Genomic DNA, 51,454 nt, shown 5'->3' with positions numbered 1-51,454 from the left:
CAGCAACTCGACCAATTAACAGGCATCCTAAACGGCTGTGATTATAGCCAATGGGACCCTGAAAACGACCCATGGCTGGCACACCATTACGCGAGCCCTGAAGATTCCGGTAAGGCTGAAAATAAGGCTGCACTTCAAAAAGAGTTAAATTTACCTATCAGCTCTGAAATTCCTTTATTAGTCACGATTTGTCGATTAGTTGAGCAAAAAGGGATTCAACTTATGATCCCAATGCTCTGGCAGCTTATGCGCGTCGCTGAATGTCAGGTAGCAATATTGGGCTCGGGAGATAAAAAATTGGCGGCTGCTCTAAATGAGTTGCATGCGCACTACCCTGAACGTATTCGATTTATCGAAGGTTATGATGTTGGCCTATCTCATCGAATGGAAGCAGGTGGTGATGCGTTTTTAATGCCGTCTGTCTTTGAACCTTGCGGCTTAAACCAAATTTATAGCTTACGGTACGGCACCTTACCCTTAGTTCGTAACACGGGCGGTTTGAAAGATTCCGTTACGCGATTGTCTGCTTCTCAGCGTAATATTAAATCAGCCAACGGCTTCGCTTTTGATGAAATAGATGACAAGGCGTTTTTGCAAGAGACACTACGAATGCTTAACGTTTACACCAACAAACCTAAGCTCTGGAAACAAATGCAAGCAAACGCCATGGCTTTACGGTTTGATTGGGAAAGCGCAACTAAGAAATATGAAAAACTATACCTCTCTACGTTAAAAAAACCAAAGAGAAGCCATCCACTGCTTTAAAGCTAACATTAAAAAAGGCACTTAACATTAAGTGCCTTTTTGTTTATCGGTCGAGCCAACCCACTTTATGTTATTTTTTTAGGTTATCTTCATCTTTAAAGCCAAACCAGGTTAACAACGTAGCAAGCAACGCCCAGCCTGCGCCCTGTAAAAATACCATGCCGCCACCACTCCAAAAAAATCCGGCCAAAATGTTACCCATCGACAAGCCAAAGCCGGTACCAATGGCCACATACAAGCCTTGCCCAAGGCCAGCTTTACTGGCTGGGAATAGATGTCCAATTCGATGAATGGCGACAGAATGCACCACGCCAAACGTCGCAGCGTGCAATGTCTGCGCAAACAATATCACTATGAATGACTCCGGCATAGCATAAGTCATAAACCAACGAAGCACGGTTAATGCTAACGCAACGGTCATTAGGCTGCGTTCACTAAAACGTTTAAAGAAGCTGGCAACGAAGAAAAACACACCAATTTCACACATTGCGCCAAAGCTGATCAAGAAGCCAATCGTGCTGGCTTTGTAGTCGAATCGTTGTAAATAAATATCAAAGAAGGTGTTGTAGGGCGCCATGCCAAATTGCCAAAATACAATCACTGCCAATAAAATTGCAACCTGAGTCCAATTCACAGTGAATTGGCTGGCACTGTGCGCATCGTCGGCACGCTGTTCTTTAGTTTTACGGGGTTTTTCTTTAATGAGGAAAGTTGACAGGAACATCAATACTGTCAAACAGACGCCAATAATAGGTAGGATTTTAACAGAATAAGTTGTCAACATTATGCCCAACACCCAGACACTGCCGACAAAACCCGCACTGCCCCATAAACGGATTTGACCATAGCGGCTTTTTTCACTGCCCAGTACATCGAGTGCTATCGCCTCCATTTGCGGTAAAACCGCACTTAGCGAGGTGCCTAGCAGACCAAAAACAAATAAGAAGTACCAAAAGCCTTCGCCATACAAAGTAGCCGCATACAACAACCCAACCGCTATGTAGCCAACCCGAATAAAGATCATGCGTCGGCCAAGGAGATCGGAAAAATAGCTGAACAAGAAGGGGGCAAACATATTCACCCCGGTCACTACGGCTGCAACAATACTGACATCTTGCTCAGTTAAGCCCTGTGCCAACAAGAAACGGCCCAAGTACGGTAAAAACACTCCCCACAACGTGAAGAAAAAGAGGTACATCGGGGATAATCGAAATGACTTTTGCTTAAACGATAATGAATTGTTATTCAATGAAACCTCAACTTATACATCAGAAAATACACAAAATAGAATTCGAGCATGACTCAAAACGTTAGAGGTTGGTTTTTTGAGCTTTCTTTTGCGCCCGCCGATCTGCAAAGAAATCGGACATCACTTGAGCGCAGCTTTCAGCTAAAACCCCTTCGATAACGCGAAAGCGATGGTTAAAGTGTGATTGCTCATTAATATTAAGCGCAGAGCACACCGCCCCTGCTTTGGGCTCTCTCGCACCAAAAACTAGCTGTTCAATACGACTATGAACAAGCAAGCCGGCGCACATTGTACAGGGTTCAATGGTGACATAAAGTGAAGAATTGACCAATCGGTGATTTTTTTGCGATTTTGCAGCCGCTCGTATTGCGACCATTTCTGCGTGGGCACTTGGGTCATTGGTAGAAATTGTTTGATTATAGCCTTCACCCACAATTTCATCAGCAATGACCACAACAGCACCGATTGGCACTTCGCCAATGCTGGCGGCTTGCTTGGCTAGCTCTAGCGCCCTTAGCATGTAGAATTCGTGTTGATTTATCACGGTTTCCTCACCGAGCGCAATACTAAACATCCAACCTTGTTCAGCCCCTTTAAGCGACTGAACAAAGTTGATTGAAGAATGGGCTTTATTCCCACTCAATAGTGGCTGGCGGTTTACCAGAAATATCGTAAACCACGCGCGAAACACCTTTGATTTCATTAATGATCCGGTTACTAACCCGACCTAACAGCTCATAAGGCAAATGAGCCCAATGCGCAGTCATGAAATCAATGGTCTCAACAGCACGTATACCAATAACCCATTCGTAGCGACGAGCATCACCAACCACCCCCACAGACTTAACTGGGATAAAAACAGCAAAGGCTTGTGAGGTTTTGTGATACCAATCGGCCTTATGTAATTCATCCATAAAGATGGCATCAGCAAGGCGTAGAATATCGGCATACTCTTCTTTAACTTCACCTAAAATACGTACACCTAACCCCGGTCCCGGGAACGGATGGCGGTAAACCATATCGTAAGGTAAGCCGAGCTCTAGTCCAATTTTACGAACTTCGTCTTTAAACAATTCACGCAATGGCTCAACAAGCGACATTTTCATGTCATCTGGTAACCCACCGACGTTATGGTGTGACTTAATAACGTGTGCTTTGCCTGTATTAGACGCAGCCGATTCGATAACGTCAGGGTAAATTGTCCCTTGCGCTAAGAAATCAACATCGGTAATTTTTTTGGCTTCTTCATCAAAGACATTAATGAACTCATGACCAATAATTTTACGTTTAGCTTCTGGGTCAGCTTCGCCTTTTAATGCATTCAAGAAACGTTCTTGAGCATTGGCGCGAATCACTTTAACGCCCATGTTATCGGCAAACAGCTTCATTACCTGATCGCCTTCGTTTAAGCGCAGTAAGCCGTTATCAACAAACACACAGGTAAGCTGATCGCCAATGGCTTTATGTAGTAATGCCGCGACAACTGACGAATCAACCCCGCCCGATAAACCCAATAACACTTTACGATCACCAACCTGTAGGCGAACTTTTTCAATTTGGTCTTCAATGATATTCGCTGGCGTCCAAAGCGCATCACAATCAGCAAGTGTGCGTACAAAACGCTCTAATATTTCAAGACCTTGCAAGGTATGGGTCACTTCTGGGTGAAACTGAACACCATAGAATTTCTTGTCATCATTCGCCATCGCGGCAATTGGGCAACTAGGCGTAGAGGCCATTAATTCAAAACCAGCTGGCAGCTTAGATACTTTATCGCCGTGGCTCATCCAAACATCAAGGAAAGATTCACCATTGGTTTCACGATCATTTAACTGCGCTAACAGCTTGCCGTTTGGCTCAACTTTAACTTCTGCATAGCCAAACTCTTGCTCATTAGAGGTACTAACCGCACCACCTAATTGCTCTGCCATGGTTTGCATGCCGTAGCAAATACCCAAAACTGGAATGCCTAAGTTAAAAACCAACTCAGGCGCGCGCGGGCTGTTTGCTTCACCGACGGACTCGGGACCGCCCGATAAAATAATTCCTTTGGCACCAAAGTCATTAATATCTTGGTCTGAAATATCGTAAGGACGAATTTCACAAAAAACGCCAAGTTCGCGAACTCGACGGGCAATAAGTTGCGTGTACTGCGAACCGAAATCCAAAATCAGTATTTTATGTGAATGGATATTTACTGGGTTCATAACCTAACCTTTTAATAGAGGGCTAAATAACAATAGGCCACATCGAATAAGATGTGGCACTAATTAAAGTTTAATCAATAACAAGGTTTACTTTAACCCATACGATAGTTTGGTGCTTCTTTAGTCACTTGAATATCGTGAACATGCGATTCAGTCATGCCAGCACCGGTAATCTGTACGAATTCAGGCTTAGTGCGCATTTCTTCGATTGTTTTGCAGCCGGTGTAGCCCATAGAGGCTCTTAAACCACCCATCATTTGGTGAATTACAGAGTAAATGGGGCCTTTTACCGCAATACGGCCTTCAACACCTTCCGGTACCAGCTTTTCAACACCACTTTCAACGGTTTGGAAATAGCGATCACTTGAACCTTGTGATTGAGACATGGCGCCCATTGAGCCCATACCACGGTAATTTTTATAAGCTCTACCTTGAAACAGTTCAACTTCACCAGGAGACTCATCGGTACCGGCAAACATTCCGCCGGCCATAATACAGGATGCACCCGCCACAATGGCTTTTGAAATATCACCTGAATAGCGAATACCGCCATCTGCGATTAATGGAATATCGTACTCTGCCAACGCCGCTGATACGTTCGCAATGGCGGTGATTTGAGGAACGCCAACTCCGGCAACAATACGTGTGGTACAAATTGAACCTGGGCCAATACCGACTTTAACGCCATCGGCTCCTGCATCGGCGAGGGCTTTTGCTGCCGCACCGGTAGCAATATTGCCACCAATAACATCGACCTGCGGGAAGTTCTCTTTAACCCAACGGACGCGATCTATAACGCCTTTGCTGTGACCGTGTGCGGTATCAACAATAATAACGTCTACACCGGCATTAACTAGGGCTTCAACTCGGTCTGCAGTATCGGCACCCGTACCCACAGCCGCGCCGCAACGTAATCGACCAAACTCATCTTTACAGGCAAGCGGGTAAGATTTTGCTTTATTGATGTCTTTAACGGTCATCATGCCGGTTAACTTAAATGAATCATCAACCACCAAGACTTTTTCAATTCTGTGTTCGTGCAATAGGTTACGAACTTTAGACTGGCTTTCGCCTTCTTTAACGGTCACTAATTTATCTTTTACCGTCATGATGCTTGAGACTAAGGCATCAAGATTCTTTTCAAAACGCACATCTCGGCTAGTCACAATGCCAACAAGATCATCGCCAGATGTAACCGGTACACCAGAAAAACTATGTTCTGATGTTAAAGCGATAAGTTCGCGAATGGTCGCATCTGGAGAAATGGTAACAGGATCACGAACCACACCTGATTCGAATTTTTTAACCAACCGTACTTGATGTGCTTGCTGCTCAGGTGTCATGTTCTTATGAATAATACCAATACCACCCTCTTGCGCCATAGCAATGGCTAAGCGAGCTTCAGTAACTGTATCCATGGCAGCAGAAGCCAAGGGCATATTCAGCATAATGTTGCGGCTAAGGCGGGTTTTTAGGTTAACTTCTTTTGGCAGTACTTCTGAATATCCAGGTACTAATAATACGTCATCGTATGTTAAGGCAGATTGGGCAATGCGCAACATCTTTTGTTTCCCTCAAATGTGGAGTGGAACAGTTGGGACTCAGCTTTGATGTCTGAATCAAGTTGGCGGCGCATTATAACTATTTTTGGCAAAACGCAAAGCTTTATGGCATTATCTTGCACTTCTATACCGTGCCTTTTCGCGGGTCAAATAAAATCCGTTGCGATGATTGCGAAAATTACCCCATGAGTCAGTACCAACCTAGTGCCCCACTAACCGTTTTTCAACTAAACCGCCAAGTAAAACAATTACTTGAAAGCCAGTACCCAATGGTGCCGGTTCAAGGTGAAATATCGACCTTAAGCAAACCCGCCTCAGGCCACATTTACTTTACTTTAAAAGACAGCCAAGCCCAAATTCGCTGCGCCATGTTTAAAGGTTCGCTGGCAAAAAACACCTACAAACCTGTGGCAGGTGATGAAGTCTTAGTTTACGGGCGGCTCAGCCTGTACGAAGGCCGAGGTGATTATCAGCTTATCGTCAGCTCAATGCAGCCCAGAGGCGAAGGTGCCCTGCAAGCGGCTTTTTTTCAGCTAAAAGAAAAACTCAGTAAAGAAGGTTTATTTGATCTTGCGGTTAAAAAGTCACTGCCACCGGTCATTCGAACAGTCGGCTTAGTTACCTCGTCAACCGGCGCAGCGTTACACGACGTCATCAGCGTACTAAATCGCCGCTTTCCACTCATCAAACTCATCTTGTACCCATCACAGGTGCAAGGCGCAGAAGCAACGGCCACTATCGTCAACGCCATTGAAACCGCAAACCGCCGCAATGAAGTCGATGTTTTGGTCGTAGGTCGCGGTGGTGGGTCGCTAGAAGACCTCTGGTGTTTCAACACCGAAGCCGTCGCTCGCGCTATTTACGCCTCTAACCTCCCAGTTATTTCAGCCGTTGGCCATGAAGTAGACACCTCTATTTCAGACTATGTCGCCGATGTAAGAGCCGCTACGCCATCGCAAGCCGCAGAAATGGTCAGCCCAGATCAGTTTGAATTAATGCAACGCTTTGACTTAATAGAGCAGCGCCTAAAGCAGCTGATGCCGTTCATTATAGGCCAGCAAAGCAAAGCCCTAGATCAACTGCGTAAACGGCTGAGAAGCCCATTGAGCATCGTCAGTGGCTGGCGTACCGCCTTAGATAAGCTAAGCAACCAACATCACAGCGCCATTAATCGCCAAATCAAGCAAAAATCAGAACGGCTCACCGTGCTAGAAAGCCGCCTAAACCGAGCCAGCCCAGCGTTAAAAATAGCCGCTGACCAAAAGCAATTAATCACCACAGTGAAACGCTTAAACCAAGCCGCCCTTTCCAGCTTACAACCCAAGCAGTCCCGCTTTGCCCAACTGCTAGCGAAGCTAAACCTACTTTCACCACTTTCAACCCTAGAGCGCGGCTACTCAATCACCCTATCCGCAAATAGCACCGTAATTACAGACGCCTCTGAAGTTAAAACCGGCGATCAACTAGAAACCCGCCTACAAAACGGCACCCTAACCTCAACAGTCACCAAGATAACTAACACATAAAAAACGCCAAGATTACCTCTAAAGCGCCTCAATTCGCGAGTAATACCTGAGTTGAGGTGCTGTAAAACTAGGGCGTTCATTGGCATGGATGCCAATGACGAGCCCCCATGGACGGGTTTACGGCGCACCTATTTTTACAGCACCTCAACTCAGAAAAGCCACCAAGCCACAGACAACCCAAGAACTGAAGTGGCTTTATACTTGAAGCTCAAAAAAAAACCAACAGGCACAAAAAAAGCGCCAAGATTATCCCAAAGGCGCTTCTAGTCAAACGTTATAGCTGAGCTGAGGTGCTGTAAAATTAGGGCGTTCATTGGCATGGATGTCAATGACGAGCCCCCATGGACGGGTTTACGGCGTCCCTAGTTTTACAGCACCTCAGCTCAGAAAAGCCACCAAACTGCAGACAATCCAAGAACTGAAGTGGCTTTATACTTGAAGCTCAAAAAAAACCAACAGACAAAAAAAAGCGCCAAGATTATCCCAAAGGCGCTTCTAGTCAAACGTTATAGCTGAGCTGAGGTGCTGTAAAACTAGGGCGTTCATTGGCATGGATGCCAATGACGAGCCCCCATGGACGGTTTTACGGCGCCCTATTTTTACAGAACCTCAGCTCAGAAAAGCCACCAAACTAAAGGCAACTTTACTGCAGAAGAGGCTACTTACTGTAACGACCCTTCTTCTTACGATCTTTTTCTGTGGTCTTAATGGCACGACGGCCTTTCGATTCATCATCGTATGGGTTTTCGCCGACTTTGAATTCGAAACGAATCGGCGTACCGCGTACTTTTAGGGCCTTACGGAAGGCGTTTTCTAAGTAACGCTTATAACTGCCTGGCAATTTGTCTAACTTGTTACCGTGAATCACCACGCGTGGCGGGTTTGATCCACCTTGGTGAGCAAAACGTAACTTAATACGGCGACCGCCGATCATTGGCGGCTGATGCATTTCAACAACGCCCTGCATGATGCTGGTTAGCTGATTAGTGCTCCACTTAGCGCGTGCACCCGTGTAAGCCGTATCGATAGATTCATATAAGTGACCAACGTTGGTGCCGTGTAAGGCAGAGATAAAGTGCATGTCGGCCCAATCCATGAACGGCATTTTACGGTCAATGGCTTCTTTGACTTTGTCTTTCATGTACGGGTCTAAGCCATCCCACTTATTGATGGCAATGACCATAGCGCGACCAGAATCTAGCGCGAAACCAAGCATGTGCATGTCTTGGTCAACAAGCCCTGTTTGGGCATCTACTACAAGCACCACAACGTTAGCGTCTTGAATGGCTTGCAAGGTTTTCACGATCGAGAATTTTTCGACCGCTTCTTTAATGTTTTTACGACGACGTACACCGGCGGTATCAATAATGGTGTATTTTTTCTCAAAACGTTCAAAGGGAATATAGATAGAATCCATAGTTGTGCCGGGTTGGTCAAACACCACCACCCGCTCTTCACCAAGCATTCTATTCACCAATGTCGATTTACCCACGTTCGGACGGCCAATAATCGCCATACGAATGGAATCATCAGTCATCGGGTCAATGCGTTCTTCATCGTCTGGAAAGGCTTCTAAAACGCTTTCAAGTAACGATAAAACCCCCCGGTTATGAGAAGCCGCAATCGGAATAGGCTCGCCTAACCCCATCTCATGGAAGTCAGCAATGGCAACATCAGGGTCGCGCCCATCTGTCTTATTAACAACCAACCATATTTTTTTATTTTGCTTACGCAAATGCTCAGCCAAAAAGGCATCGGCACCGGTTAAACCGGTTACGCCGTCAACTAAAAACAATACCGCGTCTGCTTCAGCGATAGCGGCAAAGCTTTGCTCAGCCATAGCCGCGTCTAATCCTTCTTCAAAGCCACTGACACCGCCGGTATCGATAACAATAAACGGACGGTCTTCCAATTTACCGTCACCGTATTTGCGGTCACGGGTCAGACCGGAAAAGTCGGCCACCAACGCATCTCTCGATCGAGTGAAACGATTAAATAGTGTCGATTTTCCAACGTTGGGGCGACCAACAAGTGCAATTACAGGTGTCATTTTTTGAACAGTCTCAGTGGGTGTAAATATAGGCTAACTTTAGTTGAAGATTTAGATCAAGCAATGATTGGCGAAAATTAAGCATTTCGCCAATCATTTAGTTAATCGTGACGTACTTTATACGGCTACTATAGCCTTGCAAAAGCACACCAGATTCAAAAGGTACGGGGTAACTGTTGGAGCCCTGCCAATCAATATGACGGGACCCTAACCATTCTCCAGTTTGATTATCGAGAACATGTAAATAGCCTTCGATGTCGGAAGCGATTAAGTACTGACCTAGCACCACTACATCGCTTATTTGACGATATTCAAAATCACTGTTGACCCAAGCTTGCGCTAGAGTATTGGTTTCTAAGGCAACAATGTGGCTGTTATCTAGAACGCCATACACATTAGGGCCATTTATGGCGACCGCACGATACGAGGAAAACGGCTTGTTTGCGACCATAGCGCCGTTTTCAGGGTTAATAATAACCAAGCCACCTTGGTAACCCGTTACCACTAATAAACCATCTATCATGGTGACTTTTGAATCCACATCGACCAAGCGGCTGATTTCGGTTTTACCTGTTGCTTTGGCAATACGGTATTCCCAAACTAAACTGCCATTGAGCGAATTTAGCGCGATGAACTTACCGTTAGCTAAACCCGTCACTAAAATATCACCTTGCTGGGTTGGCACTAACATCGGTTGTGCCGTGCCAGTCAACGTTAAGGCTGGTTCAGCGTCTTGGTAGCTCCACAATAATCGGCCTGTTAAACGCTCTAATGCGGTTATGCGGCCATCAATTGTTTGTACAAAAACTCGGTCGTTCGAAATAACCGCGGCTCGGGTGGCTAGTGATTTAATTGGCGTTGACCACAAGGCCTTAAATGAACCATTGAAGGCATGCGCAACACCTTTACTGTCTAGCGCTATGCGAAATTCATCGGTCATGGCGAGAGGGGCGGTAATAGTTTGCCCAACTGAAATTCGGCTAACTTCGGTACCCTGCCCATTTAACTCAACAATATCACCATCGGCTAACGGTACAAACACACGACCGCCGTGCACAGCAGGCGCTAACTGCCCAAACTGGTTCTTTTTAGTTTCATCACCCAGAACTTGCCACCATTGAACATTAACATCAACCGCAGACGGTAGGGTTTCTGGTAACACAGCGGCCTGTTCTCTTAACGATTGTGAAGAGCAAGCAGTGAGGACTATCAATAGGCTTAAACTAACCAGTTTTTGCATCAATTTCATTACTCAGCAACAGCCAGGTCATTTAATTTAACTTCTAAATAAGGGTTATTAATACCCTGATCAGCACTGAAATCTAGCGCTGACTGATAGGCATCACGTGCACCAGATTCATCGCCTTGCGCTAGTAAAACATCACCTTTTAGTTCAAAGCTCAGTGCTTGATGACCGTCTCCGGCGATAGCATTCAAACTCGCCAATGCGGCATCGTTTTGCCCTAGCTCAAATTGCACCAGTGCTTTGCGATAGCTAATAACAGCCTGGAGTGATTCATCGGCGTTATCTGCAGACCAATTTAAAGCAACCAAGGCTGCATCGTAGTCTTGTGCTTCAACTAAATCTTTTGCTTCAAACAAAGCGGCCATAACTGCATAGCCTAAATCGCTGTAGTCAGATTTTAACGCACTGATCATGCTTGCACGATCGTCCAAATCACCATCTGGTGACGATATATTGACCAATAAACGATCATATAACTTAGACGCTTCTTCTTTATGGTTTATTTGATCCGCTTGGTACCAATTCCAGCCAACAAAGGCAAAAATAAACACAAGGACACTGGCTATAACCCAGTTCGCATTTGCGCTCCACCAGGATTTAATGGCTTCTATCTGTTCTTGATCGGTATCGTACACGCTATTACTCCGTCACACCGAGAGTCTCGGTTAAATAATAATCCATACGTGAGGCTTTTATTCACTAAATAAAAAACACCTAACGTATCAATAATGGGTTAAAAATTTCAAAGGCCGCCGATTATATACTGACTTAAGCAAATATTTCAGCTAAATCGTCCCAAGCCAGTGTCTTCTGCTCAGATTCTCCGCGTAAGTCTTTCACTTGCACGACTTTTTGTGCCGCTTCGTCATCACCTAAGATCAACGCACACCTTGCGCCCGATTTGTCGGCCTTCTTCATTTGGCTCTTAAAGCTGCCACCGCCACAATTCATTTGTAAGCGAGGCTTAGAGGGCAAAGATCTAACGGTTTCTGCTAATTTAAAGGCTGCTAACTCTGCCTGCTCTCCTGCGACGACCATATACACATCGACAGTGTTATAGATGTCTGCTGGTATCACCTCTAACGCTTCTAACAGTAACAACAAGCGATCGACGCCCATGGCAAAACCCGAAGCTGGCGTTGGCTTGCCGCCTAACAATGGGATTAAGCCATCGTATCGACCACCACCACACACGGTTCCTTGGGCACCTAAGGCATCGGTCATCCATTCAAAAACTGTTTTCGTGTAATAGTCTAAACCACGAACTAAGCGTGGATTAACGACATAAGTCACGCCAGCGGCTGTTAACAGCTCGCATAAACGATCAAAATGTTCGACTGATTCTTCATCAATAAAATCTTTAAACTGAGGAGCACTATCTAACAAGGCTTGTGTTGTTTTCGATTTGCTATCAAGAATACGCATCGGGTTAACATAAAGTCGACGTAGGCTGTCTTCATCGAGCTTGTCTTTCACGCCTTCCAAGTAATCGACTAAGGCCTTACGGAAGCGCGCCCGAGCTTCGCTGCTGCCCAAAGTATTTAAATGCAATGTTAACGATTCAGATACACCCAGTTTTTTAAACAACCGATGCGTTAATATAATTAGCTCAGCATCTATATCGGGACTGCCTACACCGAAAGTCTCAGCGCCTATTTGGAAAAACTGACGATAACGGCCTTTTTGTGGTCGCTCGTAGCGAAACATAGGGCCTTGATACCACAAACGCTGAACTTGGTTATGCGTTAAACCATGCTGCAAGGCGGCACGTACACAACCTGCGGTGCCTTCTGGGCGCAGCGTTAAACTTTCTTGATTGCGATCGAGAAATGTATACATTTCTTTTTCAACGACATCGGTATGTTCACCCACGCCACGAGCAAATAATTCGGTACTTTCAACAATCGGCATACGGATTTCACGGTATCCGTATTGATCGAGCACTTCCTTGACTTGACCTTCCAAATACTGCCAAAGCGGGCTATCGGTCGGTAATATGTCGTTCATGCCACGCAAAGATTGCAAACCTGACAATGGAAACTCCTTTCTAGTTTTTGGCAATAATGGTTTCGTCTAAAGCTTCTTTTGCTGCAACCTGTTGACGAATTAAAGTTTCAAAGTGATCAACCAACTTATCATTGGTTATTTTATGATCGGGTTTGCCGTTTAAGTAAATTAAATTTGGCGATCCTCCAGTGACAGCCACATCAACTTCTTTCGCTTCACCGGGGCCATTGACGACACAACCAATCACGGCAACATCAAGCGGAGTCAAAATATCTTCTAAACGGGATTCCAACTCATTCATGGTGCCGATAACATCAAAATTCTGTCTTGAACAACTCGGACACGCAATAAAATTAATGCCTTTATTTCGTAAACGTAAGCTGCGCAATATATCAAAACCTACTTTTATTTCTTCTACTGGGTCGGCAGCTAGTGATACTCGCAAGGTGTCACCAATGCCGTCCATCAACAACAATCCTAAACCAATCGCCGATTTAACCGTACCACTGCGTAAACCACCCGCTTCGGTAATACCTAAATGTAATGGCTGCTCTATTTGATTGGCAATTTGTCGATACGCAGCGACGGTCATAAAGACATCGGACGCTTTTAAACTTAGTTTAAAATCGAGGAAGTTATTTCGGTCTAATATATCAATGTGGCGCATGGCCGATTCAACCAGAGCTTCAGGTGTGGGCTCGCCATATTTCTTTTGCAGGTCTTTCTCTAAGGAGCCGGCGTTAACTCCAATACGAATAGGAATGTTTTTATCTCGTGCCGCTGCAATAACTTCACGAACACGATCTTCACGACCAATATTACCTGGGTTAATACGCAAACAATCGACACCGAGTTCCGCAACACGCAAGGCTATTTTATGATCAAAATGGATATCCGAAATTAATGGCACATTAACGAGCTTGCGAATTTTCCCAAAGGCCTCTGCAGCATCCATCGTAGGTACAGACACACGCACGATATCGGCACCCGCATTTTCAAGCGCCTTAATTTGCGCTACCGTCGCTGCAACATCGGTGGTTTCGGTATTTGTCATCGACTGAACGGCTATCGGCGCATCGCCACCGACAGGTACATTTCCGACCCATATTTTTCGAGAAACTCGTCGTTTTATTGGACTCTCGTGTTGTTTATTCATGCGATTCCTTGCCTATTTCCAAGCGGTATATTCTTGATATTCAGGTGAATCAGCAAATTGGTTTTTCATTTGCAATTCAAGTGACGATAAGCTGTCTTGATCGTTGGCCATGCGAGCAACTTGCAAACCCAACCAAACGGTTGAGGCATTCTGGCGAGTGACTTTCGCTCGAACCAGATTCACAAAGCCCTTATATTGGGTCGACGCTGACGCATAGTCTTCACGTTCAAAATAGATGCGTGTTAAAGCGACATAGCTACTCGCTAACATAGGGTTTACCGCAATTGCTCGATGAAACATATTTAATGCGGTATCGGAATCTTCTAACTTTTCTGCAACGAAGCCCTGTAATTCAAAGGTTTGTGCGCGTCGCACATAGACGGTGTTTTCGAGCACAACTTTAAATTGCTTAAAAGCATCTTTATATTCGCTGCGATTATACAAAAAGGCACCATATTGAAAATAGTATTCTGATTCTGGATTATAACGAATTGCTTTTTTGAAATGGTCTTCGGCTAAGTCAAACTCCAGCTCACGCTCATATACTCGAGCCAAACCTAGGTGAGCCCCAGCAGATTTAGGATTTATTTCTAACGCAGTGATCAATGATTTTTTAGCTTCTTGGAAGTTCTCTTTTTCAAAATACCTATACCCAATTTGCACATGGGTTAGCTCTGCTTTGGCTAAATCTTTTTTGGCATCAAATGGGCCAGTCGAGGTAGTAACACAGGCAGACAAGCTCAGCGCTAGTGCCAAAACGAACAAATTTGTGCGTGATAAAAGCTTCATATTGTATTCCGGTTGGTGCGCTTACTGGCGACAGTTGCTGCGGTGTGACCTAACTCAACTGCATCAATGAATCGTACTGAACGCTTAGTTTTATCGTTTACTTGGCCAATTAGCTGACCACAGGCGGCATCAATGTCTTCGCCACGTGTTTTACGTATCGTTACATTGTATCCAGCTTTCTGCAATATGTCCCTGAAACGATGTATACGATTATTGCTCGGGCGCTCGTAACCTGAGTTAGGAAACGGGTTAAACGGAATCAGGTTGATCTTGTTTGGGGTATTTTTAAGAACTTCTGCCAGCTCATGAGCCAACTCAGGGTGATCATTCACCTGATCAATCATGGTATATTCGATGGTACAAACACGCTTATCAGGAAGGCGATCAAAATAGGTATTAACCGCTTTTAAGGTTTCTTCAATACCGTATTTTTTGTTAATTGGAACTAATTCATTGCGTAATGCATCATTCGGCGCGTGTAAAGACAGCGCAAGTGAGACATCGGTCACTTTGGCTAATTCATAAATTGCAGGCACGACACCAGAGGTACTCAAGGTAACTCTGCGCTTAGACAAGCCGTAGGCGTTGTCTTCCATCATTAGATTCATAGATTCAACGACGTTATCGAAATTTAATAACGGTTCACCCATGCCCATCATGACGACGTTGGTAACATGACGATCACGCTTCTTACCAGGCTCATCCCAAGACCGTGCTGCAACCCAGAGTTGACCGATAATTTCAGCTGAGCTTAAATCACGGTTGAAGCCTTGTTTACCTGTTGAGCAGAATGAGCAATCGAGCGCACAGCCAATTTGAGAAGACACACACAAGGTACCACGATCGCCTTCAGGGATATAAACGGTTTCGACTGCACTGCCACCAGGCATTTGCATGACCCATTTACGCGTGCCGTCTTTAGAGTACTTTTTGAATGTGACTTCAGGCGGGATAATTTCTGCGACCAGCTTGAGCTTATCCCGCAGGGCTTTGCTGACATCGGTCATGTCGTCGAAATTATCAACGCCACGGTGATGAATCCATTTCAGAACTTGAACAGCACGAAAACGTTTTTCGCCAAGTGTTTCCGTAAAAAAGGCTTGCATGGACTCTAAGCCCATACCGAGCAAATTTACCTTTTCAACTGTATTTGTCATGAACTACCCTTTTATCACTGTAAGACATCAAAACCTAAAAACTCAAAAAGGGAGCCCAGTCAACTGGCCTCCCTTTGTGGGGCTGGTATTCTACCGAATAGCCAGACAAACAACTGTTAAATTGTCGTTATATTTTCAAATTAACGAGAGAAAACTTCACTATCGTTAAAGAAATAAGCAATTTCACGAGCGGCAGAGGCTGGAGCGTCTGAACCGTGTACAGCGTTTGCGTCAATACTTTCTGCGAAATCGTGACGAAGTGTACCCGCCGCCGCTTCTGCTGGGTTTGTTGCACCCATAATTTCACGATTCTTAACAATCGCGTTTTCGCCTTCAAGAACCTGAACCATAACAGGGCCTGAAGTCATAAACTCTACTAATGCAGCGAAAAAAGGACGACCTTTGTGCTCGCCATAGAAACCTTCAGCTTGCTCAGTAGACATATGGATCATCTTAGAAGCAATAATCTTCAAGTTCGCCGCTTCAAAACGGCTATAAATCGCGCCAATTGCGTTCTTAGCAACAGCATCAGGCTTAATAATTGAAAAAGTACGTTCGATAGCCATTAGGCACTCACTCCGTGTGTTTTATATTATGTGGACGGCGGCGGATTATACGGGGTTGAGGGAAAGCTGCAAGTTTTTAGCTGCAAGCTATCAGTAAGTTCAAAAGATAAAGATGCGGTTCTTACTTTAGTGGGGTCATATCATTGTTTTAGCTGATAGCTTGAAGCTGACAGCTAAAAAACTAAAGCTTCTCCCAAACTGTTTCATTCATCTCCACCATGGCATTTTGGGCTAGAAAACGCAGTTCGGCTTCTTTGGCTGTGAGGGGTTTGGAGTAGTAGTAGCCTTGAATTGAATCTGCGCCGAGCTCTCTAAGTTTGTGTATTTGCTGCGCTGTTTCTACGCCTTCGACTACTGTATCCATGTTTAAGCCATGGGCGATGGATATTATGGCTTTTATCATGTTGAGGTCAGATTCACTTTTGTCCATGCCATCGACAAAGCTTTTGTCTATTTTAAGCACATCGAATGGTAGGTTGTTTAGGTAGGAAAGCGACGAGTAGCCGGTGCCGAAGTCGTCTAACGCCAGTTTAATTCCGGCATGCTTGAGAGCGGCTACTGTTGATAAAACTTGATCGGATGCAGATAAAAACAAGCCTTCGGTTACTTCAAGCTGTAACGAACTCGGTATGAGTCTTGTTTGTTTTAAAAGTGTTTTAACTGCCGGAAGTATCGATTCATCTTGGAACTGCCGAGGGGAAACGTTTACCGACATCAGCAACGCTTTGCCATAGCGTACTTGCCACTGCTGCAGTTGCTGAAGCGATTCACGCAAAACCCAATTACCAATGTCAGTGATAAGGCCAATTTGCTCCGCCACCGGAATAAACTCTACCGGTGAAACCCAGCCTAATTCTGGGCTTTGCCAGCGAATGAGGGCTTCAAAACCTTTAATACTTTTAGTTTTTTCGTTAACAATCACTTGATAAACAAGGCTGAACTCGCCTCGTTGAAGTGCACCGCGTAAGCTTTGATCTATTTTCAGTCGCTCAACTGCAAGTTGGTTAAGTTGCAAGCTGTAGAATGAATAGCCTTTTCGGCCGTTAGATTTACTTTGAATAAGTGCTCTTTCTGCCTTCTGAATTAGGTCTTCAGCTTCTTTGCCATCATCCAGGCCAATCGCCATACCTATGCTAGCCGATATACTTAATTGTCGACCATGAATTTCAAACTCTTGCGCCATGGCATTAATAATGCGCCGAGCAACTAACTCAGCAGCCATCGGATCACTTATCTCTTGCAAGACAATTATAAACTCATCGCCGCCTTGGTAACCTAAAAGGTCACCTTTTTTAACCAGAGTTTTAAGGCGATTGGCAACAGCTATTAGAAGCTGATTACCTAAGTTATGGCCTAATGCATCATTGAATTCTTTAAAAAAATCGAGGTCGAAATAGAGGACAGCGCATTTAGTGGAACGCTTTTTAGCAATGACTAAACGTTCTTCAAGCCTTTCGCGCACATACGCTCGGCTATATAAGCCTGTTAGTGCATCTTGATTCACACTTTGTCGAATACTATTAACGGCTGCACGAGCATCAATAAGCTCAGTTTGTACTCGACTCAATTGCGCCCGATGCGCTTTATGCCAGCGCTGTGAAAGCTCACCGACTACAAGAACCGGTAAAATCAGCAACGCTAAGCTATAGCCTTGCACACCGTTCAAATAAAGCAGGGCTGCTACGGCAAGCAATGATAGTAAAGTATAGATGGTCAGCTTAATTGGCGATAACGTCACAGGCACCCTTACTACATTGCTAGCAGCTTCGTACTGATCAGGCTTGCGCTATATCTCTAATACGCTGCACCATGGCACGAAGGCCGTTTCCTCTGGTCGGGCTTAAGTGCCGGACTAGATCCAATTGATTAAAGTAGTTGTCTACATCGAAGCTTAGGATTGATTCGGCGTTTTTGCCATTAAATGCAGCTAAAACGACTGCTAACAGCCCTTTTACAATATGAGCGTCAGAATCTACTTCAAAAAAATACAATTCACCCTGTTGATTTGGCACCAACCAAACCTGACTCTGACAGCCTCTAACTATGTATTCTTCTACTCTTAATTCATCATCCAGTTTGGGCAATTCTTTACCCAAGTCAATGATATATTTGTAACGCTCTTCCCAGCTGTCAAAAAACGACAGCGTTTCGATAATATCTTCTGGCGTGGTATCTACACCCAATACTTGACTCATGCGGCACCTAATTTGTAATTAAAAAAACATTCCAGTTTCTAATTGTGCTTCTTCGCTCATTTTGTCGCGAGTCCACGGTGGGTCAAAGACCAACTCTACGCTTATATTTTCTACGTTAGGTACTTTGGCAACACGATACTTAACATCATCAACTAAAACCGGACCCATACCACAACCAGGGGCGGTCAGTGTCATTGTAATATTGACATTCGTACCTTGAATATCGACGCTATAAACCAAACCCAGCGCGACTATACTGACCGGAATTTCAGGGTCAAAAATGGTGTCGAGCACTTCCCATACTTGATCAATTGAAATACTGCCATCTGCAGGTGCTTCAAATTCAAATACTTTTGGCTCAAAACCTAAGGCATCGGCATCGGTTCCATCAATTCGTGCCATATTGCCATTATGAACGATGGTGTAGTTGCCGCCTAAAGACTGCGTCAAAGTTACAAATGTATCGGCCGGAATTTTAACCGGCGTTCCTACTGGGACCAAACGTGCATCTACTTCACGCTGGGTGACAACCATGCGGCGTTCCATTAAAGCGAACCCTCCACAACAAAACTTTCACCGCAACCACACTCGGCTGTAACATTCGGGTTATTAAATTTGACCATTTCATTTAAGCCGTCTCGCTTAAAATCTATTTCGGTACCTTGAAGTATAGTAACTGCGTCTGCTGCAACGTAAAGCGGCCAACCGGTGCTGACGTCAATTTGAATATCGCCCTCTTTAGCTTGTTCCACTAAATCGACACGATACATATAACCAGAACAACCACTCTCTTCAATAAACAAGCGCACGCATTTCGCGTCTGAGTTTGCTATTTGACGATCAAAATGGGCTATTGCCTTTTCTGTGATCGTGATGTTGGCCGTCGAGACATTATTTGGATCAAAAGATTGAACAGTCATTTTGAAACCTCTCTGAGTAATCGGTGGTTGTAATAAATATGACGCCACCGACTCAAAATTTAAAGGATGCCTTTAAAAAAACATCCGTATTTTTTCTATTGCATTAAACAGCGCATCAACATCTTCGCGGCTGTTATACAATGCAAAACTAGCACGAACAGTTCCCGGCACACCCATACGCTCCATAATTGGCATGGCGCAGTGGTTCCCAGTTCTTACTGCAACTCCCTGTTGATCGAGCAAGGTACCTACATCATGAGGATGAGTACCCTCAATTACAAAACTGAGCACGCCTGCACGATGCTTTGCATTGCCGACAATTCGCAAGCCTTTAGTTTGCTTTGCCTTTGCAAGTGCGTAGTCCATGACATCTTCTTCATGACTGGCAACTGCTTCGCGATCCAGACTGTTTAAATAGTTAATCGCTGCACTTAAGCCAACAGCACCGGCGATATTCGGGGTGCCCGGTTCAAACTTATAGGGCAAGGTATTGAACGTCGTTTTTTCAAAGGTGACGGTTTCAATCATCTCACCGCCGCCCATAAATGGCGTCATTAGATTAAGCAAGTCAGCCTTACCATAAAGCACGCCAATGCCTGTTGGGCCATACAGTTTATGACCCGAGAACGCATAGAAATCGCAATCGAGCCGTTGCACGTCTATGTCCCAATGAGCGACGGCTTGCGCGCCGTCTATCATCACTAACGCACCAACCTTATGCGCCAAATTAATAATGTCTTGTACCGGATTAACCGTACCCAAGGCATTAGAAACATGTGCTACCGAAACAAACTTTACGTTTTCGCTTAGCAAGCCGTTTAGCTGATCTAAATCGATATCGCCATCGTCGTTCACCGGCATAGGAACTAATTCAGCGCCGGTTTTTTCACAGACCATTTGCCAAGGCACAATATTAGCGTGGTGCTCCATGTGCGAAACCAAAACCTGATCGCCCATCCTTAGGTTTTGTAAACCCCAACTGAAAGCCACTAAGTTAACTGCTTCGGTGGTGCCTTTCGTCCAGATGATTTCATCTGAACTATTGGCATTTAAAAAACCTTTCACATCTTTTCTAGCTTGTTCAAAAACACTCGTGGCGCGATCACTTAAGGTGTGCGCGCCTCGGTGAACGTTACTGTTGTCGTTTCTATAGTAATGAGTGATTGCATCGATTACGGCATTGGGCTTTTGCGTGGTTGCGCCGTTATCCAAATACACCAGAGGCTGTCCATTGACTTGTTGTGCCAAGATGGGAAAGTCAGCTTTAATTGTCGATACATCAAAACTCATACAAGGTGCCTCGTTAAATCACCAGACTTTGCAGAAAATACTTGCGCCAATAAAGGACGCAATAGCTGGCGTACCGGGTCATGCGGCAATGCATCGAGCAATTCATTTATAAAACCAAAACTCAACATAACTTCAGCCTCCGCACGCGAAACACCGCGTGACAGAAAATAGAACAGTTCGCTTTCATCTAGTTGTGCAATGGTTGCACCGTGTGCGCACTTAACATCGTCGGCGTATATTTCTAATTCAGGCTTGGTGTAAATGGTTGCTTTGTCACTCAACAATAAGTTTCTATTGCTCAATTCAGCCAATGATTTCTGCGCATCCTTATGAATATGAATACGACCGTTAAACACAGCTGTTGCTGAGTCACCAATAATGCCGCGAAATACTTCTTGGCTGGTGCAGTGAGGGACTTCGTGCTCAAGAATAGTGTGGTAATCTATGTGTTCATTGCCCTTTGGCAAGTAAACGCCATTTAAAATTAACTCACCACCTTCGCCACAATGTCGCACAACAATGTCTTTGCGCTTAACGACACCGCCTACCGCCATATGGAACGACTCCAACTTTGAGCTGCGCTGCATAACCGCGGCAACTCGGCCAATATGGCGGACATCGCCTTCATCTAACAAAAGATGGTAATGAGTAAGCTGGGCGTTTTCTTCAACGTACAACGTTGTATTTGGGTTAACAAACACAGAGCCCGATTCATGCTTAAAGCTTTCAACCAACACAGCAGATGAAGACGGTTGGGCATCAACCAATATTTGTGTATTGACAATATTTGCGTTGCCGTTGGTTACAAAATTAAAATGTATCGGCGTGGTAACCTGAGCGTTTTTCTCGATAGTTAGCCAGTAGCCTTCATCTAATAATGAAGCATTAAGTTCATCGAACATAAAGTCTGTTTTTTGTGCAGCTACTTTTTCAAGGAACTCAGTGGTCTCTGCTTCGGTACACTTAGATAAGCATTTAAGTGATACACCTTTCGGCAATGCTGGATTACCCTGCAAGTGGCCGTTTTCGATGGTAATGGTCACTTCATTAAAGTCTTCAAATACCACACCGGTATGACTGATTTTTGCGGGCGCTTTTTGCCACTGCGCATCAAGTAATGCTTTTAACGGTGTATACTTCCAATGCTCAGTTTTACGCGTTGGCCACGGCAATTGTGCGAAACGAGACGCTGCCGACTCTGCCCAATGGGCTGCTGTAGCATTTTCACTGGCTACTGGCGTTGGAGTGGTAGCGACAATAAGTTGATTAGTCACTTACACTGTCTCCTTTTCTATCCATCCATAGCCTTCTTTTTCAAGTTCTAAGGCTAATTCTTTGCCACCCGACTTAACAATTTTGCCATCGGCTAATACGTGAACAAAATCAGGCACGATGTAATCTAATAGTCGCTGATAGTGAGTCACGACAATAAATGAGCGATTAGGATCGCGTAACTTGTTGACGCCATTGGCTACAACTTGTAACGCATCAATGTCTAAACCTGAATCTGTTTCATCTAAGATGCAGAGGGTAGGTTCTAAGAGCATCATTTGCAGTAATTCGTTACGCTTTTTTTCACCACCAGAAAAGCCTTCGTTTACACCGCGTTTTAAGAAGTCTGCTGGTAAATCTACGTCTTTACTTTTTTCACGGGCTAGCTTGATAAACTCAACCGAGGTGTACGGTTCTAAACCACGAGAATCACGAACAGCATCTACAGAAGCCTTTAAGAATTCCATGTTAGAAACACCAGGAATTTCAACTGGGTATTGGAAAGCCAAGAAAATACCTTTGCGTGCCCGTTCATGAGCTTCGAACTGAAGAATATCTTCGCCTAAAAAATCGACAGATCCGCCAGTCACTTCATAACCAGGGCGACCCGCTAATATATTACCCAGTGTACTCTTACCTGCACCGTTCGGACCCATAATGGCATGTATTTCACCTGGCTTAACTTCAAGTGATAAGCTTTTTAAAATATCTTTTTCTTCTACTTTTGCTGCTAAATTCTTGATACTTAACATTGGCTATAAACCTTATAAATTCGTTTTGGATATGCAGTTTGTTTAATTTGTCATATCGGAATTAACCGACTGCGCCTTCTAAGGAAACCTCTAACAACTTCCCAGCTTCTACAGCAAATTCCATTGGCAGTTCTTTGAAAACTTCCTTACAGAAACCATTCACAATCATCGATACCGCTTTTTCTGGGTCTATACCACGCTGTTGGCATAAGAACATTTGGTCATCACTGACCTTAGACGTTGTCGCTTCATGTTCAACAATAGCACTAGGATTTTTGCTTTCTATATATGGGAACGTATGGGCGCCACTTTTATCGCCGATAAGCAATGAATCACACTGGGTAAAGTTACGCGCACCAGTTGCACCTGGGTTCATTTTCACTAAACCACGGTAGGTGTTTTCGCTCTTCATAGCACTGATGCCTTTCGAGATAATCGTCGAGCGAGTGTTTTTACCGATATGTATCATCTTAGTACCGGTATCGGCTTGCTGCATGTTGCTGGTCAGTGCTACTGAGTAAAACTCGCCGACGCTGTCGTTGCCTTTTAAGATGCACGATGGGTATTTCCAAGTCACAGCAGAACCAGTTTCAACTTGTGTCCACGATATTTTTGCACGCTCATGGGCTATCCCACGCTTAGTCACAAAGTTATAAATACCGCCCTTACCTTCTGCATCGCCTGGGTACCAGTTTTGCACTGTAGAGTACTTAACTTCAGCGTCATCTAACACAACTAGCTCTACTACTGCGGCGTGCAATTGGTTTTCATCACGCATGGGTGCAGTACAGCCTTCAAGGTAACTGACATGGCTGCCTTCGTCGGCAATAATTAGGGTGCGCTCAAACTGGCCAGTGTTGGCTTCGTTAATCCGGAAATAAGTAGACAGTTCCATTGGGCTACGAACACCTTTAGGAATGTAAACAAAGGATCCATCAGAAAACACAGCCGAGTTTAACGCGGCGTAGTAGTTATCTTTTTGTGGCACGACTGAGCCTAAATATTTTTTTACCAGCTCTGGGTATTCGTGCACGGCTTCTGAGATTGGGCAAAATATAATGCCCGCTTCCTTTAGCTTGCCACGGAAGGTTGTACCTACCGATACTGAATCGAAAACCATATCAACGGCAACACCGGCTAATGCAGCATGCTCATGCACAGGAATACCGAGTTTTTCGTAAGTTGCAATAAGCTCAGGGTCAACTTCATCAAGTGATTTTGGCCGTGCGTCTTCAATGCTTTTTGGTGAAGAATAGTAAGAGATATCTTGAAAGTTAGGCTTTGGATATTTTACGTGCGCCCAATCGGGCTCTTCCATTTCTTCCCAGGCACGAAATGCTTTTAAGCGCCACTCAGTCATCCACTCAGGTTCTTTTTTCTTGGCTGAAATCAAACGTATCACGTCTTCATTCAAACCTGGTGGAATTGTCAAAGATTCGATATCGGTAATAAAACCTGCTTCGTACTCTGATTTCAAATACTTCTCAACTTCTTGGCTCATATATTTCACCTTAATCGGTTGCGCGCTTAATCTGTGCGCTAAACTTAATTTATTTGGCGGTACGCAGACCTGTTACTGCTTGAGTAAAACTCTCTATCGCCATGTCGACATCGCCCTTGGTGGTGTATCGACCTAAACTGATACGCAATGAGCTGTGTGCGTCTTCATCGCTACAGCCCATTGCTTTTAAAACAAAAGAAGGTTCAACCGTTGCTGAGGTGCAAGCTGAACCCGAAGAAATAGCTAAGTTACGCACACCCATCATTAATGACTCACCATCTAAACCTTTAAAGCAGACGTTCAAATGCCCGGCGGTTATAGGTGCACCCTTACCATTAACGGAGACATCGCCTAACTCTTTTAAACCTAACCATAAACGCTCTTTTAGTTTCGCAATGCGTTTACTTTCATCGCTAAAGCCTTCGTTGAGTACCGCAGCCGCTGTTCCAATGCCCACTAGCTGATGTGTTGCTAAGGTACCTGAGCGCATTCCGCGTTCATGCCCGCCGCCGTGTATTTGGGCAACTAAATCTAAACTGCTTCTGCGACGAACATATAAAGCGCCAACGCCTTTTGGGCCATAAAATTTGTGTGCTGATATAGATAATAGGGTGACTTGCCAGTCGTCGATATTTACTGGAATTTTCCCGATCGCTTGCGCTGCATCCACGTGAAAATAAATATTTTTCTGATTACAAAGCTCGCCTATTTCTGCGACTGGGTTTATCACTCCGGTTTCATTATTGACGGCCATCACGGAGACTAAACGAGTCTTATCGGTAATGGCTGCAGCTATAGATTCTACCGTTACCAGACCTTGTGCATTAGGAGACACAAAGGTTGCGCCATAACCTTTTTCCTGTAAGTGCTTAACTGGGTCTAAAATAGCTTTGTGTTCAATAGTGGTGGTAACAATATGGCATTCATCGGGTGCGTAGTTTTCAGCGACTCCTTTAACAGCCAAGTTATTACTTTCAGTGGCACCGCTGGTCCAAATTATTTCGCGGCTATCTGCACCGAGTAAATCGGCAACTTCATTGCGGGCATCTTCTACAGCTTCTTCAGCCAACCAGCCTAGGGCATGCGAACGTGATGCTGGGTTGGCAAAATTACCTTCAAACGTAAGACACTCTGACATGGCTTGTGCAACACGCGGGTCTACTGGCGTGGTGGCTGCGTAATCAAAATAAATGGGACGCATTAATTAACCTGTGATGTGGGAATGGTTTGATCATTAAGAGTTTGCTGCATTTTTTTATTTTGCCGCTCACTCACTGCGCGTATCTCTCCGCGGTCAACCAATGTTTGTAAGGATATTCCATCAAGGAAATCATGTATTTGGCAGCTAAGGTCTTGCCATAAATGATGCGTTAAGCATTCTTGCCCATCCTGACAGCCGGTTTTACCTTGGCACTTGGTTGCATCCATAGACTCAGACACGGCATCAACGACGGATGCAATGCTAATTTCAGATTTTTCTCGGCCTAATAAATAGCCACCGCCAGGCCCTCTCACCGACGACACCAATGCTCTTTTACGCAATTTAGAGAACAATTGCTCTAAATAGGATAAAGAAATACCTTGCCGCTCGGATATATCAGCAAGATTAATGGGCCCCTTGTCTTGATTGAGCGCTAAATCGAGCAATGCTGTTACCGCATAACGGCCTTTTGTGGTCAGACGCATACGAAAAAACCTAAAGGTTATCGAAAGTTGGCTGCATTATAAATACCTGACTAAAACAGTCAAGTATATAACCCGCTGTTTTGTGGGGGTACTGGCTGCGAAAATAGTGAAATTACTGTAAAAACCAAAGCGGCACGGTCGGCAAGCAATTTTATGTGGCTGATTGCGCTGAGGAACTGCAAAAACTGGTACGCCGTGAACCCGTCCATGGGGGCTCGGTATTGGCATCCATGCCAATAAACGCCCTGTTTTTACAGTGCCTCAGCGCAGTTTTTAGCTAGCCAACGCAACAACCAATGAGAATATATATTAACGAAGCAACAACAAAGGCTGTTCTGTGTTCAATAGTAATTTGGCTGTAAAGCTGCCAAAAACCATGTCGCGTAGACGGTTGTGGCTAAATGCACCCATTACGGTTAGGCCAATATTGTTTTCTTTCTGATACTGACAAAGCGCTTGAGCCGGGTCACCGGTTAACACCGAGCTATGCACGGTGCGCCCTGCGGCTTCTAGCTTGGCTTTGGCCGGTGCAACTAATTCTTCACCGGCACTCACCGATTTAGACACATTGACAATATGTACCGGTAAATTGCTGAACATTGGGCTGTTTACAACCATATCGAGCGCTTTAAGGCTGCATTCGCTGCCATCAAAGGCCAACATGGCGGCTTTAGGGGCTTCGAAAGACTTATTCACGACGAAGATTGGCCGCTGCACGGAACGGACGATGGTTTCTAGGTGGCCACCCAAGTGGTTATTTTTTTCATCACTGGCTTCGCCACGAATGCCAATCACCACTACACGAGTTTCGTGCTCTAAATCTATTAAAGCCTCGACCAATGGGCCGTGCCGTTGCGTGCTCGTGGCGTTTTCAATACCCGCTGCTTCGGCGCGCGTTTTAACAACGTCTAAAATTTCTTTGCCTTTTTGAATTTCGAGCTTATTGCGCTGCTGCTCTACTTCGGTCAGCTCGCTTAATAAGTGCTCTTGGGCGCCAATTCCAATGGCACCAGAAAAATCTGATACCGCGGCAATGGCGTTGTGCTCAATGGCGTGCAGTGCCTTTAAAGGTGCACCCAGAGCTTGGCTTAGCCAAATTGAATAGTCACTGACCGATTCATTGAATTTTGAACCGTCGATACAAGCGACTGTCCACGTACGTTCGTTGTTATTATTATCAGCCATTAGTGGCCTCCTAGTACTTTATCAATTTCTTCCGGCTTACCTAGTTTACCGAATCGGTCAACAATGGTCTCACTGGCTTCGTTAAGTCCAATAACACTAACATCTGTACCTTCGCGCTTAAACTTTATAACGACTTTATCAAGCGATTCTACGGCTGTAATGTCCCAAAAGTGAGCACGAGACAGGTCGATTTCTACTAGGCTTACTGCTTCTTTAAAATCAAAGGCGGCAATAAACTTATCTGCTGAGTTAAAGAATACCTGACCTACAACATTATAAGTACGCTTATCGCTGGTTTCATCTAGTGTTGCTTCAACATACATAAAGTGGCTAATTTTGTTGGCAAAGAACAATGCAGCCAATAATACGCCAGCAAATACACCGTAAGCTAGGTTATGCGTCCAAACCACCACTACGACTGTGACTATCATGACTAAATTTGTTGATAAGGGGAATTGCTTCAGATCACGTATTGAGCCCCAATTAAAGGTACCAATAGAGACCATGATCATTACGGACACGAGTGCCGCCATTGGAATTTGAGCGACCCAATCGCTACTAAACACCACCATGATAAGCAAAACCGTACCTGCTACAAAAGCCGATAGGCGCCCGCGCCCACCCGATTTCACGTTAATAACCGATTGACCGATCATCGCACAACCCGCCATGCCGCCCATTAAGCCTGAACCAATGTTGGCAATACCTTGGCCTTTACATTCACGGTTTTTATCACTGGTGGTGTCGGTTAAATCATCAACAATGGTTGCTGTCATTAGCGACTCTAACAAGCCAACAACGGCCAATGGCGCTGCATAAGGGAAGATTATCGCTAAGGTTTCGAGGTTAAAGGGTACATTAGGTAAGAAAAAGTGAGGCAAGGAGTCGGGTAAATCTCCCATATCGCCAACGGTGCGGATATCAAAATCAAATAAGATAGAAATAGCCGATAACACGACAATGGTTACCAACGGCGATGGAATCGTTTTATTAATATAAGGAAACAAGTAAATAATACCTAACCCCGCGGCTGTCATGGCATAAACGACCCATGATACGTTGGTGAGCTCGGGTAATTGCGCCATGAAGATCAAAATTGCCAAGGCATTTACAAACCCAGTCACCACTGAGCGAGACACAAATCGCATTAACTCGCCGAGCTTTAAGTAACCTGCAATAATTTGAATAACACCCGTTAATAAGGTTGCGGCCCACAAGTACTCAATACCATGCTCGGCGACTAAGTCGACCATTAACAGGGCCATCGCGCCGGTTGCTGCAGAGATCATCCCTGGGCGGCCGCCGACGACTGAAATAATGACGGCAATACAGAATGAGGCATACAAGCCTACTTTGGGATCTACACCTGCGATAATAGAAAATGCAATGGCTTCTGGGATCAACGCCAGCGCCACAACCAGACCGGCTAAAACATCACCGCGTATATTTCCTAACCAATCTTCTCTTTTTTGAGCCAACAACATGCAATAGTAACCTTTTCATTCTGAATGTATGGCTTTCGTAAGCCACCTTTGAACCGCGCGCGATGGTACACAGCGACGTAACGCATTGCAAATTGCTGGTTAGTTTACGAACAAACTAATTGGGCTACCCACGCAGACGTACTATAAAACTAGGAACGCCGTAAACCCGTCCATGGGGGCTCGTCATTGGCATCCATGCCAATGAACGTCCTATTTTTATAGCACCTCTGCGTAGCTTTGTGCGAAGTTAGCCTACTTAGAACCCAACCAAAAACAACAATGCTAAACCAGCCACAATATCAGGAGTGACCAAAGGGTCTGTTTTAATAGGCCTCAGCGAGAAGGATCTCGCTGTGGAGTGTCACATGGATGTGCCCGAACGACCTATTAAAACAGACCCTTTGGTTAGTCCGACAAAACTCCACTTTCACTGGCTGAACTGCAAAGAGAAGAGTTACAATTCTCCATTGCTCTACTGTAAGAATAGTGTCATATTAATTTGATAAGTTGTCCTAACGAACAGCTTTTTGGTGTAGTCGGCGAAAGTCAGTCCAAAGGAATACATAATAATAACGACGAGGAATACCCAATGACCATTAGAACCCCCCTATTACTCGGTATACTGCTTGCAAATGCAGCCTATGCCGATGTACTGATAACAGAATATGTTGAAGGCTCTAGCTACAACAAAGCGATTGAGCTAACCAACTTAGACTCGACTACGGCAGATTTAAGCAGCTATAGTTTAGAGCTTTATACCAATGGCTCAACCACGGTAAACACCATATTGCCTCTTACTGGCAGTCTCGCGGCAAATACAGCTTATGTGATCGGCAATAGCCAAGCCGTTGCAGATATTACCGGTATTGCCGATGTTCTCTCTGGCGTCACCAACTTTAACGGCAACGATGTTTTGTTACTTAAACAAAACGGCGTTGTGGTTGATCGAATTGGCCAGCTCGGTAATGCTGACTATTTCGGTAAAGACGTTACCCTTACACGTAAAACCTCTGTTAGTGCAGGTGATGCCGACTTTACAGCAGCATTTGACCCCAGTGTGCAGTGGGTAAGCCATGCCAAAGATACGTTTGCCTTTTTAGGCAATGGTGGTGGCGGTACAGACCCCGTAGACCCACCAACCGCTTTTGCTTGCGCAGACCCTGCAACCCTTATTTCCGAAGTTCAAGGCAGTGGCTCCGCTACGCCATTGCTTGGCCAAGTTGTTGATATTGAAGCCATTGTAACGGCCGATTTACAAGCCGGTAATCAGGCCAGCGGGTTCTTTGTACAATCGCCCGATATAGATGCCGATGCAGACCCAGCGACCTCTGAAGGCTTATTTATTTACCACAGCAGCACCGATGTAAATGTTGGCGATAAAGTACGGGTGCGTGGTGAAGCCGCTGAATATTATGGCTTTACACAGTTAGCCAATGTTTCAGATGTTGCAGTTTGCAGTACTAATAACACACTGCCAAGTGCCGCTTCTTTAAACTTGCCTTTCGGTTCAGCTAATGAATTAGAAGCACTTGAGGGCATGTTAGTGACGTCCACTACCCCTCTAACGGTTAACGAAGTCTATACACTAGGTCGTTATGGTGAGTTCATGGTGGCCAATGGTCGTCGGAGCATCCCAACAGATGTTGCTGCACCTGGCCCTGACGCCGATGCCATTCGAGCGGCTAACAACCTAAACCGCTTAATTGTGGATGACGGCATAAGCACCCAAAACCCTGATCCGATTATCTTCCCGGCTCCGGCTTTAGATGCTTACAACACTTTGCGCATTGGCAATACCGTAAACAACTTAACCGGTGTAATTAACTTTAACTTTGGTGCTTACAAGTTAATCCCTACCACACCGCCAGTATTCAACGGTGATAACCCACGTACTTTGGAACCCACTCCGGTACCGGAAAGCGATTTAAGAATCGCCAGCTTCAACGTGCTTAACTTCTTTAATGGCGACGGTTTAGGCGGCGGCTTCCCAACAGATCGCGGTGCTGATACGCCATTAGAACTCGAACGCCAAACGGCGAAGCTCGTGTCGGCCATGACCGCTATTGATGCGGACGTAATTGGTGTGATGGAAATTGAAAACGATGGCTTCTCTGAAACCAGTGCTATTGCAGAATTGGTGAATGCAATCAACGTAGAGCAAAGCGCGGACAACCAATACACCTACATCAACCCTGGCCTCCCGCAAATTGGTGATGACGCTATTGCCGTGGGTATTATCTACCGCCCTGCTGTTGTGACGCCAACCGGTGTCACGGCCATTCTGGATTCAACAAACTCACCCTTGAATGATCTTGGTGAACCACTGTTTGACGATTCTCGTAACCGCCCTGCGTTAACTCAATCGTTCTCTACTGTAGACGGTTCAGAAACCATGACTATGATCGTAAACCACTTTAAATCTAAGGGTAGCAGTAACTGTGAAACCATTAATGATTGCGACTTAGGCCAAGGCGCGTACAACCAAACACGTACCAACGCTGCTATCGCATTAACGCAATGGTTAGCAGGTAACCCAACCGGTGTTGCTACCGACAACATTTTGATCATGGGCGATCTAAATGCCTACAGCAAAGAAGACCCAATCCGTACAGTTGAAGAAGCAGGCTTCACTCAGCTTAAGCAACCAGGCGATTATTCTTACGTGTTTGACGGCGAAACTGGCAGCTTAGACCAAGCATTGGCCTCAGCCGCACTTGCTGAAAAAGTCATTCACACTCAAGACTGGCACATCAACACAGACGAGCCACTTATTTTGGATTACAACACCGAGTATAAATCGGACGCGCAGGTACTAAGCCTATACGCACCCAGTGCTTATCGCTCATCTGACCACGACCCTGTAATCATCGATATCGGCCTAAATGCCTCGCCAGAGGCCAGCATAAGCGCGTACCGGTTTTTCTTTTGGTATATTTTTCTTAGCAACAGCTCTGACAGCGATGGCTATATTGCATCGCAAACGTGGACGCTAGGAAACCTTGAGATTAATCAACCGTGGTTCTTTATCTCAAGCAGATACCTACACCGCAACAACATTAAAACGGTCTCGTTAAGTGTTGAAGATGATAGCGGAGCAACCACTGCAGTATCCAAGCAGTTTAGATAGAGGGAGATTGAACGGTTGCCCGATGGGCAACCGCTTGCTTCGGGCTTCGAGCTGCTGGTTTGAGATTTAAAACCACAATATTCTGTAGGAGCCTTCGAAACAATTCGTAGGAGCCTTCGAAACAAAGTGGAGAGGCGACAAATAACCACCACACCATCGCTCCGAACGCTCCTACAAAACCAAGCTCAGCGTCTATTTTTGCTTTTAAACCACTTTATTCGTACGTGCCTTCGAAACAATTCGTAGGAGGCTCCGGAACAAAGTGCAGAGGCGACAAATAACCACCACACCATCGCGTCTACGCAAGCTACGCAAGCTCCTACAAATCCAAGCTCAGCGTCTATTTTTGCTTTTAAACCACTTTATTCGTACGTGCCTTCGAAACAATTCGTAGGAGGCTCCGGAACAAAGTGCAGAGGCGACAATTAACCACCACACCATCGCGTCTACGCAAGCTCCTACAAAACCAAGCTCAGCGTCTATTTTTGCTTTTAAACCACTTTATTCGTACGTGCCTTCGAAACAATTCGTAGGAGGCTTCGGAACAAAGTAGAGAGGCGACAATTAACCACTACACCATCGCGTCTACGCAAGCTCCGAACGCTCCTACAAAACCAAGCTCAGCGTCTTATGTTTTGACCTTACTTGCAGCTTGCAGCTAAAAACTGACAGCTATCTTTTAATCCTTCGAAGCATTCATAGCTTCAAACTGACTCTTCAAGAAATCCTCAGTCACTTTCAATGAACTAATTATTTTATCGTTGAATAAAAATTTGGCTCTTAACCTTGCTTCAAACACGGTAACTTTTTCATCTACGGCTTTGCGTTCGTCTTCTATGGCTGCTTGGTCATCACCTAGATTGGTTTCTTTGGCGGTGAGTAAACCTTTTGACGAGAGCATGCTGTCGAATAAGGCATCGAGTTTCGACATGACCCCTTGAACATAGGTGACTGATCCTCGGTCGCCTATGCGTGTGCCTGAGACTTTTAGCATGAGTCCGGCAGCTTCATCGACGGTGCCTTGGGTATCTTTACCGCTAACGCCTTGTGATGAGGTTGTAAAGCCAAATATGCCTATGCCGCCGGCGGTTATTTCACTGACTTTTACGGTGGATGTTGCGCCTTTTGATACGGAGAAAATACCAAAGGTATTAGTGTCGGCATCGTACTGTACGTCGACGGCTTTATTTGCGTCTTTTAAGGTTGTGTCGGCATTTATTTTCGCTTTCAATTCGGCGGCAAGTTCGTTGCCTGAGGCATACGCCCCTGCTGCTAAAGTAATGGTGCCCGATTCAGTGCCATCGATCGTCACTTTTAAAGTGTTGTTGGTGCCATCTATTACTTCAGCCGATGAAAAGTCTGAGCCGGTGCCGCCGAGTAAGTAGCCGTTGGTTGCGGCTTGGTTGCCTTCAGAAGCGGTTAGATATTGGCCTCGGCCCGTTGCGATTACGCCGTTAATGGTGCCTTCTACATCGACGCCTTTTTTCGAATCAGCGCTGCTTTGATTGGTATCTGATAAACCCAACTGCACGATAGAATTCAGCGATGGGTTGCTGATGGTGACATCGGTACTGTTATCAAACGCGATAACAAAGCGGCCCTTGCCTGTGTCATCTTGCTGATAGCTGACGGTACTTTGCGAATCAAAGCCCGTGTAAACCCCTTTGTCTAACCCGAAACCATCGAAGCCGTTAATGTTAAGTGCACCATCGGTGACACCTAGCGCGTTATTTGCATTGGTATCGGCAGCGGTAATTTGTACAGTGGCATCGGCGCCAAAGGTTGCTTCAGTTTGTACACCATTTTTTGAGACGGTTTCAAAATACACTTGATTACTGGCGTTCAATTTTGCAACAACGTCGCCCGCTTGGAATTCACCGCCACCACCGGCGGCTGTCAATGCCGTATCAAGGGCACTTTGGATCGCCGCTAAATTAGACTCACCGTCGTTAGTGCCTAAGGTACCATTGCCATCAACGTTAACATTGATATCGAAACCATCGACAGCCAACGTAAATGCGGCAGGCGTAGCTGAGAAATCGACACCGGTTGATAAATCAACCGAACCTGCATTCGTAACCGCACCAATACCATCACGTTTAATTTCTAATGTTTGGGTTGAGCCAGCATTTGCTGTCGTTAACACTAGGCCATTGCCGCTTAGGCTCGCAACAACTTGACCCGCTGCTCCGCCTATTGCGGTGTCAATTGCACTTTGAATACTGGCTAGGTTATCGGCACCATTGGCGGTGACGTCTACCGTATAATCGGAGCCGTTAAAAGAAAATTCAAACTGTGCAGGGTCGGCAGCAAAGTCTATTGCCGACGATATGTTACGCCCGCCTTTTTCAGTTTGCGCGCCTGTCGCACCACCACTTATGTTGCCATCGGCATTAATGGCTGCTTCAATCGCGGCCGCTAAATCTTCAGCGGTTTCATATGTACCGTCAGGGACTGCTATAGGGTTTTGTCCAGTCACCGAGCCTTGTCGATTCGAGTAGGCTAATTCAAAATTAACACCTGAAATACTCACACCCGAACTGGTTGAGCCGTTTGTAATGCCTAAATAGTCAACACCCGTGACATTGGTATTGGCAATAGTTAACGTTTGGCTAGTGCCCGCCGTAGGTTCAGTACGAAAAACTAACCGGTTACTGCTGTTAAACTCTGCCGTTACAACACCGACCAAAGCAGCATTACTATTTATTTCACTTTGAATATAACTTAATACATCTGAACGATCACGATCGGTCGTTATTTCGCCTTCATTATTGAGTACATCGGCCCAGTTTTCATCGAACGACATATTGTAAGTGCCATCGGCGCTGGTACCGGTTAATGTTAAATCGAAGGTAATAGGGCTGTTGCTAAAATCTGCTCCTGCTTCACCGGTAAAGGCCTGGCCACCTGGTGTGCTAGAAGCCGCAAATGAGGCATCGTTTAAGGTGTTAAAAAAGCTGCCCGCGTATTGGCCGCTGCCTGAACTGGCAAAACCAAAAGTATTGGCTACTAAGGCATCGCCTGAGCCCATGTTAACTTCTGACGTGCTACCAAATTTACTTGAGGTAATACTAAAACGATCATTGGCGTCATCAAAATTCACAGTGACACTTTGGCCACTGAACGCCCCATTGATTGAGTTTTGTAACATTAAAGCTAAGTCTTCGCCGTTGCTGTAGTTACCCTGCTCTAAACTGACCGATTTAGTTTTACCATCAATGGTCATGGTAAATTCATCGTTCACATCAGAAACAACGACGTCATTGGCAAAGCTTAAAGCAGGCGTTGTTAAACCCTGAAATGAACCTTGAGTAGCGACTTGCGTTACGTTGACATCATAGGTGCCTGGCTTGGTATTTGGGCCAATATTAGCCACCTTAACTTGAGCATCACTGGCTTGATTATCGGTCGCTAACAAACCCACTAGGCTTTGAGCATCGGTGTCCATCGCTTTGGTAAATTCAGCGCGATCAAATCTTAAATTAAAACTATCGTGCTGGTCTGTGCTGATGCCAATTTCGATCAACGATTTATAGGTAGAACCGGTAACGCCTGAAATAATATCGGTAATGCCCGATCGCAGTTGCGATTGAACGGTTCTTAAAACGTTATCACCCAACAAGATACCGCCGACTTCGTCATCGGGGTTATATTTGGTGAGTTCATCGTAAAGGCCTTTGTACTCGTTGTACTTTTCAACAAACGATTCCAATTTATCGGCAATATCATCGGTATCGCGAGTAACGTTGAGCATCACGCCGGTGAGGCTGCTTTCATTTAAGTTAATGGTTACACCGCGAACCACCTGATCTAGCTTATTGGTTGAACTGGTTACTGTTAAACCATTAATGCGCATTAACGCATCGGAACCGGCTTGGGTTTCAGTCATGTTACTGGCTGGGTCATGTTGGGCACTGTTGTAGGCTAAAGACTGTAAACCCGCATCACCCGACACCTCAATTTCCATACTGGTTTCTTTGCCGGTTTTTTCACTGGTAAGCAATAAACGGTAACCTGTTCCATCGTAAACAACCGAGGCAGACACGCCAAAATCTTTATTGTTAATGGCATCGCGAATACCACCCAAAGTATTGTTTTCTGAGGTGATATCAATAGAGGTCACTAACGAGGCAGCATCTTGTTCAAATGCCAGGTATTCATCGGAACCATCATAAGTTGTGGTCCCAAATTTAAACGACAAGGTACCCGTACCGACGGTATCGTCAACCGAGCTAAACTGCATACTCGCCAACGAATGCGACTTTGCAATTTCATCAACTTCAATACGGTAAGAACCTGGCTCAGCCAAGCTAGAGGTCGTGGCCGTTAACACGGTTTCATCGGAAGATTTAGCCGAACTACTCTGGATAGTCGCCGCCTGAGAAAGACTGCCAATACTCGACTGCAGCGCATCCATCACCGTACGAACTTCAGCATAAGCGGAAATTTTAGCCTCAACTCTGGCCGACTTTCTATCTAAGCGGAGATCACTTGCCCCCCGTTCCGCAGCCACAAGCTGGTCGACTAAATCTGAAGTCAGCAACCCAGAACCGATACCCAGTGATTGTATGCCCGCCATAACTCAAACCCTTAACCGTTGAACAGTGTCTTAATGCAAAAACCAAACCAATGATCATAGAGTAGACTATTGGTTGATATATGTATCGGCGGGGGTGGTTAAAACTTTAGGGTTTTTTGGGGGGGGGGAATAGCTGCAAGCTGTCAGCTTTAAGCTGCAAGTAAGGTCAAAGGATGGAGGTTCGGCACCGCTCTAATAGGTTCTGCCTGGATTTTTTCTTTCGCTGAAAGCTTGAAGCTGATAGCTGCCAGTAAGGTCAAAAGATAGAGGTGTGGCACCGTTATAGCAGGCATTGTTTTGCTTTTTTCTTTCGCTGAAAGCTTGAAGCTGATAGCTGACAGCTGTCAGTAAGTTCAAGTGATGGGGGAGGTTATGTTGTCAGCTGTGTTCTACAAAAAGCTGCAGTAGAGGCTCGTTAATGTAGAAGTTGCTGCGACCTACTTTTTCTTTTCGCAATAGCCCTATATCGACTAATTGATCTAGATACTTAGATGCGGTTAGACGAGATACGCTCAGATCTTGCACTAAAAACTCAATTTTTGTATAGGGGTGGTTAAACAAATTATTAAGTAGTTCTTGTCGATAGATTTTGGGTGCCTTGGTTCGCAATTCACTTTTGTAATGCACCATTAGCGATTTTATTTGGTTTATCAACTGCACCGTGCCTTGAGCGGTTTCTATGACGCCATTTAAGATGTAAAGAATCCATGGCTCCCAATCACCCGAGTCACGTACAGCCTGCAGTTGACCATAATATTCAGATTTACTGTGAATAAGGTAACGACTCAGGTATAAAACGGGGATATCCAGAAGGCCCGTTGCAACCAAATACAACATATTAATAATGCGGCCAGTACGACCATTACCATCGTAAAAGGGATGAATACTCTCGAACTGGTGATGAATAATGGCCATTTTCACGAGTTCATCGGCATCACATATCCTTGAGTCATTTATATACTCAACCAGATTTTCCATGAGGGCTTGTACATCATCTGGGTGCTGTGGCGGCGTATATATTACCTCACCTGTGGCGGAATTTTTCAAATCTGTTCCTGGCAGCTTACGCAACCCTGCCCGGTTTTTTTCTAAGGTTTCCTGAATGGCCAAAATATCACTCAGCCGGATAAGTTTATCTTGACGTACATGACTAAACCCTAGCTTCAATGCAGTAGAGTAATTTTGCACTTCTTTGGTTGCTGCATTGGTTTCAGTTGAATGATCAAGCTCAGCTTTGAAAAGAGCATCATGCGTAGTAATAATGTTTTCTATTTCTGAGCTGTGTTTAGCTTCTTGCAATACCAGTGTATTAATTAAAATGCCTTCATTAGGAATAGTAAGCGCAACACCCTTTAACTCCGCTAAAAAGCGGTGTGCTTGCGCAGCTTTCTTCATAACTGCTCGAGTTTCCCACGTTTCAATATTAGGCAGTGGTAAAGGTTGTATTGAGGTCATTTAAAATACTTATGGATAGCTTTTTAGAAATTCTATACATATCAGGGGTATGTGTATAGATAATTCAGTTTTCCATGTGTATTGGGATGGGGGAAGAATAGCTGCAAGCTGTCAGCTTTAAGCTATAAGTAAGGTCAAAAGATAGAGGTGTGGCACCGTTATAGTAGACATTGCTTGCTTTTTTTCTTTCGCTGAAAGCTTGAAGCTGATAGCTGACAGCTCCCCCTCCCCTTCAACATTACGGTGGATTTTGGTCGGGCGTATGCTATATTGCATCAATAGTATGATCTTTTATTGGAGGCTTTTATGGGTACCACACGGAAAACCATCACGGTTACCGCTCAACAAGATGTTTGGATTAAATCCCAAATTACCGCAGGCGAATACACAAATGATAGTGAGTATATTCGCGATTTAATACGCCGTGACCAAGCAAGCCAAGCAGATATAGAAGCCGTGCGCGCTGCACTTATCGAAGGTGAGCAAAGCGGAGACCCGCAGCCGTTTGATGGTGAATTATTCAAGCAAACAATGAAAACAAAGCATGCCTGAATATAAGTTAGCACCAAAGGCAAGAGAAGATCTGGAGTCTATTTGGATATACTCAATGAAACATTGGGAGCTAAATCAAACAGAGCGCTATATTGACGATTTGATAGCAGCCTTCAGGTTTTTGGCAAAAAGCCCTAAAGCAGGAATAGCCTGTGACAACATTCGTCGTGGTTACCGTAAGCACCCAGTCATGCGACACTTTATTTACTACCGTGAAACATCCTATGGCGTGGAAGTCATACGCATTCTACATGACCGAATGCTAGCCGCCCGGTATTTTTGAAAGAGCGGTTTTGGGCTGCAGCCCGCAGCCCGCAGCCCGCAGCCAGAAACAATCCCTCACCTGTGACCCATTCAACACCCGCCATTCAAATAGCCTGATAAACTAATCAACCCGAAAAGCCATAATCAAGGATGATTATATGAATTTTGAAAAACTGGATGTATGGAAGACTTCTGCTCAATTGAGTGCGGAGTTGTATATTGAATTGAAAGATTTAAAGGATTGGGGTTTTAAAGATCAAATAACCCGGTCTGGGTTGTCGATCCCTTCAAATATTGCCGAAGGCATGACACGAACGAGCTCTTCTGAAAAGAAGCGCTTTCTGAACATCGCCTATAGCTCAGCAGCCGAACTAAAAACACAAATATGGATTGGGCAAAAAGTAAAATATATCGAAAAGGAACAATCAACGAACTGGATAAAACAATTAAACTCCATATCAAGAATGCTAACAGGCCTAACAAAATCCCTAACCAAAACCCCCTAACAATTTTTAGGTTTTAGGTTTTAGGTCCAAACCCGAAGCCCGCAGCCCGAAGCCCAAAACAAAAAACCCCGCTAAAAGCGGGATTTTTTCTAAACCTGCGCACTAAACAACATCAACGGCTCTTCTTGATTAAGCCTCTGCGCCAGTTCCAAGGCTTCTTCATTGGGCATCTGTCGAATTAATTCCGATGATGCCTTATCGTAAACCCTAATCACTGTTGCTCCTGACTCTTCATCCAATTGGAATTCAAGTTTGCGTTCTGTGTTTTGTACGTAGTCATTGAGTTTCGCGACTGCTTGCTCTACTCGTTCTTCTTGCGCTTTTTCCGTTGTTTCTTTCTTCTGTAAATCAAAGGAAGAAACTGCTTTCACGTTCACGGTTTGGCGTGCTTCCGCTTGCTCTACCTTGGGCTGGTTTCCTTTCTCACCCGTATTACCAGTGTCGCGTGTTGGTGCGGAAGGCTTAGTATTTAGCGCTGGCTGCATACTAATTTCATTCATGTTACAACCTCCGTTCACCTTTCGATTGCTCTTAATACTGCTTTATTCAAGAGCGCTAGCGTTAGGCCTAGGCCGCGAAAGCGGCCATCGCCTGGTTTACTCCCGAAGGAGTCGCTATTAACCGAGTAGTGACAATACCTGCTGTGGTTTCTGGTTAGCCTGAGCCAAGATCGAAATACCTGCCTGCTGCAATACCTGAGTACGAGACAGTTCAGCAGTTTCAGCAGCGAAGTCCGCATCACGGATTCGAGAGTTTGCAGCACTTAAGTTTTCAGAGGTAATCTGAAGGTTAGAGCTGGTAGACTCGAAACGGTTTTGCAAGGCACCGAGTTCTGCACGTTGGCTTGATACGGTTTTTAGTGCGTTATCGATTGCTGTGATTGCATCCTGGGCACCTTGGAAAGTAGAGATATCTACATCCTTTAGGAATGTTCCATCTTCCCCTCCACCGAAAGTACCTGCGGTCAACCCAGAATCTTCAAGACCCTTTGTACCTGCAGTACCAAAACTCACATCGAATGATTTAGCTGAAGATAATGTTACAGTCCCATAGGTTGTTTCTGCGCCACTGGCATAATCAAATGCCTTAAGACCAGTTGTACCCGTATTTTGACCAACAGACGAACCACTTAAACCAAAGTTATTAATGTTAGTGTTTAAATCAATCAATGCCTCACCGGCATCTGAGGAGTCAGCAAAGAGTGATATATTTCGGCCATCAGCGGCAGTTAAGGTTAACGTTTCGCCGTTATCAGTGGCAACCACGCCAGTCTGACCTGACACTTCATTAATAGCAGCAATAGCTCCTGCTTTATTTTTTTCATAATCTTCAGTTTCAACTAAAGAAACATTCACACCATTAAGTGTCAACTGTACACTTGCGCCTGCAACAACGTCAGTCCCTAGAACAGCAGCAGTACCATCCGCTGCAACTAGACCAAGAGCATTTTTAGCGCCTCCAACAACCTCTGTTGCATTTGCTTCAGCAGTCACACCAGTGTCACTTGATGATTTATTAATTGTTGCAGCGATCGCTATCGCAGATGCAGCTCCATCAGATGACCCTGCTGTCGTATCAGAAGCAGTGTCATCTAAGCTTGATGATGCTTTTATAGCTACGCCATTGATAACTAAATCACCATCTCCAATTCGCTTCTCTGAGGCTAACGCTTCATTGACTGCGACTGCAATACCTTGCTGAGTATCAGCACCTACAGTTACGTCAAAGCCAGCATCATCAAACGCTGCTTGCAAATCAGCTAACGTGTCACCACCAGCGGTACCAATAGTTAACTCCCCTGCTGCTGCTGCTGCAGTTAAAAGTGCAGCAGTACCATCAGTTGAATTTACCGTTGCCCATGCTCCATCCACTCCATTCACCTCTTGCTTAGTAGTAGATGTAGAGGCTGTTTGAGCTTTATAGGTTCCAGCAGTTAAGCCTGAATTAGTGATATCGCCATTACCAGTCCCATTCCCACCTGCAATCTCAATATCTATACTTGAATTTTGCGATGTTAGAGTAAAGCCAGCTTGAGACTGAACTGAAGCTGCTGCTGTAATATCGGAATCAGCTAGGCCATAAACAGAAAGATCATTAGTTGCTGCACTTGTAACTGTAATATTTCGTCCATCAGATGCAGTTAAAATAACACCACCATCATTACCACCATCACTTGCCATCACACCTGTTTGCTCTGCTTTAGCATTGATTGATTCAATGACTGACCCACGTGTTGCTGCTTTAGCTGAGTCGTCTGCATTGTCTGTGCCTTCAATATCTATTGAGACTCCGTTTAATACGATAGTGGCTGCTCCAGCTGCAGTACCTGTTGCTGTTGAAGTCGCCATATCAGAACCAACAACAACGTTCTCGTCTACTGTAGCTACTACCCCTGTTGACTCTGAAGAAGCATTTATCGCTGCTGCTTTCGCGATCCCTGAGTATTCTTTTCCAGCAAAAGACAACTCGTCATCGCCAGAGACCGATGCGCGTATCGATTCGCCATTAATCACTAGATCCCCATTACCTAACTGACTAGTATTTCCAGATGCACTCACACCTGCCTGAGCACTTGAACCAAGCTTGTCCGCTGTAAGTTCCGTAATTTTAACTTCGACTGTGTTACCAGCATTCGCACCAATTTGAAATGTCCCTTCAAAAGAGCCATCAAGTAAGTTTCGACCGTTAAAATTTGTCTCTTCAGCTGTACGTTGAACTTCCGCCATCAATTGCTTAACTTCTGCTTGAAGTGCTACTCGGTCATCGTCTGAGTTGGTTGCGTTTGAAGACTGAACCGCTAGCTCTCGAATACGCTGTAGGTTTTCAGTCATGGCGCCTAGGGCACCTTCTGCAGTTTGTGCTAGAGAGATACCGTCACCCGCGTTACGGATGGCGACGTTTAAGCCTTTTACTTGAGATTCAAACTTGGTTGAAATCGCAAGACCGGCGGCGTCGTCTTTGGCACTGTTGATACGCAGACCAGAAGACAAACGCTCTAAGGCTGTGTTGTTAGCGCCCTGCGAGGTATTCAAGTTACGCTGAGCCGTTAACGACGAGATGTTGGTGTTAATAATTTGAGCCATATTAATTCTCCGTAGTCGCGTATAGCGTATGCAATCTAGCGACGTTGTTTAGTTACAATGACTATAGCGGCCGGTTTTTGGGAATCTTTTATAGTTTTTTGGAATAAAAAACTAATTTTTATGTATAAAATTAGTTACTGCGGGTTTTGGGCTTCGGGCTGCGGGTGGGGTCAAGGGATTTGGGTAGCTGTCAGCTGCGAGCTTTCAGCGGTCAGTATGTTCAAAAACGGTTTTTGGGCTGCGAGTTTGTTCAAAAGATATATAACGGGCTGGGTTGTGGTGGTTTAGGGCTTTGTGTGGGGTTTGTTTTAGCTTTTTTGCTGGCAGCTGAAAGCTTGAAGCTGGCAGCTTTCTTAAAATCTCAGATCTGTGGCTCAACCCGCCCTTGCGCTCCGGTATGAATTTAAGCCGTTCATAACAACTCGCTTCGCTCAAACAGTCATTCACTTTTAAATTCAAACCCTCACCCAATGGCTAGCCAAAGGTGATTTGTCGTTAAGTTTTTGACCCTACCCGAAGTTCGCAGCCCGTAACCGTTTTTGAACTTACTTGCAGCTTTTTTCAACCCTTCCTATAAGCCTTAGTCTGCTTATCCTTCTTCGGGCTAGGCTCTCCCGTTTTTATAGTCTCTTTCAACGTTGATTGATGCGCTTGTATTAAAGTGCGGTTTTCTTCTAACACTTTCTGCCAGAAATTCATGCGCTCTTCGAAAGCGTCTAGCTCTTTTTTGTTATCGCCTAGCTCGGCTAGGTGCTCGCTGACGAGTTCTTGCCATTTTTCGAGCAAGGTGGGGAGTTGCTCGGTGTGGAGCCATAGGTCGTTGAAGGCGGTGTCTAGTTGTTTTAGGGTGGGCATTTTTGGACTCCGTCCGTTTTTGGCTTCGGGCTTCGGGCTGCGGGTTTGGAACCTGAGGCTTGAGGTTTGTATTGTTTTTTGGTGGCATGTTTTTCTTTGGTGCCATGTTTTAATTGTAGATTGTTTTTTTGTTTTTAGCTGCTAGCTTCAGGCTGCGGGTATAAAAATTAACAAAAACAGCGCCTTTTTCGGCTTTAACTTTTTACTCACAGACCGCAGCCTTGAACCACCGCCCTCCATCTTTTGAACTTTCTCGCAGCCAGCAACCCGAAGCCCGCAACAGCCTTTATCCCTTAATCTATCGCAGCAACAAGCCCAAGATGATCAACAAAAGGCATGAAATCTCTATCTGAAAACAATAAGGGGAGTTTATTTGTTATGCAGAATGTTGCAATGATCACATCGTTGGTTTTTCGAACTGCTATGCCTTTTTTTCTTAGGGCTCTGTAATTTTCTGCCGATTTTAAAGCTTGCGCGTGCCCTAGCATTTCATATTGATCGAGCGTTTCTAAAGTGGACTTGGTCAAATTATAGTCTTTATCACTTTTGAAACCTTGTAATATTTCAAGAAATATAAGATCGCCAATGGCGATAATCCCTTGTGCTAATCCGCTGTCAAGTTCATCGGTCACCGAGTTGTCGTGACCGTTAAAATAATCTATCCAAACACTGGTATCCGCTATAATCACTCTGCACCACACATTTCATCTAAATCGCCTTCCCAGTGCAATTGCCCTCTTAACTCACGGATAGCCTGCTGTTGGTTACGCTTTATAATTAACCTCAAGCCCTGCTCAACAACCTCCTTCTTAGTACTCAGCCCCGTAGCCTTAAGAGCGTCAGCCATCAAATCATCATCAATTACGATATTAGTTCTCATTTTCGCCCCATACACATAGAAAATCAATTCATACACATACTAGAGATAAATGACAACAAGGACAAGCAACCACCTAATCCATAGATTTTTCACATGACCTTATGCAACGTTTTGTCGTCTCTCCACTGCGTTCCGAGGACTCCTACAAAAACACAAAACAACCGCCCTAATCTTTTGACCTCACCCGCAGGTCGCAGCCCGAAGCCTAAAACTGAATTCATCGCGTCTCCACTTTGTTCCGAGCGCTCCTACCTTTTCAATTCAACCACGTTGCTTTGGTTTTAATGTTTAAACCCGAAGCTCGCAGCCCGAAGCCAGCTGTTGCCCTTGGAGCAACAGTTCTCATCAGCTAGCCTATGGCTAGCGGATGAAGTCAAACAAACTCTGCGAGGTAACCTTAGCAAACGTCTGCTGCGCGGCTTGCAAAATAAACTCTTCTAGCTGCAACCGGCTGATGGCTTCGGCGTAGTCTAAGTCGCGTATGCTGGATCTAATATCTTGCGCGGCGAGTTTGTTGTCGGCGTGTTGGTTCATAGTGGTTTCGGTGGTGTTGAGTCTTGAGCCTATTCTGGCGCGTACGAGTGATACTTTTTCTAGGGCAGCATCTAAATTTTCTAGGGTGTTGAATATGGCTTCGTCGTAAATATCGCTGAATTCTGGGGCGTCGCCGAAGTTATTCAGTGCGTATTCTAGCTTTTCGGTGGTGACCAGTAGCCCTTGCTTAGGCGAGGTTTCGACTATGAACTTATCACCTGGGTAGGGTTTACCGGTTACGTTGACGTTGATGCCATGAAACTGTATTGGGCTTCCAGGGCTATAGGATATGTTTGATAGCCCCTCTATTTCACGGCCGTCTGATTTTTGGCGAACGGTATAGTTTGGCCCTGGCGGATCTACGTCGAGTTCGTTATTAAAGGTGATGACGGCGTTTTCTGGGAAGAAGTCGTTTAAGGCTTCTTGATCAACGGTGATACCTGCCGATACCACCGCTGGCGGATTGCCGCGGTTTTCGCTGCTGGCAGAGGTGAAAAACGATGGTACATTGGCATCTATGTCTAAAAAAGCATCTTTACCGCTGTCGCTAGAGGCTAAGGTGATGGATCGGCTGACTTGTAAAAAGCGCACGCCCTCATCACCTTGGTAGCTGTAACCGCCACCTGGGTTTTGCACGAATGGCTGTTGATCGCCAGAGTACCCTGAAAATATGTATTCACCACCGCCGTCTTTGCTGTTCATTAGGTCGTACATTTCTTTTACGCGCTGGCTAATTTCTTGGCCAATGGCGATGCGTTCAGAGGTGGTATATAAAGCCGCGTTACCGGCTTGTACGGTCAGTTCGCGTACACGCTGGATTGTAGTGGTTATACCTTTTAACACACCCTCTTCAGCTTCTAAGCGAGAATCGAGCAAGGTAATGTTGCGTTCGTATTGATCGAGCAAGGAAATTTCTTGATCTAACTGCAATACGCGCGCAGAACCTACCGGATCATCGGAAGGCGATAACATTTTTTTACCCGTACTCAACTGCTCCTGCGTACGATTCAGATTCGCTTGCAGCGTCATCATATCGTTGACTGGGCGCTGGTAAATCCAATAGCTTGATACTCTGTCGGACATTTTTTTAAACCTCTAAGGTCAGTTTTGGGCTGCGGGCTTCGGGTTTTGAAGATTAAAAACACGCTGCTTGCCACTTAATATTACTCAAATTTCTTGTAGGAGCGTTCGTAGCTTGCGGAGACGCGATGGCTTGGTGTTGCCCTGTCGCGTCTCCACTTTGTTTCGAGCGCTCCTACGTGTTTAATTCAACCGTTTTTATGTTTAAACCCGCAGCCCAAAACCCAGAACCGCCCTTAAACCGCCGCCAACAATGAATCAAACAATTCCTGTGCTATCGATATCACTTTCGCATTGGCGTTATAAGCGGCTTGAAATTCTATTAACCGTGCGGCTTCTTCGTCTAGGTTTACGCCTTTTATGTCTTGTAGTTCTTCGGTTGTTTTATCTAGTACCGCTTTTGAGGCGTCGCTGCGTATTTGGGCTTGGCTGGTTAGGGTACCTATTTGTTCTACGGTTTGGCTGTAGCTTTCAGTTAAAGTCATGCCGCCGTCTTCTACGTTTACGGTGTCGGTTGTTTCTATGGCAACTAAATCTAGGGCGTTGCGGTTGTCGGAGACGCCGTTTTCGTTCCAGCCTATGGTAAATTCATCTCCGGCTACAGGTCTGCCGCTAATTTCAAATTGGAAGCCCATGTAGGTTGATTTGGCTTCGGGTGTGCCGTTAAAAATTCCGCCGACCATTGGATCGGTTTTTAGGCGTAGCCCATCAGCCATGGCAATGTCTACTTGGCCGCCTACATTCACTCTCGAAACGTTTTGATTGCCGGTGCCTTCTACGCTCATGAATATTTGATAACTAAAATTACCGCGCTCGTCTATTACGGCTTTTACATGGCCGGGGCTGTCGAGTAAGGCTTGTATTTTTGAGGCGATTTCATCTTTTACGTCTTCGCCGGTTGCATGATTACCTGTTAACTCTACATAGCCGGTACGGCCATCGGGTAGGTACATTTTAAATTCGTACGGGCCATCACTTGAAAAATCGTAACCCGTTAAATTATTAATTTTGCCTTGGGTATCGCCGCTTATCATTTCAACAGGCCATTCTTCACCGGTTGATAACATGAAGGTATCACCTGGATCAATATAGGCGTTTATGTTTGCGGGAATACCGGGTGGCAATACAGGTGCGCCAGTTATGACAGGTTGCGGTTTATCACCACGCATTTCAATGAGAATATCGTTACCTGACTCATCCACAATGGTGAGTGTTGTGCCATCACTTTCGGCTCGAATACCTAACTGTTGAAGTTCGTAGTGATGATTAATACGGTCGGCTAAAAAGTTTGGCCCCATGTCATCGGGTACTATTTCTGGGTAACCTTCCATGTAGGTGGTTTGGTTCAAGCTGTTTAACGTTTGCGTTATTTCTTTGCCGTTCACCCAAATTTCAAATGGGTTGTCGGGGTCATAAGGCGTACCTGAGTTGGTAAAGTTAGCGATTTTAACTTCGGTATAGGCACGTGCTTCTACGCCTTCAACTTGATTTAGTTGCTGAACAATTTCTTTTGCGCTGGCGCTGCCAAGTGTCGAAATAATTGGCTCTTTGGTTTCAACGCCGGTGTCTGGGTTTGTTCTGTAAAATGAAAACCGTTCTGGGTTAATGCCATTTTCCATTGGAATGGTCGTCGGCCCGCCGTATCCAATTTCAGGTTTAAAAGGCAACCTGCCGCGCCAACTGTTGACCATCGTTTCGCCGGGGTCGTCGGTAAAAATAGTATTTACCGCTCCGGGTACAAAGGTTAGGTTTTCCATCGGCGGGTTTAATGGCCGTGGGTTACCTGGGTCGGAATTATCTAACACGGAATAGCGGTTTTCACTTTCAAACTGAATAATCAGCGGTGGGCTCATGGTGCCATCTACCGCAAAAGCATTTGAATCTCGGCTAAGCATGGCGCCTTGGTTTATGGTACCGCTGCCTAAGTTGCTTAAACTGGTATTGGCTTTCATTGGGTAACCAAGGGCTAACTCTGAAGGTTGCCTGAGCATGAGTTCCATTTGTTGCGCAACGTTGCGCAAAGGCGCGATGGTGAAGCTGTCACCTTGCGAAAACGTGCCCGCTTTTATCACCAGCTCTAAACCATCAAATTCAAATGTTTGTGGGTATTCATTGCTTAGCCCACCCTCTTGAATTATTTCACCGGTGTCTTTGCGAACAATTTCATAGCGGCTGTTTTCTGGCCCGGGTACGTTAAAAGTGTAGTCAGACGTTGTTAACAATGAGCTATCTTTGAAGTTAACATTAAATAGATTGTCGTTCGGCAAGGCGTTATCTGAAAATGCAAATACCCGTCCACTGCTAAGTTCAGGGTCATTCAAGTCTTTGAAAAAATCTTGCCCAAAGCGCCCTTCTAAATCGATGCCCAATTTATGGGTTTGGTTTGTTTCTTGAGTAAAGGCAACGGCAATACGACCTAAGCTGTTGATGGCTGTCGAAAGCCCTTCTTCACGAAAATCTAACAAGCCAGCTATTTTGCCTTGATTAAGTGAGTCGGTAATTTCGGTATTTTCGACCTTACTAATAAATTTAATACCTACTTTAAACGGGTCTTTTAAACCGGGTACGGCTTCTAGGCGAGCAGATTCATATTTTAAAACTAATGGATTACCATTGCCTATGGCGATGTTTACCGTGCCGTCTACATCAATCACATCAATATCAACTAGTTCTGATAACTGCCTGACTAATTCTTCACGTTTATCGTATAAATCATTAGGCGGCGCAGCCGTTGCGGAACCTTGTGCGGTGACAATTTTTTCGTTTAATTGAGCAATACCCGCGGCAATCGCGTTTACTTGCCCGACGGCTGCTTCAATTTGGCTATTAACCACGTTGCCTTGATCGGCTAGGTAGCGGCTAATGGTTTCGAAACGGTCAACAAGCCCTTGTGCTTCACCTAGCACGACATCACGCGATGGCACATAGGCAGGGTTATCGGCCGCGCCTTGCATGGCGGCAAAATAACGATCGAGTTGGGGCTGCAAGCCGGTGCGATCATCGGCCAAAATACGGTCGACTTGTTCAATTTGTTCACGGTAGGTTTGTAAATGATTATAACTGGAGGTGTCGGCGTTGAGCTGCATTTGCAAAAACTGGTTACCAATACGGCGAACACTGTCCACGTTAACACCCTGGCCAATGTAGCCAAAGCCACGATACAAGGGGTTAGCGCTGCTCAATACCACCTCTTGACGAGAATAGCCCGGTGTATTGGCATTACTGATATTATGCCCGGTGGTTTTTAACGCTTCTTGTTGCGCTTTTAAACCTGTAATGGCGGTTCCAATCAGACTCATAGTTTGTTCACCTTACGCCTGTTTAAACCAATCGCTGTTTACAATACGAATAATTTTTTCTGCATAGTGCGGGTCGGTCGCGTAGCCGGCCGATTGCAATTCGTTTAAATATTTTTCCGGTTGCTCAGAATGTTTAATGGCTTCTTGGTAACGATCGGAAGTTGCTAAAAACTGCGCATAATCATTAAACGATGCTTCAATACTGTCATAAGCTCTAAACGGCGCCTTGATGGTAATTTTATTGCCTTCGATATATTCGTGCGTTGTCGTCACGGCGGTTTCACCCTGCCAACGACCATCGGCTTTTATGCCAAAGAAGTTATTCGCTACGTCGCCGTTTTCATTGGCAATTAATTTTTTGCCCCAGCCAGTCTCTAATGCAGCTTGAGCCACTAATACTTGTGGCTGCACGCCCAAGACTTGCGCTGCTGCTTCTGCAATGGGTAGCATGTGGTTAATAAAACTGGTTGGCGAAGCAAAAGGATCACTACTGTCTTGAGCATCGAGTTGCTTACTGTTTATTTCTGGCAACACATCGTCAAGGCTTGGCGCTATGCTCTTAGCTTTGCTGTCTTGGCTGTTAAATGACCACGGCGATGCATTCAAAATTGGCCGAATAGATTCATCTAAAGGCTTAATATTATTATCTAAATAGTTCGGACGCACTGGGTTTTTATCATTCAATAATTGCTCGTACAACACTTCTGCCAAACCAAAACCACCATCACGCGACATAGAAAGCGACATCTGTTGATCGCTCATATCGCGGTAAAACTTAGTTTGGTAACTGCTTTCAAGGTCAGAAGCCAAAACATCAGTCGCATCACGCATACTTTTCATGATTAAGCTTATAAACATCGACTCAAACTGCTGAGCAACCGCCTTCAACGCCTCAGGGTCATCCTTAGACGCACCACGTTTCAAGGTATTTAAACCCTGTAAATCGTTATAGTTAAAAGCGGCATCGAGTTGCGCAGTCATAAAACCCTCTCCGGCAAAAGCTTGCCGATATGTTCAGTTAGTTGGCACTGTGTAGGGAGTGATGCGAGAAGTGTGCCAGAAGTTCGGTTTTGGGCTTCAGGCTGCGAGCTGCGGGTTTAAAGCGTCGTTTTAGTAGACCTCGTAGGAGCGTTCGTAGCTTGCTGAGACGCGACAGTATGTTGCTTAACCATCGTCTCTCCACTGAGTTTCGAAGACTCCTACAAGTTCAAAAGTTACTAACAGCGCTGTTTGGTTTTAATTTTTACCCGAAGCTCGCAGCCAGCAGCTCAAAGCCGTTTTTAAATCACTATCAATTCCGCTTTCAACGCGCCTGCACTTTTTAGTGCTTCTAAAATAGCCATTAAGTCGCCTGGGGCTGCGCCTACTTCGTTTACGGCGTTGACTAGATCGTTTAGGGTGACGGTTGGGCCGAATAGGAACATGGGGCCTTTTTCTTCTTCTATGTCTAGGTTGGCTTGGGGTACGACGACGGTTTCTCCGGCGGAGAAGCCTTCGGGTTGGTCTATGATGACGTCGTTTTGTACGGTGACGGTTAGGTCGCCGTGCGTGATGGCGACGGTTTCAATTTTTACGTGTTTGCCGACAACGATGGTGCCGGTGCGGCTGTTGATGATAACTTTTGCTGCGCCTTCACCTGGGTCAACTTCTAGGTTCTCTAAGACACTTAAAAAACTCACGCGTTGGTTAGCGTCTCGTGGTGCGGTCACTCGCACAGAGGCGGCATCTACTGCGTAGGCGGCTTCTGGGCCGAGCAATGTGTTTATTGTTTCTGACATACGTTTGGCGGTGGTGAAATCTGGGCGATGCAGGTTAAACGTTAAATAATCACCTTGAGAGAATGTATTGGGTACGGCACGTTCAACAATAGCGCCATTGGGAATACGCCCTGCCGATTGAATGTTTACTTTGATCGATGAACCGTCTTCGCCTTCGGCCCCGAAACCACCCACTACTAAGTTACCCTGAGCCACAGCATAAATATTGCCGTCGGCACCACGCAATGGTGCGAGCAATAAACTGCCGCCACGTAAACTGGATGCATTCCCTAAACTTGATACGGTGATATCAATTTCTTGGCCGGGCTTAGCAAACGCTGGCAAAGTAGCATGAATACTTACTGCCGCCACATTCTTTAATTTTGGGTCTTCGCCTTCTGGAATGGTGAGTCCAAATTGCTCCATCATGTTGCGGAAGGTCTGATTGGTAAAGGGTGCTTTATCGCCTGAGCCATCTAAACCAACAACTAAACCGTAACCCACCAGTTGGTTATTGCGCACACCTTGAACCGCCGACAAATCTTTAATGCGATCAGCCCAAACACTGCTGGTTATCAGTATTAATGCTAGTGCTATGAATGGTTTCATAAGTGTCATCTCGTTGACGATAGTTAAATGATTACTACTGTTCTGCAAACTTTGTGCCGCTCTACTTGACCCCAATTAAGGAGAAACCTCAATTGTAGGAGCGCTCGAAACAAAGCGAAGACGCGATTGCATGGTGCCAAATCATCGTCTCTCCACTGCGTTGCGAAGACTCCTACAAATAAAACCCTACCGCCTTCTGTAGGAGCGCTCGAAGCAAAGCGGAGACGCGATTGCATGGTGCCAAACCATCGTCTCTCCACTGCGTTGCGAAGACTCCTACAAATAAATCAATACCACCGTCTGTAGGAG

The 51,454-nt window shown here is 45.2% G+C and carries 41 protein-coding genes; 6 read left to right on the top strand and 35 right to left on the bottom strand.

Features of this window, described 5'->3' with window-relative positions; genetic code table 11:
* Window positions 1–765 (top strand): glycogen synthase (locus ACI882_RS15720; RefSeq protein ID WP_411748543.1); only part of this gene is annotated, 765 nt, incomplete at its 5' end.
* A gap of 70 nt (window positions 766–835) precedes the next feature.
* Here ACI882_RS15720 and ACI882_RS15715 read toward each other — a convergent pair.
* The 4 genes from ACI882_RS15715 to guaB all read right to left on the bottom strand — a co-directional run bounded on the left by ACI882_RS15715 (window position 836) and on the right by guaB (window position 5,783).
* Window positions 836–2,014 (bottom strand): MFS transporter, encoded by a 1,179-nt coding sequence (locus ACI882_RS15715; protein ID WP_411743383.1) that lies wholly within the window; start codon window positions 2,012–2,014, stop codon window positions 836–838.
* 61 nt (window positions 2,015–2,075) lie between these two features.
* Complete coding sequence (gene tadA, locus ACI882_RS15710) at window positions 2,076–2,588, bottom strand: tRNA adenosine(34) deaminase TadA (RefSeq protein ID WP_411743384.1); 513 nt, start codon at window positions 2,586–2,588, stop codon at window positions 2,076–2,078.
* A gap of 55 nt (window positions 2,589–2,643) precedes the next feature.
* A complete protein-coding gene (gene guaA / locus ACI882_RS15705; RefSeq protein ID WP_411743385.1) occupies window positions 2,644–4,221 on the bottom strand; it encodes a glutamine-hydrolyzing GMP synthase in 1,578 nt (525 codons plus the stop codon).
* Between the two features lie 92 nt (window positions 4,222–4,313).
* Window positions 4,314–5,783 carry an IMP dehydrogenase gene (guaB, locus tag ACI882_RS15700; protein WP_411743386.1) on the bottom strand — a complete coding sequence of 490 codons (1,470 nt, stop codon included), beginning with the start codon at window positions 5,781–5,783 and terminating at the stop codon, window positions 4,314–4,316.
* 185 nt (window positions 5,784–5,968) lie between these two features.
* Here guaB and xseA point away from each other — a divergent pair, with 185 nt between their 5' ends.
* Window positions 5,969–7,309, top strand: a complete 1,341-nt coding sequence (xseA, locus tag ACI882_RS15695; protein WP_411743387.1) for an exodeoxyribonuclease VII large subunit — start codon at window positions 5,969–5,971, stop codon at window positions 7,307–7,309.
* 658 nt (window positions 7,310–7,967) lie between these two features.
* Here the strand turns inward: xseA and der are convergent.
* From der to ACI882_RS15595, 20 genes are all read right to left on the bottom strand, one after another.
* Window positions 7,968–9,359, bottom strand: a complete 1,392-nt coding sequence (gene der / locus ACI882_RS15690) for a ribosome biogenesis GTPase Der (protein ID WP_411743388.1) — start codon at window positions 9,357–9,359, stop codon at window positions 7,968–7,970.
* A 97-nt stretch (window positions 9,360–9,456) separates the two neighbouring features.
* Window positions 9,457–10,599, bottom strand: coding sequence for a PQQ-binding-like beta-propeller repeat protein (locus tag ACI882_RS15685; RefSeq protein ID WP_411743389.1), 1,143 nt, complete (start codon window positions 10,597–10,599; stop codon window positions 9,457–9,459).
* Window positions 10,600–10,607: 8 nt separating this feature from the next.
* Window positions 10,608–11,240: a YfgM family protein gene (locus tag ACI882_RS15680; protein ID WP_411743390.1), complete on the bottom strand. Its 633-nt coding sequence runs from the start codon at window positions 11,238–11,240 to the stop codon at window positions 10,608–10,610.
* 133 nt (window positions 11,241–11,373) lie between these two features.
* Window positions 11,374–12,639 (bottom strand): histidine--tRNA ligase, encoded by a 1,266-nt coding sequence (gene hisS, locus ACI882_RS15675; protein ID WP_411743391.1) that lies wholly within the window; start codon window positions 12,637–12,639, stop codon window positions 11,374–11,376.
* 13 nt (window positions 12,640–12,652) lie between these two features.
* On the bottom strand, window positions 12,653–13,768 hold the full coding sequence (gene ispG, locus ACI882_RS15670) for a flavodoxin-dependent (E)-4-hydroxy-3-methylbut-2-enyl-diphosphate synthase (protein WP_411743392.1): 1,116 nt from the start codon (window positions 13,766–13,768) through the stop codon (window positions 12,653–12,655).
* Between the two features lie 12 nt (window positions 13,769–13,780).
* Complete coding sequence (pilW, locus tag ACI882_RS15665; protein WP_411748542.1) at window positions 13,781–14,557, bottom strand: type IV pilus biogenesis/stability protein PilW; 777 nt, start codon at window positions 14,555–14,557, stop codon at window positions 13,781–13,783.
* Window positions 14,554–15,714 carry a 23S rRNA (adenine(2503)-C(2))-methyltransferase RlmN gene (gene rlmN / locus ACI882_RS15660; protein ID WP_411743866.1) on the bottom strand — a complete coding sequence of 387 codons (1,161 nt, stop codon included), beginning with the start codon at window positions 15,712–15,714 and terminating at the stop codon, window positions 14,554–14,556. Before rlmN ends, pilW begins: the two co-directional genes overlap by 4 nt.
* A gap of 140 nt (window positions 15,715–15,854) precedes the next feature.
* A complete protein-coding gene (ndk, locus tag ACI882_RS15655) occupies window positions 15,855–16,280 on the bottom strand; it encodes a nucleoside-diphosphate kinase (protein ID WP_411743867.1) in 426 nt (141 codons plus the stop codon).
* A gap of 181 nt (window positions 16,281–16,461) precedes the next feature.
* Window positions 16,462–18,018: a putative bifunctional diguanylate cyclase/phosphodiesterase gene (locus ACI882_RS15650; protein WP_411743868.1), complete on the bottom strand. Its 1,557-nt coding sequence runs from the start codon at window positions 18,016–18,018 to the stop codon at window positions 16,462–16,464.
* 37 nt (window positions 18,019–18,055) lie between these two features.
* On the bottom strand, window positions 18,056–18,475 hold the full coding sequence (locus ACI882_RS15645) for a SufE family protein (protein WP_411743869.1): 420 nt from the start codon (window positions 18,473–18,475) through the stop codon (window positions 18,056–18,058).
* Between the two features lie 18 nt (window positions 18,476–18,493).
* Complete coding sequence (gene sufT, locus ACI882_RS15640) at window positions 18,494–19,021, bottom strand: putative Fe-S cluster assembly protein SufT (RefSeq protein ID WP_411743870.1); 528 nt, start codon at window positions 19,019–19,021, stop codon at window positions 18,494–18,496.
* A complete protein-coding gene (locus ACI882_RS15635; RefSeq protein ID WP_411743871.1) occupies window positions 19,021–19,395 on the bottom strand; it encodes a HesB/IscA family protein in 375 nt (124 codons plus the stop codon). The genes sufT and ACI882_RS15635 overlap by 1 nt, the downstream gene beginning before the upstream one ends.
* A 72-nt stretch (window positions 19,396–19,467) precedes the next feature.
* Window positions 19,468–20,685, bottom strand: coding sequence for a cysteine desulfurase (locus ACI882_RS15630; RefSeq protein ID WP_411743872.1), 1,218 nt, complete (start codon window positions 20,683–20,685; stop codon window positions 19,468–19,470).
* Entirely contained in the window at window positions 20,682–21,959 is a 1,278-nt protein-coding gene (gene sufD, locus ACI882_RS15625) for a Fe-S cluster assembly protein SufD (RefSeq protein WP_411743873.1), read from the bottom strand. The genes ACI882_RS15630 and sufD overlap by 4 nt, the downstream gene beginning before the upstream one ends.
* Window positions 21,960–22,709, bottom strand: a complete 750-nt coding sequence (gene sufC, locus ACI882_RS15620) for a Fe-S cluster assembly ATPase SufC (RefSeq protein WP_411743874.1) — start codon at window positions 22,707–22,709, stop codon at window positions 21,960–21,962.
* A gap of 61 nt (window positions 22,710–22,770) precedes the next feature.
* On the bottom strand, window positions 22,771–24,210 hold the full coding sequence (gene sufB, locus ACI882_RS15615) for a Fe-S cluster assembly protein SufB (protein WP_411743875.1): 1,440 nt from the start codon (window positions 24,208–24,210) through the stop codon (window positions 22,771–22,773).
* A gap of 49 nt (window positions 24,211–24,259) precedes the next feature.
* Window positions 24,260–25,411 (bottom strand): aminotransferase class V-fold PLP-dependent enzyme, encoded by a 1,152-nt coding sequence (locus ACI882_RS15610; RefSeq protein ID WP_411743876.1) that lies wholly within the window; start codon window positions 25,409–25,411, stop codon window positions 24,260–24,262.
* A complete protein-coding gene (iscR, locus tag ACI882_RS15605; RefSeq protein ID WP_411743877.1) occupies window positions 25,411–25,896 on the bottom strand; it encodes a Fe-S cluster assembly transcriptional regulator IscR in 486 nt (161 codons plus the stop codon). The genes ACI882_RS15610 and iscR overlap by 1 nt, the downstream gene beginning before the upstream one ends.
* Before the next feature lie 309 nt (window positions 25,897–26,205).
* Window positions 26,206–27,081: a universal stress protein gene (locus ACI882_RS15600; RefSeq protein WP_411743878.1), complete on the bottom strand. Its 876-nt coding sequence runs from the start codon at window positions 27,079–27,081 to the stop codon at window positions 26,206–26,208.
* Window positions 27,081–28,565 carry a SulP family inorganic anion transporter gene (locus tag ACI882_RS15595; RefSeq protein ID WP_411743879.1) on the bottom strand — a complete coding sequence of 495 codons (1,485 nt, stop codon included), beginning with the start codon at window positions 28,563–28,565 and terminating at the stop codon, window positions 27,081–27,083. The genes ACI882_RS15600 and ACI882_RS15595 overlap by 1 nt, the downstream gene beginning before the upstream one ends.
* A 589-nt stretch (window positions 28,566–29,154) precedes the next feature.
* Here ACI882_RS15595 and ACI882_RS15590 point away from each other — a divergent pair.
* On the top strand, window positions 29,155–31,692 hold the full coding sequence (locus ACI882_RS15590) for an ExeM/NucH family extracellular endonuclease (protein WP_411743880.1): 2,538 nt from the start codon (window positions 29,155–29,157) through the stop codon (window positions 31,690–31,692).
* A 679-nt stretch (window positions 31,693–32,371) separates the two neighbouring features.
* On the opposite strand, the gene fliD is transcribed toward ACI882_RS15590, so the two are convergent.
* Together fliD and ACI882_RS15580 are read right to left on the bottom strand one after the other, a co-directional pair.
* Entirely contained in the window at window positions 32,372–36,271 is a 3,900-nt protein-coding gene (gene fliD / locus ACI882_RS15585; RefSeq protein ID WP_411743881.1) for a flagellar filament capping protein FliD, read from the bottom strand.
* 378 nt (window positions 36,272–36,649) lie between these two features.
* On the bottom strand, window positions 36,650–37,726 hold the full coding sequence (locus ACI882_RS15580; RefSeq protein WP_411748541.1) for a Fic family protein: 1,077 nt from the start codon (window positions 37,724–37,726) through the stop codon (window positions 36,650–36,652).
* Between the two features lie 306 nt (window positions 37,727–38,032).
* Here ACI882_RS15580 and ACI882_RS15575 point away from each other — a divergent pair, with 306 nt between their 5' ends.
* The 3 genes from ACI882_RS15575 (at window position 38,033) to ACI882_RS15565 (ending at window position 39,048) form a co-directional block, all read left to right on the top strand.
* Window positions 38,033–38,278: a type II toxin-antitoxin system ParD family antitoxin gene (locus tag ACI882_RS15575; RefSeq protein ID WP_411748540.1), complete on the top strand. Its 246-nt coding sequence runs from the start codon at window positions 38,033–38,035 to the stop codon at window positions 38,276–38,278.
* A complete protein-coding gene (locus ACI882_RS15570) occupies window positions 38,271–38,561 on the top strand; it encodes a type II toxin-antitoxin system RelE/ParE family toxin (RefSeq protein ID WP_411748539.1) in 291 nt (96 codons plus the stop codon). Before ACI882_RS15575 ends, ACI882_RS15570 begins: the two co-directional genes overlap by 8 nt.
* Before the next feature lie 139 nt (window positions 38,562–38,700).
* Complete coding sequence (locus tag ACI882_RS15565; RefSeq protein ID WP_411748538.1) at window positions 38,701–39,048, top strand: four helix bundle protein; 348 nt, start codon at window positions 38,701–38,703, stop codon at window positions 39,046–39,048.
* An 89-nt stretch (window positions 39,049–39,137) separates the two neighbouring features.
* Here ACI882_RS15565 and ACI882_RS15560 read toward each other — a convergent pair whose 3' ends face one another.
* From ACI882_RS15560 to ACI882_RS15520, 9 genes are all read right to left on the bottom strand, one after another.
* Window positions 39,138–39,548 (bottom strand): flagellar protein FlaG, encoded by a 411-nt coding sequence (locus ACI882_RS15560; protein ID WP_411748537.1) that lies wholly within the window; start codon window positions 39,546–39,548, stop codon window positions 39,138–39,140.
* Window positions 39,549–39,665: 117 nt separating this feature from the next.
* Window positions 39,666–42,131 (bottom strand): flagellin, encoded by a 2,466-nt coding sequence (locus ACI882_RS15555; RefSeq protein ID WP_411748536.1) that lies wholly within the window; start codon window positions 42,129–42,131, stop codon window positions 39,666–39,668.
* Window positions 42,132–42,692: 561 nt separating this feature from the next.
* Window positions 42,693–42,986 (bottom strand): hypothetical protein, encoded by a 294-nt coding sequence (locus ACI882_RS15550; RefSeq protein ID WP_411746428.1) that lies wholly within the window; start codon window positions 42,984–42,986, stop codon window positions 42,693–42,695.
* 293 nt (window positions 42,987–43,279) lie between these two features.
* Complete coding sequence (locus ACI882_RS15545; protein ID WP_411746429.1) at window positions 43,280–43,675, bottom strand: PIN domain nuclease; 396 nt, start codon at window positions 43,673–43,675, stop codon at window positions 43,280–43,282.
* On the bottom strand, window positions 43,672–43,866 hold the full coding sequence (locus ACI882_RS15540) for a type II toxin-antitoxin system VapB family antitoxin (protein ID WP_411746430.1): 195 nt from the start codon (window positions 43,864–43,866) through the stop codon (window positions 43,672–43,674). The genes ACI882_RS15545 and ACI882_RS15540 overlap by 4 nt, the downstream gene beginning before the upstream one ends.
* A 360-nt stretch (window positions 43,867–44,226) precedes the next feature.
* Window positions 44,227–45,483: a flagellar hook-associated protein FlgL gene (gene flgL / locus ACI882_RS15535; protein ID WP_411746431.1), complete on the bottom strand. Its 1,257-nt coding sequence runs from the start codon at window positions 45,481–45,483 to the stop codon at window positions 44,227–44,229.
* Between the two features lie 233 nt (window positions 45,484–45,716).
* Window positions 45,717–48,779: a flagellar hook-associated protein FlgK gene (flgK, locus tag ACI882_RS15530; protein ID WP_411746432.1), complete on the bottom strand. Its 3,063-nt coding sequence runs from the start codon at window positions 48,777–48,779 to the stop codon at window positions 45,717–45,719.
* A 12-nt stretch (window positions 48,780–48,791) separates the two neighbouring features.
* Complete coding sequence (gene flgJ / locus ACI882_RS15525) at window positions 48,792–49,760, bottom strand: flagellar assembly peptidoglycan hydrolase FlgJ (RefSeq protein WP_411745900.1); 969 nt, start codon at window positions 49,758–49,760, stop codon at window positions 48,792–48,794.
* A 299-nt stretch (window positions 49,761–50,059) separates the two neighbouring features.
* Window positions 50,060–51,145: a flagellar basal body P-ring protein FlgI gene (locus ACI882_RS15520; RefSeq protein ID WP_411745899.1), complete on the bottom strand. Its 1,086-nt coding sequence runs from the start codon at window positions 51,143–51,145 to the stop codon at window positions 50,060–50,062.
* Between the last annotated feature and the right edge of the window lie 309 nt (window positions 51,146–51,454).

The organism is Reinekea sp. (assembly GCF_046710285.1).
Taxonomy (GTDB): Bacteria; Pseudomonadota; Gammaproteobacteria; order Pseudomonadales; family Natronospirillaceae; genus Reinekea.
Note: the sequence above shows the minus strand (reverse complement) of the source record. Positions and strands in the feature narration are given on the sequence as shown.

Bases quoted from the DNA above. Each gene is read 5' to 3' on its own strand.
- ACI882_RS15580 (WP_411748541.1), bottom strand. From the start codon at position 37,726: ATGACCTCAATACAACCTTTACCACTGCCTAATATTGAAACGTGGGAA.
- der (WP_411743388.1), bottom strand. From the start codon at position 9,359: ATGACACCTGTAATTGCACTTGTTGGTCGCCCCAACGTTGGAAAATCG.
- ACI882_RS15600 (WP_411743878.1), bottom strand. From the start codon at position 27,081: ATGGCTGATAATAATAACAACGAACGTACGTGGACAGTCGCTTGTATC.
- sufB (WP_411743875.1), bottom strand. From the start codon at position 24,210: ATGAGCCAAGAAGTTGAGAAGTATTTGAAATCAGAGTACGAAGCAGGT.
- ACI882_RS15565 (WP_411748538.1), top strand. From the start codon at position 38,701: ATGAATTTTGAAAAACTGGATGTATGGAAGACTTCTGCTCAATTGAGT.
- ACI882_RS15590 (WP_411743880.1), top strand. From the start codon at position 29,155: ATGACCATTAGAACCCCCCTATTACTCGGTATACTGCTTGCAAATGCA.
- tadA (WP_411743384.1), bottom strand. From the start codon at position 2,588: ATGTTTAGTATTGCGCTCGGTGAGGAAACCGTGATAAATCAACACGAA.
- guaB (WP_411743386.1), bottom strand. From the start codon at position 5,783: ATGTTGCGCATTGCCCAATCTGCCTTAACATACGATGACGTATTATTA.
- ACI882_RS15555 (WP_411748536.1), bottom strand. From the start codon at position 42,131: ATGGCTCAAATTATTAACACCAACATCTCGTCGTTAACGGCTCAGCGT.
- ACI882_RS15540 (WP_411746430.1), bottom strand. From the start codon at position 43,866: ATGAGAACTAATATCGTAATTGATGATGATTTGATGGCTGACGCTCTT.
- flgL (WP_411746431.1), bottom strand. From the start codon at position 45,483: ATGTCCGACAGAGTATCAAGCTATTGGATTTACCAGCGCCCAGTCAAC.
- ACI882_RS15550 (WP_411746428.1), bottom strand. From the start codon at position 42,986: ATGCCCACCCTAAAACAACTAGACACCGCCTTCAACGACCTATGGCTC.
- flgJ (WP_411745900.1), bottom strand. From the start codon at position 49,760: ATGACTGCGCAACTCGATGCCGCTTTTAACTATAACGATTTACAGGGT.
- pilW (WP_411748542.1), bottom strand. From the start codon at position 14,557: ATGAAGCTTTTATCACGCACAAATTTGTTCGTTTTGGCACTAGCGCTG.
- iscR (WP_411743877.1), bottom strand. From the start codon at position 25,896: ATGCGTCTGACCACAAAAGGCCGTTATGCGGTAACAGCATTGCTCGAT.
- guaA (WP_411743385.1), bottom strand. From the start codon at position 4,221: ATGAACCCAGTAAATATCCATTCACATAAAATACTGATTTTGGATTTC.
- flgK (WP_411746432.1), bottom strand. From the start codon at position 48,779: ATGAGTCTGATTGGAACCGCCATTACAGGTTTAAAAGCGCAACAAGAA.
- fliD (WP_411743881.1), bottom strand. From the start codon at position 36,271: ATGGCGGGCATACAATCACTGGGTATCGGTTCTGGGTTGCTGACTTCA.
- ACI882_RS15610 (WP_411743876.1), bottom strand. From the start codon at position 25,411: ATGCGTCCCATTTATTTTGATTACGCAGCCACCACGCCAGTAGACCCG.
- sufT (WP_411743870.1), bottom strand. From the start codon at position 19,021: ATGGAACGCCGCATGGTTGTCACCCAGCGTGAAGTAGATGCACGTTTG.
- ACI882_RS15575 (WP_411748540.1), top strand. From the start codon at position 38,033: ATGGGTACCACACGGAAAACCATCACGGTTACCGCTCAACAAGATGTT.
- ACI882_RS15685 (WP_411743389.1), bottom strand. From the start codon at position 10,599: ATGCAAAAACTGGTTAGTTTAAGCCTATTGATAGTCCTCACTGCTTGC.
- ACI882_RS15635 (WP_411743871.1), bottom strand. From the start codon at position 19,395: ATGACTGTTCAATCTTTTGATCCAAATAATGTCTCGACGGCCAACATC.
- ACI882_RS15595 (WP_411743879.1), bottom strand. From the start codon at position 28,565: ATGTTGTTGGCTCAAAAAAGAGAAGATTGGTTAGGAAATATACGCGGT.
- sufC (WP_411743874.1), bottom strand. From the start codon at position 22,709: ATGTTAAGTATCAAGAATTTAGCAGCAAAAGTAGAAGAAAAAGATATT.
- ACI882_RS15520 (WP_411745899.1), bottom strand. From the start codon at position 51,145: ATGAAACCATTCATAGCACTAGCATTAATACTGATAACCAGCAGTGTT.
- rlmN (WP_411743866.1), bottom strand. From the start codon at position 15,714: ATGACAAATACAGTTGAAAAGGTAAATTTGCTCGGTATGGGCTTAGAG.
- ndk (WP_411743867.1), bottom strand. From the start codon at position 16,280: ATGGCTATCGAACGTACTTTTTCAATTATTAAGCCTGATGCTGTTGCT.
- ACI882_RS15645 (WP_411743869.1), bottom strand. From the start codon at position 18,475: ATGAGTCAAGTATTGGGTGTAGATACCACGCCAGAAGATATTATCGAA.
- ispG (WP_411743392.1), bottom strand. From the start codon at position 13,768: ATGAATAAACAACACGAGAGTCCAATAAAACGACGAGTTTCTCGAAAA.
- ACI882_RS15630 (WP_411743872.1), bottom strand. From the start codon at position 20,685: ATGAGTTTTGATGTATCGACAATTAAAGCTGACTTTCCCATCTTGGCA.
- ACI882_RS15560 (WP_411748537.1), bottom strand. From the start codon at position 39,548: ATGAATGAAATTAGTATGCAGCCAGCGCTAAATACTAAGCCTTCCGCA.
- ACI882_RS15570 (WP_411748539.1), top strand. From the start codon at position 38,271: ATGCCTGAATATAAGTTAGCACCAAAGGCAAGAGAAGATCTGGAGTCT.
- xseA (WP_411743387.1), top strand. From the start codon at position 5,969: ATGAGTCAGTACCAACCTAGTGCCCCACTAACCGTTTTTCAACTAAAC.